Below are 57,671 nucleotides of genomic sequence, written 5' to 3' on the forward strand. Positions count from 1 at the left end.
GTTCACAACATCATCGGCTGATGTCGTTAAGAAGGTCGCTATTTTAACAGCTTATGTTGTGTTGTCAATAACTTTTTTCTTTAATTTTTTATGACCGCTCAACTTATATCTATATTAACTTAAGTTGTTGTTTTTACTACAGTTTGTGGCTGCAGTCGCTGCCAGTGAGTGCGTATTATACGCTTTTCTTTCCCCCTGTCAATACCAATGGGAAAAGTTTTTTCATTTATTTTCAAATTAGTTTTTTATAGTTAAAGATAACAATACTTACACTCATCAACACACTGGTTGCTAGGGTGATTAAGACAATCTTGGATAGTTCTGGTGCTAGTGCGTTTGAGGGGATATTTTCATCACTATAATGACGAACCATTTTAAGATGTTTGGCGATCGGAGAGACTAGAACAAGTAGGCTCAATAGATAAAAATTTTGTCGCAAGGTCACAAAGGTAATGAGTAAAAAGTAAGCACCCAACAACATAAACCGATACAGGTGGCTCATGCTTTCTTTGCCTAAGGTAGTAGCAAGGGTATTTTTACCAGCGCTTGTATCTGTGTCAAAATCACGCATATTGTTAATCATCAATACGCAAGTGCATAGCAGACCGATCACCACCGCAGCAATAATATCCATCACACGGATAAATTGTGTTTGTAGGTACACGCCCCCTAATACATTAACTAAGCCGAAGAATAAAAATACTGCTATTTCGCCTTTCGCATTGTATCCATAGGGGTTTTTACCCATGGTATAGGTCACTGCGGCAATAATGGCGATGATGCCCAATACTAAGAAGGTGAAGAAATCGGTCAGACTGTTAAAGCTCAGCCAAAGCAAGCCAATACCGCAGCCAAAAATAAACAGTGCCCAACTTATGATTAATTTCTTGAGGGTCTTGGGGTTGATTGTACCTTGGGCAGTCTGTCTGTCGAGTCGATGCGCATCCGTACCCCGTATGCCATCGCCATAGTCGTTGGCTAAATTGGATAAAATCTGTAAGCCTAAGGCAACCCATAGGCTTAGCAAAAAGATTTGCCAATTTTTGGTTTCGAAGCTACCAATACGCGAGTATGCCAACGCATTGGCTACTATCATGCCAGCCACCGCTAATGGATAAGTGCGTGGGCGAGTCGCTTGCCAAAATGCTTGTAAAAAATTGACCATCACTCACTCGAGACCTTGTATCACAAATACCAACATCTAAATTGATTTAGCCATTTAGATGCCCGTTTACCAATGATGCGGGGTTTATGTTGATTTTTTTAGACCTGCTTGTGCCAACAACGCACCTAAGCTACCGATTTTTTGCGGTTTGTCGGCTGCTTGGTTTTGCGGTTTAGCGGCTTTGTCACTACGTTGGGGTTTGCCCGAATGTTTGGCTGATTTGCTGCCGCGCTCGCTATGGTCTGCGTGTTTTTTCGCGGTACCAGCCACTGGTTGGTTGGTATTTTTTGCTTTATCAGCGGGGGCTTTTTCAGCAGGTTTGGCTGCCATTGGGGTGTCTGACTTCATGCTAAAGCCCACGCGTTTGCGTTCGGCATCCACTGAAATCACGCGAACGGTGACGATATCACCTGGTTTGACATGATTTAACGGATCGGCGATAAACTCGTTACCCATCTCTGAGATATGTACCAAGCCATCTTGATGTACGCCAACATCAACAAAACAACCAAAACTTGTCACATTGGTGACCACGCCTTCAAGCGTCATGCCTTCGGTTAAATCGTTGAGGCTATTGACATCGTCACGGAACTGCGCTGTTTTAAAGCTCGGTCTTGGATCGTGGGCAGGTTTGGCTAATTCTTGTTTGATGGCAGCGGCTTTCAGCGTTGCTTGCTCGTCATCATTAACCTCATCGTTTGCGGCAGCGATAAGTGAAGCGGTCAGATTGTTAAGCGCTGACTCGTCACCTAGCACATCGTTGAGGTTGTTGTCGGTTGAGGCCAGCCATTGTTTGACCATCTCGTAGTTTTCTGGGTGTAAGCCTGTTGCATCTAACGGCTCATCACCGCCACGAATGCGTAAAAAACCTGCCGCTTGTTCAAAAGTTTTGGCACCCAATCTTGGCACATTTTTGAGCTGTTCACGGTTGGCAAAGGCGCCATGTTCGTTGCGGTAGTTGACAATTTGCTGTGCTACATTGACATTGAGACCTGCAATATAAGATAAAATCGCAGGACTTGCAGTATTGACATCTACGCCCACCGCATTCACGCAGTCTTGCGTGACTTTGGTTAAACTATCAGCCAGCTGCGTTTGGTTGACGTCATGCTGATATTGACCCACGCCAATGGCTTTGGGATCGACTTTAACCAGCTCAGACAAGGGATCTTGCAAACGACGGGCAATCGATACTGCCCCACGAATGGATACATCAAGCTCTTGTAATTCTTGCGATGCCAGTTCGCTCGCTGAGTACACAGACGCACCAGACTCATTGACTACCACAGGCACGGCTTTGATATCGCCGTTTCCTTGAGCGCTGTGTTCTGCCAAAATTTCTTTGATTAAAGCATCTGTCTCACGGCTAGCCGTACCATTACCAATGGCGATTAAATGCACATGGTGATTTTTGAGTAAATCTGCAATGGTTTGTTTGGCTTCATCGACCTTATTGTCTGGAGCAAATGGATACACCGTTGCAATCGCAAAACTATCATCGCTATTTTTGGCAACATGACCTAGGCTATCAACCACAGCCATTTTGACGCCATGACGGATACCCGGATCGACGCCTAAAATCGTTTTTTGACCCGCTGGCGCTGCCATTAATAGATGCTGTAAATTGTTTGCAAACACGTCAATTGCTGCAGATTCAGCCGTTAAGCGTTTTTCTGTGAGCAAACGATGCTCAATATGCGGACGCCATTTGTCCAACCACAGTTTTTTGCCCAGTGACAATAAAAATTGTTGACGCTCACTAGGCTCAGCAGCCGTTAAGTTAAATGCGTGATTAATTTGTTCAATAAATGGTGCATCATCGCCTTCAATGGCAATCGTCAGTACGTTGTCTTGGCGGCCGCGTAGCATCGCTAATAATCGATGATTGGGTAGACGCGCCAAGCTTTCAGCGTGGTCAAAATAGTCTTTGTATTTTTCGCCGACTTCCCGTTTTTCCTCGCCCACTAAACGGCTATGAATTTGGGCGATTTTACCAAAGCCGACGCGCAGTTTATCGAGTAGATCAAGCTGCTGTGTCCACTCATCGATAATAATGGCGCCGATACCTGATAGCTGTTTTTCTTTATCTTCAAAAATTGACGCTTCGGCTTCGCCGTTGTCATCCTGTACAGGCGCTGGCGCTTGGTAATCTGATAATGCTGTCTCTGGGCTTACCGACTCATTTAAAACCGCCAAGGCAATTGGCTCAAGTCCTGCTTCGCGCGCTTGGGTTGCCAATGAGCGGCGGCGCGGACGATACGGCAAATAAATGTCTTCTAATTCAAGTTTGGATGCCGCTTGATTGATGCGTTCACTCAATTCATCGGTCAGCTTATTTTGTGAGGTCAACAGCTCAATGATTTTTTGGCGGCGAATGGCCATATCTCGTTCATAGCTCAGCGATTTTTCCAGACTACGCAACTGTACGTCATCGAGCCCGCCGGTTTGGTCTTTACGATAGCGGGCAATAAACGGAATCGTCGCGCCATCATCGTAGAGTTTGACGAATGCCATCATTTGGTTGAGTTTGATACCAAGATTGGCAGCTAATTTTTGATAAATGGCTTGCTGGACTTGCTCAGAGAGTACATCTACCGCTGGATTAGCCGCAATGGCAGTAACGTTTGTAGTCATATTTTTGCCTAACACTTATAAGGATGAACTCAAAACTTCAGAGTTCACGCATTATAACAAAACAATACAAAAAGATAATAGGTAAACGCTATTTTAACAAAAATCTTTAGTGAATTTTTACCTTGCCAACCCTAGCGCTATCGTTAGACTAAAATTTTGCTAACTGATGACTATATAATAAGTGGCTACCCTATAAGCTAACGTCGCATTTTTAGCAAAATCACTACAGCAATCGACACATTTTTTTGCTTTAATAACCGCATAACCACGCAAATTTGGCTAAATAATAAGATTGATAATGCTTGCAAGTTGTAACCAATCGTTTCAAAATACCTTTATCAGTCCCTAATAAAAAATTGTATACCCATATATTTTATAGCATTGCCTGTCCTAACCATCAGGGTTAACACGCTAATGGAACATATTTAGCCTTTATAAAAAATAATTGGGTGTTTATGAAAACTATGGAACGAAAATAATGTAGCGAAAACAACATTCGAGTGCAAATAACATTGGTGATAGGAATATTGGTAATAGGAATATCGACAATAAAAATGAGGAAAATAATCAATGAGTGATGACATCAACCCCACTGTAGAATCTACCCCCAATCAATCAGCCGCCGGCGATATGAATCAGCGCATTTTGGTCGTTGATGATGATGCGCGTCTTCGTACTTTATTGCAACGTTTCTTAGAAGACGATGGTTATATCGTACGTACTGCGCATGATGGTAGCCAAATGGACAAACTGATGCAGCGCGAGTTATTTTCGCTGATTGTGCTTGATTTGATGCTACCTAACGAAGACGGTATCAGTATTTGCCATCGCTTACGCGCAGAAAACTCCGATATTCCGATTATTATGTTGACCGCTAAAGGTTCCGATGCCGATCGTATCGCAGGACTTGAAGCAGGCGCGGATGATTATCTGCCAAAACCCTTTAACCCCAAAGAATTATTGGCACGTATTAAAGCCGTATTGCGCCGGCAAACGCGTGAATTGCCAGGCGCACCCAGTCAGCAAATGGAAGTGGTCGAATTTGGGTCATGGACATTAGATTTATCAACGCGTACCCTAAAGCGTGATGGCAATATCGTGACCTTAACCACAGGTGAATTTAGTGTATTAAAGGCTTTGGTACAACACCCCCGTGAACCATTAACCCGTGATAAACTGATGAATCTGGCACGCGGCCGTGAATGGGGCGCAATGGAGCGCTCAATTGATGTGCAAGTATCGCGTTTACGCCGTCTCATCGAAGATAACCCTTCGCAAGCGCGCTATATCCAAACCGTTTGGGGCGTGGGCTACGTGTTTGTACCCGATGGGGCAGAAAGCTAAACGAGCCCTATTTAAAAGAGCGAATTAAGAAAGCCAAGTTAACAGAGTTAAGAACTTTTATGATAAAACCTTTGATTTCAAACACGGCCTGTCACCTGGTGATGGGCTTTTTAGGTTCTGGAAAAACCAGTTTTATCAACGCCTGTATCGCCCATTTTCAGCACCAAGAAAAGTGGGCGATTTTGGTCAATGAGGCAGGTCAAATCGGTATTGATGAAAAGCTATTGACGGGTAATGCTGACCATGATTTAGCGATTCGCCAAGTATCTGGTGGCTGTATCTGCTGTACTTCGCAACTGCCGCTACAGATTGCGCTCGCTCGCTTGACGTCTGAGTATAGACCTGACCGATTATGGATTGAGCCAACAGGGCTTGCACACCCGCGAGAACTGATTGAGCAGCTATCTGCAGCCCATTGGCAAACTGCGCTGTCGCTAAAATCTGCCATCAGTATCGTCAATGCGCGTCATTGGCAAGATGCCCGTTATCGTGACAATGAAGGCTACCAAGCGCATGTGCGATTTTGTGATGTGGTGGTGATTAATCGCTTTCATGGGTTGGATGACACCCAAAAAACCCAACTAACCGCATGGGTAAAAGGCTTAAACCCTAAAGCAAAATTGATTTGGCAAGCAGAACAAACGCTGAGCGAAGACAATCTGCGGCAATTGCAACAAGCGCTCAAGCAATCAAGCCAAGTGCTTGCCGAGCGTAGCCATTACCAAAAAATTAGCTTAACAAGTTTTGCTCAGTCCCCCGCTCTATCCACCACCCAAGCCGACCCGACCCAATCACCAACAGCTGCCAATGATGACTTGCCATTTCGCTATCATGATGTACAAAACGGCTATCAAATCATCGGCTGGCGGCTGTCAGCCGACTGGACAATTGATATGACTGTGCTGATGGAATGGCTGTTGACACTGCCCAACTGGCAACGTATTAAATCGGTGGTTCATATCAAACATACGCATGATGAGCAATGGCAAACCATGAATTTTACCCCTGATTCGCTCGATTTGGTGGCCTGTGAGCCACAAACCGATAACCGTATTGAAGTGATTTTTTTGGATAACACTATCGAATTGGATTTTGATAGGCTCGATACTGAGCTGATGATGATGTTTGGGCATATCCATTAAGCTTGCGGTTGATGGATAGCCCATTTTATTGTCTATTTTTTTGATTTTTCGGCTGTTTTTTTCATTGATTATGTGGCGTTAACATCGGGCGTGATACGGATGATAGTGTCATTTTCCAGGTTTTTTTCTTGCATATCAAACCCTGTATGCGTGATGGTGAGCAAGGTACTCACGCGCGTCCCATAGCTACTTCCCAGCAGCTTGTCGAGGCGATTGGCAGGAATAAAGATGGAAGACAACGCCAATTCTGTCTCCATACCTAACCCTGTATCAGGTAGCTGCGCGATAGGCGCTTGTTCACGGTCTTGCAGTATCTCAAATGCCACATTTTTCCAATTGGCTGTTTGCCAATCCTCATGCCCAGCAAGCAGCGGCAACAACTCTTGTCGTACTCGCCTGCGCAGTTTTTCCGTTTTAAACCATGCCGTATTTGGTTGACCATTGGATAACACGTATAAGCCTTTTGCCAATACCTCGATGCCATACCCTTTATTGTTGAGCAGCACCGCTTGCTGCCGATCGCCGATGACTAGATTAAACCCATCGTAGCAGGGCAAATCAATTTGCCTTGCGAAAGCTAGCGGCGACCACTCACCACTTAAATAATCAAGGATGAGCTGACCGCGGGAGGTGGCAAAGACAGGCTTATCTTTGATAATCTCTCGGTAGTTTAAAATCACCCCCCAGCGCCCATGCTCAGGATCGATACCCAACCAAGTGCCCCCTGCTTGCGCATCTTGCCCCGCGATGATTTTTTTTCCATTCGGCAATTGCCATTCACGCAGTGCGCGCGTAGGACGCTGCAAAAATTCATCCCGATTGGATAATAATACCAAGGGTTTATCCTCAAACAGCTGCCAAGCCAACGCCACAATGCACATACTTTATTCCTTCTAACTGGTTACCATACCATCGCCCATTGAATTCTGCATCCGCTCGATTACTCATTCCCTAGCTTAGCACCCAAAACTTTTTTGGCAATCACCAAATCGTCATATTGTTCATTTATGATAAAAAATCTAAAAAACTGCCGTTTTAAACGATTGTTGCCCTTGTGAATGAGCTTATGACGCCAATTAGCATTGTGATTATTACATTAAACGAAGCCGAACGTATCGGTAATATTTTGCGTGACTTAGCCCAGCAAAGCTACCAAAATTTTGAAGTCATCGTGGTGGATTCCAACAGCGAAGATAACACCTGTCAAATTGCAGCAAGTTTTCGCCATCAGTTGCCCGCGATAAGCATACATAAAATGCCAAAACGTGGCGTCAGCTTGGGTCGTAATACAGGAGCAAACCTAGCCAAAAATGAACGAATACTGTTCCTAGATGCCGATGTGCGGTTGGATGCAAACTTCTTGCAAAAAGCCAGTCAATTATTGGATAAAAAATCCTTGAAAGTAGCCGGTGTATACATGAATGCTGACCACCTAAAACCTTGGTTTACAGTGGGTTATCAGCTCTTTAACATGGGTATTTTTGTTAGCCAATTTTTATCGCCAACAGCGGTCGGTGCCTGTATTTTTTCCAGTAAATCCGTGCATGAGCAATTGGGTGGGTTTGATGAATCCATCACCCTGTGTGAAGATTGTGACTATGTCAATCGCGCCAAAAAAATCACCCGTTATCAGATGCTACCGCTCACCTTTCGCTTCGACCCACGCCGCTTGCAACAAGATGGCTATTTTAATACGGGCTGGAAATACCTGCATGCCAATTTATATCGTTTTTTTATTGGCGAAATCCGTGATAACAAAATCCGTTACCAGTTCGGGCATTATGGTACACAAAAAAAATAGCGTCGGTGGTGACGCTAGTTTTTGCAGGATTTTTTGGAGCTTGCCCTATACTTTATCGCCCTTTGAACTCAGCAGGACGCTTTTGCATAAAGGCGGTAATCCCTTCTTTAAAGTCCTCACTGGTCGCCATTTGCATTTGGTAAATTACCTCTTGGTCTAGCGCGATATCTAGTCCTGCAAATGCCACTTGATTAATCGATTGCTTCATTGCTGCCAGTGCCAAGGTTGGCAAGCTTGTGAGGCGGTCGGTCAGTTTTTTCACTGCCGCATCAAGCGCATCTTGACTCACCAGCGCATTCACCAGTCCCAAATCTTCTGCCTTTTGCGCGGTGATTTGCTCACCCAACATCACAAGCTCAGTGGTTTTGGCGGCACCAATCAACTGAGATAACAGATAAATACCACCACCATCAGGCACTAGCCCGATATTGACAAAGGCTTGTAAAAATTTAGCATTATCACTTGCGACGCGAAAATCACACGCTAACGCGATATTCATGCCTGCGCCCGCACACGCGCCATTAATACGCGCGATAATCGGCTTGCTGATTTTGCGGATACGCCGCGTGATATCCGCAATCCCAATGGTCAGACTATGCGACATTTTTAGTAGGTTTTCGCGGTTATCTGCGCCTGATAGCATCTCGCGAATATCACCACCGCTAGAAAATCCCTTGCCCGCGCCTGTGATGACAATCACTTTGGCGGCTGTGTCGTATTGGGCGTAATCAAGGGCTTGATAAAGCTCGGATTTCATCACGCTATTTAGCGCATTGAGTGATGCTGGATCATTGAGGGTAATCGTCGCAACACTATCTGCAACATCATACGTGACTTTTTGAAAGGTGGGTTGTTGTGTTTGGGTTGCCGTCATGGGTCATCCTTTTACCAAAGAAATAAATACCAAAAAAATAAAAATAATGAACCCCTTCATCTTACCGAAATTATTTTTTTTTGGGAAATAAAACGCGACTTGTAAGGTCAACAATCCAAACCCAACCACAAAATTTTTACAATTTTCAAAATTTCTGTATTGACAGAAATATATAAAAATCTCAAAATAATTAAAAATTGATTAATTTATATCCATTGACTTACATACAGGGCTAAAAAGTGCAACTCACATCGACCATGGAAAAATTTGTCTTACATTGGGGCGAAATGGGCAATAAATGGGGCGTAAACCGTACCGTTGCCCAGATTCATGCCTTGTTATTTTTGGCAGCCAAGCCGATGAATGCCGAAGAAATCCAAGAGACCTTAGGCGTGGCGCGGTCAAATGTGAGCAATAGTATCAAGGAATTGCAGAGCTTAAATCTGGTACAAACGGTCCATACGCTCGGTGATAGGCGCGATTATTTCACCACGGGCACGGATGTGTGGGAATTGGCTAAGGTGATTGTCGAAGAACGCTATCGCCGAGAGCTTGCGCCGACGGTTGGATTCTTGGCGGATTTAATCAATGAGCCAGAATTTGCCGCAGAAAGCAAAGACATACAACAACGTATCAAAGACACCCACCAATTTGTCGATACGCTGACGAGTTGGGCGAACGAGATGCTAAAACTTTCTTCCACTACGCTCAATCGTATCTTAAAACTTGGGGCGACGATTCAGAAGTTTTTGAAATGATGGATTGGGATAATGACTGCAACATTGAGAAAAACAGTACTTTCTAGCGTTTGGCAATATTTTAAATTATTTCTCATTGGCTGTGTTGTGACATTTTTTATCTTTGTAATAGCCTTTCATGATATTAATAGATTATTTAGTTCTAATACTTTATTAACATGGTTAGGCATCTTGGTGTTTAACGGCAGACTTGCAATATTTGGCGGTTTAAATAGTGTAATCGTTGGCAAATTGGTTTTACCAAAAAGCTAAAAATTTTAACCATAAATTTCAGTTTTGACAGAAAAAAGGAAAGAAATGATGAAAATACTTATCACAGGCGGTTCAGGATTTTTAGGCACAGCATTAACACAATCGTTAAAAACCTATGGCGTAAAAGGTGACACTGCGTCAGTCACTTGGGTATCTCGTTCTGTAGAAAAAGAGAAAACCAAAAATATCGCAGATGACGTTATTAGCTATGACGATCTTGCCAGCACCGATCAGACGTATGATGTCATCATCAATCTGGCGGGTGCGGGTATTGCCGACAGCCGTTGGACGGAGGCACGTAAGCAAGAATTGTTCGATAGCCGACTAAAACCCACACAAGCGGTAATTAATTATATTGAGCGAATCGGCAACAAACCAAAACTATTGATTAGCGGCTCAGCCATCGGTTGGTACGGTATCCAAAAGGAAAACGACCCAACCGCGCTTGATGAAACCAGCCCCATGACAAAAACCGACTTCGCTCACGAAATTTGTCAGGCGTGGGAGCAGCTAGCTTTGACTGCCCAAGATACTGCAAAATATGCCGTAACAGACGCTGTGCCAGTTGCGATTGTGCGCACAGGGGTGGTGATTGCGCCTGAGGGGGGTATGGTTGGGCGACTGATTACCCCATTTAAAATGGGCACAGGTGGTAAGCTTGGCAATGGTCAGCAAATCATGAGTTGGATTAGCCGTAGTGATTGGGTGCGTGCGGTGATTTTTATCATTGAACAAAACCTGACTCACACCCTGCCCACTCAGCAAATTTACAATTTGACCAATCCAACGCCTATTAGCAATGCTGCATTTACCGATGCGATGGGCACTTGGTTGCACCGCCCTACCCTGATGACCCTGCCCGCCTTTGTGGTCAAGACCATGTTTGGTGAAATGTCGACGTTACTGTTGGATGGGCAACGCGTTGTGCCTACAGCGTTACTGGATAAAGGTTTTGAATTTAACGACTTGACCGTATTAGATGCCCTAAAAAGCTAATCTTCGGAGACTGTTAATATGATTACCATGTACTATGATGATACCTGCCCTGTCTGCCGTACCGAAGCCTTGCATATGGCAGAGAAAAAACCTGACGCCATTCGCATCGTTCCGATTGATGACGCACGGGACGAACTTGCCAAATTTGGTATTAGCGAAGATGAGGCGATGAGTTATCTGTGTGTGCAAGATAAACAAGGGAACATGCAAAAAGGCATGGATGCTGTACGACTGCTGTACAAAACCGCACAACTGCCGTTTGCAAACGTGTTTGAATGGCCTGTGGTGAAACAAGCCAGCGATATGATTTACCCTATTTTTGCGCGACATCGCAACCGTGTACCCAACTGGATGACACAACTTGCCTATGGTAAAGTCGCAGAAGACTGCAAAGACGGTATGTGTAGAACACGAGGCAAATAAATGCCATTTGGTTTGAATGGCGGTATGTACGCTCAATGATTCATCTATCCTCTATGATTTATCTATCATGGATAGCTTGATAATTTTTACTGGTCATTGGGCGTTACAGTTATGATTAGGTGCAATCATTATTAGATACAATTATTATTAGTCAGGATTATGAGTATCAAGTTATGTCTACTATTAACTTTGGGTGCTTTGATAACGTTGCCACTAATTTTCAACTAACATTCTACAATTTTTTTACAGTTTGAGAAAAAATAGCTAGATTTTTTAACAATTTTCATTTAATAATAGCAACTAATCAGGAAGATGAGATTGTTTGTATCATTTAAGACAATCTATTACGTTTAGCATAGCGGACTTGCTTCACCATATTGTTGTCTACTGTTATTGTCATCCAATCGCTATCTTCCTTGTCGGTTTTGACACTGATTGGTGAATCAATCATCAATGAGTTGTCTTTTCATTCATTTACAAGGAGCGTTACCATGGATGAGGCACAAATTCAGCGCGTCATGAGTCATCCTGAATTCCAAAGCATGGCAAAGAAAAAAACTAGCCTAGGTCTTATTTTTACCATTATCACACTAGTTTTTTGGTTCGGTTATCTGCTACTCGTGGGATTTAACCCAAGCATGTTTGCTAAACCAGTTTCCGCAGGTTCGATGACGCCTGTAGGTTTTTATATTGTCGTAGCTTTCATCATTTTTGTACCACTCATCACTTGGATATATGTCAAAAAAGCAAACGGTGAATTTGACACGATGACTCGTAAAGTCATCGATGATATCAACAGTGGTAAAGTTTAACTACACAGGGATTGTGTTGGGTTTTCATTTGTAAAATTGTGGGGCTGATAATCATTTTGACATCAGTTCTGACATCAGTTTTGACACCATGGAGGGTGGCATGTTACAACAACAGTATAACAGCGTGACTGTTAAAGGCTTGGGCAAGCGTATCGGCAAGGTTTCAACCGCCGCAAGCTTGACGCTAATGGGTCTGATGGCACAGATGCCAGCATGGGCAGCGGGTGCCCTTGAAGGCGAAGTAAAAAAACAACCGCTGAATATTTCAGCCATTATCATGTTCTTGATTTTCGTTTTGGCAACACTCGGTATTACTTACTGGGCGTCAAAACAAAACAAGACCGCTAGCGACTTTTATACCGCGGGCGGCGGTATCTCAGGTACCAAAAACGGAATCGCCATTGCCGGGGACTATATGTCAGCGGTAACCTTTTTGGGGTTATCGAGTATGGTTTTTACCGTCGGTTATGATGGCATGATTTATACCCTAGCCTTCTTGATTGGCTGGCCAATTATTTTATTCTTAATTGCTGAACGTTTGCGTAACTTGGGTAAATTTACCTTCGCAGATGTGGCATCTTATCGTTTTTCCCAAACCCCCGTACGTATTTTTGCTGCATCCGGTACCTTGGTCGTCGTTGCACTATATTTGGTTGCGCAGATGGTTGGTGCGGGTAAATTGGTTCAATTATTATTTGGATTAGATTATATTTACGCAGTTATCATCGTTGGTGTATTAATGATGGTTTACGTATTGTTTGGGGGTATGCTAGCCACCACTTGGGTGCAGATTATCAAAGCTATTTTGCTGATGTCAGGTGCGACTTTCATGGCCCTTATGGTAATGAACCATGTTGGCTTTAGTTTTGAAAATTTATTCAAGTCAGCCGTCGCTGCCCATAGCAAACACGAATCAATTTTGTCGCCTGGTAAGTTGGTTAATAACCCCATTGAATCTATCTCATTAGGTTTGGGTCTATTGTTTGGTACAGCAGGTTTACCACACGTATTGATGCGTTTCTTTACGGTGCCAGATGCCAAAGCTGCGCGTAAATCAGTGTTGGTGGCAGCAAGCTGTATTTCATACGTATTCTTCTTAATTGTCATTATTGGCTTGGGTGCCATCGTTATCTTAGCTGAACATCCAGATTATTTCACGACAGTGGTTAAAGATGGCGTAAGCTCACAAGCACTCATCGGTGGTGCCAACATGGCAGCGATTCACTTATCCCATGCCGTGGGTGGTAACTTATTCTTAGGCTTTATCTCGGCTGTTGCTTTTGCAACTATCCTAGCGGTTGTGGCAGGTTTGACGTTATCAGGCGCCTCAGCGGTCAGCCATGACTTGTATGCTAGTGTTATCAGAAAAGGTCAAGCGAGACCTGAAGAAGAGATGCGTGCATCAAAAATTACCGTGGTTGCATTAAGTTTATTGTCAATCGTGACCGGTATTATCTTTGAAAACCAAAACCTTGCGTTCATTGCAAGTTTGGTATTTGCGGTCGCGGCATCCGCTAACTTCCCGATTCTTTTGTTAGCGATGTTCTGGCGTGGTCTAACCACTCGTGGTGCGGTAATCGGTGGGTTTGGCGGCTTAGCAGTCGCAGTGTTACTGATTATCTTAGGACCTGCGGTTTGGGTAGATATCATGAAACACGAATCACCTGCTTTCCCATACAAAAACGTGGCATTATTTAGTATGCCTGTGACCTTCATTCTAGCGTGGATCGCGTCTATCACTGACAACTCACCACGCGCTGAGTTAGATAGAAAAGGCTTTGATGCACAGTATGTACGTTCATTAACCGGTATCGGTGCGTCAGGTGCATCTGACCACTAATCCAATGTTCAGTAACAAATACCGCTTGCCATAAGCGGTATTTTTTTATATTGGGTTTTTTATAAAACTTATGAATTTTATCCTTGATGAATTTCAACCAGGTTTTGGGTTGCCGCGGCATCCGCTTGTTTGACATACAATTTTGATTTTGAACTATAAGGCACTAGCCCTGAAGGTACTACGCCTTTAGCAGATTCGTAATTATGAATGGAGTCATCGAAGAAAATATGCGGGGCAAAGGTTTGCAGTACATGGCGTTTATCTAAGCCACCTAAAAAGAACGCCAAATCCACATTGACGCCCCAATCACGTAATGTCTTAATCGCGCGCAAATCAGCAGGCGCATTGCGCGCGGTCACCAGTGCAATTTGAATCGGTGGATGCTTGATTTTAGCAGGCAGGCGTTTTTGTAGTTTAGAGAGTTTAATTAAAAAATCCGCATACGGGCCTTTATTCATCGGCACATCACTCATTTTGGCTTCATAATCATGAAACGCTTTGAGTCCTTGCTGGCGAGACAATAGCTCCCCTGCTTCATCAAATAACACGGCATCGCCATCAAATGCAATGCGTAGCTGATTGGTGTCTAGCTCTTTCATATCAATGGGCGGTGCATCTAAAATCGCGCAGGCACACACGCCTGCATCGGTGACTTGCTGGGCATCGTCATGATTGGTGGTCAAAAACAAATCCACCTTAAAATCTGCCACATAATCCGCCACCCCTTCGCCTGAAGTAAATGCCGAGCGACTAATCGGTAGTCCATGACTACGCAGCGCATTTAATACTTGAATGCCGGTATCTGGGCTGTTTTTTGACATAATCACCACTTCAACCATAGGCGCAGCGATGCCCTCGCCCTTGTCATCGGCTGCACAATGCTGATTGAGATTGAGTAAGGCTTTGATAAGCGGATAACCCGTCCCGGTTTGCAGTGGGTCATTTTCGCGTTCAATCATATAGCTGCGAAATTTATCAATCGCCGTTTCTGGATCTTCGGTTAACGCTTGTTGAAAAAACCGCTCAGACTCTGATAGGTCAAACAATGCCGTGGCAGAGACCGCCACAATTAATGTGTTGGAAAAATCAACTGACATAAAAATGCCCTTAATCAATCGTATTGTTATGAAGCATAGCACTCACTATCCTGTAGTTATATAAGTTTTGGCATGGGTAATCTAGATTATTCCTGTAACTTGTTCGGCTAAAGACCCCACAGCTTAGTGTCAAGACACCCAGTCAAATTGCAGATACCAATCATTAGCTGTCGACTATTACAGTATTTTTTTACACGGCTATCGTGAGCTGCCTCATTTTCTGTCATCACTGCAAGCAATTCAATCAGCAAGTTGGTTTCATCACCGCAATTTGCTATAATATCTTGTTTACGCTTTTTGCAAAGCGACGAATTCATGGGATTGTAATGCCTATCTAGACACGGTAAGTCTGGATGGGCAAAGTTTTTCCCTTTTTTTATTCCCATCTCTCACGGTTACATGACCGATAGTAACGGTCATCACTGCCAAAGGACAACAGGAGCAATTATGGTAGCCATTACCTTACCAAACGGCGATATTAAACAATTTGATGGACAAACGTCAGTCATGGAAGTGGCACAAAGCATCGGCGCAGGGCTTGCCAAAGCCACCGTTGCAGGACGTGTCAACGGTAAATTAGTTGATGCGTGTGACCCGATTAGCGAAGACGCAACCGTCCAAATCATCACGCCAAAAGACGAGGAAGGTGTGGAAATCATTCGCCACTCGACCGCTCACTTACTGGGTCATGCTGTCAAACAGCTCTATCCTGAAGTGAAGATGGTTATCGGTCCTGTGATTGAAGAGGGTTTTTATTACGATATCTACAGCGAGCGCCCGTTTACGCCAGAAGACATGGAAAAAATCGAAGCGCGCATGACGCAATTGATTAACCAAGATTACGATGTTATCAAAAAAATGACACCGCGCGACGAGGTTATCAAAGTATTCCAAGACCGTGGCGAGACTTATAAACTACGTCTTATCGAAGATATGCCGAATGAAACTCAAATGGGTTTATACTATCACCAAGAATACGTCGATATGTGCCGTGGACCACACGTGCCCAACACCCGTTTCCTAAAAGCCTTTAAACTCACCAAAATGAGTGGTGCCTACTGGCGCGGTGATGCCAAAAACGAGCAACTTCAACGTATCTACGGTACCGCTTGGGCAGATAAAAAAGACCTAAAAGCTTATATTCAGCGTATCGAAGAAGCGGAAAAACGCGACCATCGTAAAATAGGTAAGGCGCTTGATTTATTTCACATGCAAGAAGAAGCGCCTGGCATGGTGTTTTGGCATCCCAATGGCTGGACGATGTGGCAAGTGCTTGAGCAGTATATGCGCAAAGTACAAAAAGATAACGGCTATCTTGAAATCAAAACCCCGCAAATCGTCGATAGAAGCCTATGGGAAAAATCAGGTCACTGGGAAAATTATGGCGACATGATGTTCACCACCCATAGTGAAAAACGTGACTATGCGATTAAGCCGATGAACTGCCCGTGTCACGTGCAAGTGTTCAATCAAGGGTTAAAATCCTACCGTGACTTGCCATTGCGTCTTGCTGAGTTTGGCTCATGCCACCGTAATGAGCCGTCAGGTTCACTCCATGGCATCATGCGGGTACGTGGCTTTACCCAAGATGACGCCCATATTTTTTGTAGTAATGAGCAAATCAAACAAGAAGCCCAAGACTTTATCAAGCTTACCCTTGATGTGTATAAAGACTTTGGTTTTGATGACGTGCAAATGAAACTCTCGACTCGCCCAGAAAAACGGGTCGGTGCTGACGAACTGTGGGACTTGGCAGAAAAAGACTTAGCAGATGCGTTGGATAATGCCGGGCTTGACTGGCAGTATCTGCCAGGTGAAGGCGCATTTTATGGGCCAAAAATCGAGTTTAGCCTTAAAGACTGTCTTGGCCGCGTATGGCAATGCGGTACACTGCAGCTTGACTTTAACCTGCCAGAACGACTAGGTGCGGAGTTTGTCAATGAGCAAGGCGAACGTGAGCGCCCTGTAATGCTCCACCGTGCGATTTTGGGGTCATTTGAACGCTTTATCGGTATGCTCATCGAGCATTACGCCGGTTGGATGCCAGTCTGGCTTGCACCGCAGCAAGTCGTGGTGATGAATATTACCGACAACCAAGCGGCAGCCTGTCAAAAAGTCGCCGAACAATTGAATCAAGCCGGACTTCGTGTGATCACCGATTTGCGTAATGAGAAAATTGGCTTTAAAATTAGAGAACGCACCCTTGAACGTATTCCTTATATGATTGTCATGGGTGATAAAGAAGTAGAAAGCAACCAAGTTAACGTCCGTACTCGCGAAGGTGACAACCTTGGCGTGATGAGTATCGACGCCTTTATCGACTTGGTTAACCAAGCGACCGCCCAAAAAGGGCGCGTCAAATCAAAAACAGCGTAGGAGTAAGTATTATTAAGAGTTCAAACCGATTAGACATCAACGAGGAAATTCGTGCCAAAGAGGTACGCTTAGTCAAAGAAGACGGCGAACAAGTTGGTGTTGTGGATATAAAAACGGCTTTGCAGGCCGCCCGTGATGCTGAGTTGGATTTGGTCGAGATAGTACCAGACGCTCAGCCTCCTGTTGCCAAAGTGATGGACTACAGAAAATATCTGTACGACCAAAAACAAAAAGCCAAAGAAGCCAAAAAGAACCAAAAACAAACGCAGCTTAAAGAAATCAAATTGCGTCCTGGTACGGAAGAAGCCGACTATCAAGTCAAACTTCGTAAAATCCGTGAGTTTTTGGAAGACCAAGACAAAGTCAAAGTCACCATTCGCTTCCGTGGTCGTGAGATGGCTCACCAACAAATTGGCTTGCAGCAGCTTGAAAAAGTCATTGCCGATACAACCGATGTTGCCAATGTTGAACAACAACCGAAAGTTGAAGGTCGTCAAATGGGTATGCTACTTGGACCTACCAAGAAAAAATAATGAGCAAACCCTAACTATAAAAAAACCACATCAACCTATGTGGTTTTTTTATTGGCGTATTGACCCATTAATAAAAGTTTAAGCTTTTAAATCACTGTATTCGGGGTGCTTTTGCAGATAGCTTGCCACGTAAGAGCAGGCTGGCACTACTTTTTTACCTTGCTTGCGGGCATAGTCTAGCGCGTGCTTGGTGAGCTCCCCTGCAATGCCGCGCCCGCCAATCGCGTCTGGCACAATGGTATGGTCATATACGATGACATCACCATTATCCACATAGCTTATATAGGCAGTAGTGCCATCAACGGTGGTTTCAAAGCGTTGTGATTGTTCGTTATGGTGAATCGATAATTGTAAATCCGACATGGTTGTCTCCTTGTGTATTCTTTTTTTTACTATGCTATCTGTGACTTGGTTATTTGTCGCTTGGTTATTTACCATTTGATAGTAGCACAGCCACTGTCCATGACTTGTAAAAGTTTTTGCCTATTCGGTATGGGGTTTGCAAATGATTTTCCCTAGGCTTTTGCCTTGCCCCACCCCGTTAACAATGCGATAATAAGCGGTTAAATCTTACCATTTTTCAAATTTTTTGGCGTGGATGATACGCCTTACCTTCACTTGCTATTAGCTAACTTAAACAGGAAGAACATGGCTCAATATATTTATACCATGAACAAGGTATCAAAAATTGTTCCACCCAAACGGGAAATCCTAAAAGACATTAGCTTGTCTTTTTTCCCCGGTGCAAAAATCGGCGTGCTGGGTCTCAACGGTGCCGGTAAATCAACACTTCTTAAAATCATGGCAGGCGTGGACACCGAGTATAACGGTGAAGCGCGTGCGCAAGCGGGTATCAAGATTGGCTACCTTGCCCAAGAACCGCAGCTAGACCCTGCCAAAGACGTGCGTGGCAATGTGGAAGACGGTGTGCGTGAAGCCTTAGATGCATTGGCGCGCCTTGATGAAATCTATGGTGAATATGCGCTACCCGATGCCGACTTTGACAAACTTGCCGCCGAACAAGGCAAGATGGAAGACATCATCCAAGCATGGGACGCCCATAACCTAAACAACCAGTTAGAAAAAGCCGCCGATGCGCTGCGCCTACCCGCGTGGGATGCTGACGTGAGCAAATTATCGGGTGGTGAAAAACGCCGCGTCGCCCTTTGCCGTCTATTGCTATCCAAACCTGATATGCTGTTACTGGACGAACCAACGAACCACTTGGATGCCGAATCAGTCGCTTGGCTTGAGCATTTCTTAAAAGACTATAGCGGCACTATTGTAGCGATTACCCATGACCGCTATTTCCTTGATAACGTTGCCGAGTGGATTTTGGAGCTTGACCGTGGCTATGGTTACCCTTACCAAGGTAACTACACCGAATGGCTTGAGCAAAAAAATAAACGCCTAGAGCAAGAGCAAAAGCAAGAAGAAGCCTTTGCCAAAGCGCTGAAACAAGAGCTTGAATGGGTGCGTAAAAACCAAAAAGGTCAGCAAGCCAAGTCCAAATCTCGCTTGCAACGCTTTGAAGAGTTGAACTCCAAAGAGTTCCAACAGCGTAACGAAACTGCCGAAATCTACATTCCACCAGGACCACGTCTTGGCAACAAAGTCATTGAAGTCAACAACATCAGTAAATCATTTGGTGACCGTTTGCTATACGAAAACCTATCCTTCACTGTACCTCCGATGGCGATTGTGGGGATTATCGGACCCAATGGTGCAGGTAAAACCACGTTATTTAATATGATTACAGGTAAAGATAAGCCAGATACAGGCACAGTTGAAGTCGGTGAATCAGTGAAAGTGGCGTATGTCGGACAGGTGCGTGATGAGCTAGACGACAAAAAAACCGTGTGGGAAGAGGTCTCCGACGGTCTTGATATGATTACCGTGGGCGAATACACCACGCCTAGCCGTGCCTATATCGGACGCTTTAACTTTAAAGGTCAAGACCAACAAAAACTGGTCGGCAGCCTGTCGGGTGGTGAGCGTAACCGTCTGCAACTTGCCAAAACCTTAAAGCAAGGGGCAAACGTGCTGTTACTCGATGAGCCATCAAACGACCTTGATGTTGAGACGTTGCGCGCGCTTGAAGATGCGGTGGAAGTGTTCCCAGGTACGGTGATGGTGGTGTCGCATGACCGCTGGTTCTTAGACCGTATTGCCACCCATATTTTGGCGTTTGAGGATGAAGGTCCGATTTGGTTTGATGGTAACTACTCGGAGTTTGAAACATATCGCAAAAAACAGTTGGGCGCGGATGCCGAGCCAAAACGCATGAAATATAAAAAGATTGCGAAGTAATGCTTATTTAAGCCTGAGAAATTATCCAATCTTATTGGATGTGTCTGGATAATTTCTCAATAATTGTCAATAAACCTTTGACTTTTGACTTCATGCTACAATGGGGGTTTAATGGGTTTTAAATCTAATGCAATTAATGAGTTAAAGACTAATTTTATTGGTATATCGGTTGGAGTCGCATCTCTAATTTTTGGCATTATTACATGGCTATTATCTCAGTTACAAGCAAATTCATCATCTCAAGTAACAGACCCTGGGAACCTTTCCGCAGCTTTTAATGTTAGTAATATGATGGTTAGTATGGCGTTCTTTTTGTTTGTGACAACATTTGCGTCAACTCTTTCTAGATTATCAGCTAAAATTAATGGTTTTTTTGCATTTTTTATTTCTATAATTTTAGCAACTTTATCAATATTTTTAAGTTATATCTTTTTAAATCTTAATCCACCCAAAATTTTAGATAGTGTCAGTTTGCATAATTTGAATAATATTTTATTTTATGCAACTATGGTTCTTTTCACAGCTATTTGTGGAAAATCTTTTGGAGCATTTATGGCTAGACCTACTAGTAATATGGAAAATGATTCTGAAACAAGCGACAATGAAATAATGGGTGGTGTACTGTTAGCTTTATTCGTATTGTATTTATGGGGACAGATGGTGGATTACGGACAAAATACACTGATAAAAAGTTTTCTTCCTGAAAACTGGCAACCAATAGCTGAAGTAGAAAAAAAATAATAATAATTATTTAAGAACTAAAATAAAAAACCAACTTTGATAAGTTGGTTTTTTATTCAGATTTAAAAATTAAAACAACACCCGCACCCGAATGGTTTCTGGGATATTTTTGAGTGCTTCAACCGCTTGCGCAGAATCGCCGCTACCCACATCCATCACCAAATACCCCACATCTTCTTCCGTCATCAGGCTTTGAGCAAAAATATTGATATTGGCATCGGCAAAGGATTTGTTAATCTGTGACAACACGCCAGGCACGTTTTGGTGAATATGTAGCAGACGATGCGTGCCTTCTTTTTGCGGCATACTAACATTTGGGAAATTCACTGAGGTTGCGGTATCACCCATATCAGAATAACGCACAAATTTTTCTGCCACTTCAAGACCGATATTGGCTTGGGCTTCTTGGGTTGAGCCACCGATATGCGGTGTCAAAATCACATTGTCAAACGCGCGCAGTGGTGATTCAAATTCTTCATCCGCTGATTTTGGTTCTTTGGGGAAAACGTCAATCGCCGCGCCCAAGATATGACCGCTTTGTAAGGCTGCCGCCAGCGCATCAATATCCACACATTTGCCACGCGCCGCATTAATAAGATGCGCGCCTGGTTTCATGGCCGCCAATTCTGTGGCGGTAATCATATTACGCGTACTTGGCAAATCTGGCACATGCAGGGTGACCACATCGGCTTTACCAAGCAGTTCTTCTAGGCTTCCCACTTGGGTGGCGTTGCCCAGTGGCAATTTGGTGACCACATCATGATAGATGACTTTCATACCAAGGCTTTCAGCGAGTACCGATAGCTGAGTACCAATAGAGCCATAACCCACGATACCCAAAGTTTTGCCGCGCACTTCATAGCTGTCTTTGGCAGATTTGTTCCAGCCGCCACGGTGTACCACCGCGTTTTTTTCAGGGATACCGCGCATCAGCATGATGATTTCGGCAAGGACAAGCTCCGCGACAGAGCGGGTGTTAGAGTAAGGGGCGTTAAAGACAGGGATACCCAGTTCACGGGCAGCTTCCAAGTCCACTTGGTTGGTGCCAATACAAAAACAGCCAATGGCGATGAGCTTTTCGGCTTTTTCTAAAATATCGCGGGTCAAATGGGTGCGAGAACGAATGCCGATAAAATGGGCGTCTTTGATTTTTTCGCTAAGCTCTTCAGGGTCTAAGGCGGTTTTGATATTCTCAACATTGTGATAACCTGCCTCTGACAGCACTTTAAACGCATTGTCATGCAAGCCTTCAAGCATCAAAAAGCGGATTTTGTCTTTCTCAAGTGATAGATTTTGTGCCATAACAACCCCTAGTCAGTATTTTTAGTCAATTATCCTATCACACTTGCCGGGTTTTTTGTGGTGAAATTCCCGCAAGATGGCATGATTTTTTTGTCTTATGGGTAAAAAATTCTTCATCAATCGCCAGTGTTTTTGTCAAAATTTATGCCGTTAGTTATGCTATGATAGAGCCTCAAAAACCTTTTCAATCTGTCTAAAAATATGGGTAAAAGCCACACCATGACTGCTAATCAGACCGCCATCAATACGCTCATTGAACAACTACGCCAGCAAGGATTTGACGACAGCCAAATCAAAACCGATGCGGACAGTTTGGGCTTTTGGGGCAAAGATTGGACCAAGCATTTTGAACCCAATGCCAGCGCCATTGTCTTCCCAAAATCCACCCAGCAAGTGCAAGCCATCGTCAAGCTATGTAATACGCTAAACATCGTCATTACCCCAAGCGGTGGTCGTACCGGTCTATCTGCAGGGGCGGTTGCCGCCAATGGCGAGGTGGTAATTAGCCTTGATAAAATGCACCAAGTATTGGGCTTCTACCCTGCAGACCGTATGGTGGAAGTGGAAGCCGGTATTGTCACCAAAGCGCTGCAAGACTTTGCTGACAGTCAAGGGTTATACTATCCGGTGGACTTTGCGTCAGCCGGTTCAAGCCAGCTTGGTGGCAATATTGGCACCAATGCCGGCGGTATCAAAGTCATCAAATACGGCATGACCCGCAACTGGATATTAGGTCTTACCGTAGTGACAGGTAAAGGCGATATTTTGCATTTGAACAAAGGCATGATAAAAAATGCCACCGGTTATGACTTGCGTCATTTGTTTATTGGGGCAGAAGGTACCTTAGGCATTGTCACTGAAGTGCAAGTCAAACTAGAGCGTCAGCCCAAGAACCTAACTGTCATGGTGCTTGGTGTGCCAGAGTTTGCCAATATCATGCAAATCTTGTCAGCCTTTCAAAGCAAAATGGATTTGACCGCGTTTGAATTTTTTGATCATGTCGCAGTTGATAAATTACTTGCCACAGGGCATGTACAAAAACCGTTTGAAACCGATGCGCCGTTTTATGCCTTACTAGAATTTGAAGCGGCCTACGAGCCGATTATGGACATGGCGATGCAGATTTTTGAAGACTGTATGAGCGAAGGCTGGGTGCTTGATGGGGTGATGAGCCAATCGATTCACCAAGCCCAAGAGCTATGGAAACTGCGCGAGTATATCTCCGAGACCATCTCGGTATTTACCCCGTACAAAAATGACATCTCCGTGCTCATCAGCCGCGTGCCAGAGTTTATCGCGGATATCGATGCCATTGTTAGCCAAAACTATCCGGATTTTCAAGTGTGCTGGTTTGGGCATATCGGCGATGGTAATTTACACTTAAATATTTTAAAACCAGAAAACCTTAGCAAAGACGAATTTTTTGAAAAATGCCAAGTGGTCAACAAGTACGTGTTTGAAACGGTGCAAAAATACAATGGCTCTATCTCAGCGGAGCATGGCGTGGGTATGACCAAAAAGCCGTATCTTAATTATACCCGTCCTGACGAAGAAATTGATTATTTACGCGCCATCAAGCAAGTCTTTGACCCCAATGGGATTATGAATCGTGGTAAGATTTTCGACTAGACAAGATTGATAAAAAAAAAGATACAAAAAAAGACCTTTAATTGAGGTCTTTTTTTTGTCGCTAACAAGGTTAGATTTTATTCACATTCAGCGTGTCCGGCATATTGACAATCGGTTTGAGTAGTTCAATGGCCTCGGCGACAGTATTACAAACGATTAATCGCTGTAAATCTTCTGGTTTCATAAAACCTTGCTCAGCGGTAAAGTGTAAATGTTCAACCAATTTGTCATAAAAACCATTGATATTGAGAATAATCATCGGTTTTTCATGTTGATATAGCTGTCGCCAAGTGGCAATTTCCATGATTTCCTCAAGGGTGCCAAGCCCACCTGGCAAGGTGATAAAGGCACTGGCGTACTCTGCCATGATGGCTTTACGGGTATGCATGGTATCGGTCAAATGCAGACGCGTCAGCCCACCATGCGCCACTTCTCTATCCATCATAAATTCAGGAATCACGCCCACGGCAATGCCGTTTTTTTCAATTACACCATCGGCAACCGCGCCCATACAGCCAATCACCGCACCGCCATACACCAGACCTAACCCCGCTTCAACCAACCCCCTACCCAACTCATGCGCCGATTGGACATAGACAGGGTCATTGCCTTTGCGAGAGCCGCAATACACAGCGACTAAGGGAACATCAATATCATGAAGTTTGACAATTTGTGCAATATCGCTCATTTCTTTACTAGTAATAATATCTACGGGTGTCATGCATTTTCCTTTTAATGTGTTGTCATTATAGGTCAATCATCCTACAAATTCGTGAACGCATCCTAGGCGCAGCGTATCTCATTTTGGCTACATTTGGCGCATAGGCATTATAATTGGTGCAGTTGGCGAAAAATAAAGCAATGGCTGTTAAAAAGCCATCAATGAAAGGCTGCACAAGATAGCTTTGATAAGAAAGGCTTGATAATAAAATAAGGCTATCAAAAACCATCAAGTAGATATCCTAATAAGTATGATGGGCATCAGCGATGCCATTGCCACTGGCATAGATGTTGGCGAGAAAATATTGGGCTTGCTGTTCGTATTCAGACGTTGAGGTCATACCGCATTCCGCGAAATTTGATGGGGTCAAAAGGTTTATATTGCGTCTGTTTATAGCGGCTGATACAACACGCCGACCAACAACACCGTGATATCCTTCGCTGCTGGGGCAATCTGTACCGTATCAAGTGCTATTGACTGAGCATCATACGTGGTTGCTAAGGTGTCGATTTGGCTTTGTAACTGCTGCCCAATGCTGTCTAACTCCTGCTGCAGCTGCTGACGAATCACATCAAGCTCTGCGACGGTTTGTTTGTTGGCATTGATATCGCCCACCGAGTTCATGGCACGTTTGACGTTATTGATATTGGTCTGTGACAACGCTTTACGCCCCATAAACGCGCCTAAGACCGCAGAGCCAATACTGACCCCTGCATCAAGCCAGCCTTTGCTCGATTCAGCGGCTTGTTGTTGGTATTTTTCATTGGCGGCTTGCAGTTTTTTGGCTAGCGCGTCTTGTTTTTTAGCAAAGCTATCTCGCAGCTGGGCAATGGCGATATCACGCTGTTCATGCAGCGGTACGATGAGCCGATTGCGGAAGGCGTCTTCGCTCTCTGCCACTTCGCTATACAGCTTTAAACTATCGACATACCACAGATTTAACACTTGCTGCTGACGGATGGCTTCTTTCACCGCTTTTTCCCAAGTTCTCCATGATGCCTTGTCGAGCGCTTGGGTAGGCAATTGTTTGAGCACAGCGGGTTGGTGCGGAGCCGATTGTAACTGCTCAAAGGTCAAATCACTTAAAATCGCTTGATGCCAATCTACCACCAACGGCGGCTCACCAAATGCGGTGGTTAATAATAGCTGCTGCTGACTTTGGGCGCCTGATTTTTTGTCATTAAAAAATACCCGCGCATAGGCAAAGGCAGTAGGCTCATAGAAGGTTTGCCCATCGCCCGCCATGTCTTTGGGGGCATAATACAAGCCCACATCTTTGGGCAAGGCCGGCGGCTGACTTATGGTGCTTGCTAATAGATTGATGGCAGGCGTGGTGGCTTGAGCTTGCGCTGGGTCGGTAGGGGCAGCGGCTTGGTTATTGGCTTTGAGCTGTGCTATGGCTTGTTTGCTAAGTGGTCCTGATAAGTAGTTGAGCGTGAAGCGGGTGCTAAAAATCAGAGGGCTGGCGTCATGCACATTGTGCAGCAAAAATTGGCGTTTACCGAGTTTATCAAACCACGCATTGAGCGCCGCTTTGTCCAGTCCACTGCTGCCGCTGGCAGAGAGCAAGCCATCCATCACCCGTTCACGGTCTTGGGCAGTCTGCAACCGTCCGATAAACCAAGTACCCGCGTTGGATAAGGCTTTGTAGTCCAAGTCCACTGGGTTTTGGGTCGATAACACAATCCCCAAACCAAATGCACGCGCTTGTTTTAGTAGGGTCAATAGCAATACTTTGGTCGGTGGATTGCCAATCGGCGGTAGATAGCCAAATACTTCATCCATGTACAAAATTGCCCGCAAGGTTGAGGTGCCTTGCTGACGGCGCATCCAGCCCAATAAATTGGTGAGCAACAAGGTGACAAAAAATAAACGCTCATCATCGGATAGATGGGCAATATTGAGCACACTGGTTTGTGCTTTGCCATTTTTATCATAAAACAGTGCGCCAGCATCCAGCGGCATGCCTTTAAGCCAGCTAGCAAAACTCGGTGATGCCAAAAGCGTATTGAGCTTCATCGCCAGTGCGCCACGGTCTTTATCCGCAAATACTTGTGACAGCGGCAGGATGCCGATTTTGTCAAACGCTGGCGTTTGGATTTGGGTAATCAAATCCACCAAGGTTAAAGTTTGGTTGTTATCCCAGGCGTTTTTAAGTAGCTGTGCCAAGAACACATGCTCGGGCGCAAGGTTATCCCCATCGATTTTTAATAGCACCAACAGTGCCGACACTGTCGCATCGATATACTCAGCATAGCTTTCGCCATCATTTTTGACACTATCGGGCGGCGGCACGAGATTGCCAAGTAGGGCAATCGGTAAGCCATTCTCGCTACCTGGGGTATAGACGCTAACGCGATTGGCGGCTTTGAGTGCTTGCACACGCTCCGGGGTTTGAAAACTGTTGCCAAGCCCTTGTTGCCAGTTGTCTGCGGTTTTCTTGGCAAACTCTGCCACGCTCATACCCGCTTGACTTGCCATGCCGCTATCAATCCATGGCTCAAAGTCACTGGCTGCCAAATTTGGAAACGTCAATGCCAAATTGCCCAAGTCACCTTTGGGGTCAATCGCAATCACCGGAATATTATCCAGCGCAGCTTCTTCCAGTAAGCTAATCCCCAAACCCGTCTTACCCGAGCCCGTCATCCCGATAATCACCGCGTGGGTTGTTAAGTCAGCTGCATCATATAGGGTTGCTTGACCTTGTGTAGACTCTGGGTACACGTCTTGACCGAGATAAAATTGACCGATACTATCAGGAATATTATTGGTGAGCGTTGGCATGGGATTCCCTCAAAATTTTTATAAGTAATGATTTATCGTTAACATGACGACTGGTCTAATTGCCTAATTGTCTAACTGCGTAATTGTCTAACAAGCTGAGTGGCAGTATGTCGGTTTCATTATATGTAAAATTTTATCATTTCGCCTAGCAAAATTTGTCGATTCCTTTATCGAGCCTTCAATCAATTTTTTAGCACAGCAAAGATAATCCTCAATAATTCTTGATACCAAATTTTGAAGTTTACCCGCTTACTGTTGGGTCTTAAAAGCTGAGCAATAAAAAAAGCGATGGGTAACATCGCTTTTGGTAGGATTGCATCATCGCACTATGCTAATTAAGTTTAAAACTACTTTATAAAAATCATCTTGTCAGCGATTTCGTTGCCGCTTGGGTCATTGTCTAATTGGTAATATTGACGAAGCAATTGCCCCACATCGCCCAATAGCGCAACCAAGCTATCAATGTGTCGATTGGCTTTAATACCTTCGATAGCCTTGTCGCACATCGCTTGCCACATGGTTGGCATCACATGGCTATTGATGCCTCTATCGGCGACAATCTCCAGACACCGCTCACAGATATTAAGATACACCAATACCCCAGTATTATCCTGCGTATCCCAGACGCGATAATCCCCAAAAACTTCGATCGCTCTGTCTCGGCTGTTTTGTAGCCGTGCGGACGAAATGGGCAAATGATTCTCAATCACTAACACCACTTCGCCGCGATGCCCTTGCTCAGCTTCGGTAATTGCTTGATTTAGCTGTTGTTGGGCAGTAGGTGTTAACCACCGATTGTGCAGGCTAGGTATAAACGCAACTTGACGCCACCATCTAGCCCAACTTGGCACAGTGGAAGTCACTGTCGCCATCGGCGAGGTGTAAGCAATGGTTTCTTCGTTGGCACCATTCGTTGCTGTTATTGGGTCATTTGTGCTCATGAAAATTCCATAAAAAATAATGAAGTATATAGTTGATGATAAGGGGTAAATTTAAAATAATTTTTTAATAACTAGCCGATTACTGACTACCAGTCACCACCAGCGCCGCCGCCGCCAAAGCCGCCACCGCCGCCACTAAATCCACCACCGCCAAAGCCGCCGCCACCAAATCCACCGCCGCCAAAGCCGCCACCCGGTAGGAAGACAACCCCACCGCCGCCTCTGCCACCGCGACCACCACCGCCACCTCGAAATAGCAAAAATAAAAAGACAATAAATGCGACAAACATACTGCCCAATAAGCCTGCACCAAAGATTGTACCAAGCGTTACAATGCCACCTGCCGTAGCAATCGAACCAAAAAAGCGCCCTAATATACTGGTCAAAATCATACCAGCGACAAAGCCAAAAAAGCCTAGGAAGATAAGCGGTATTCCGCCCTCTTGATTTGACTGAGCATTGCTATTGGCATTGGTATTGACTCGATTGGCATCTGCTTGCTTTAAAATAGCCGGATCGGTTGTCAAGCGTTCTTCAATGCGATTAATCCCCGCTGTGATGCCCCCGGCATAATCACCTTGTTTAAATCTTGGGGTTATATCATCGCTAATAATGCGTTTGGCGACGGCATCAGGAATGGTACCTTCAAGACCATAGCCCGTTAAAATGTACATTTTACGGTCATTGACAGCAACAACCATCAACAGCCCTTGATCGGTGTCTTTTTTGCCCAGTTTCCAGCGGTCAGCAACCTTCATTGAATAGTCAAAAATATCCTCGCCATTGGTGGTTGGCACAATGACTACAGCTGCTTGCGCCAAACCGCGGTCATTAAGACTACGCAGTTTAGTTTCAATCGCTTGTTTATCACTGGCAGATAGAATTTTTGCTTCATCAATGACAGGGTTATTTAGGATTAGTTTATCAGCGGCAACAGAGGCTTGGGTTGACTGTTTAGGCGTCTTAGTAGTCTGGGTATTGGCGGTAGCTGTTGCCTGATTATTATTGGTCTGATTGCCAGTTGCTTGACTATTGATCCCTGGTATCGGTAGTGCATCATTGCCTAACGTCTCTTTAATTGCATCATTATTGAGTACAGCATCATTAAGCGCTTCATTGGTTTGTGCGGTTTTTGCAATCGCAACCATGTCCTCAACACTATGATCTTGTAATGTGGGCTTAGCGGTAACGGTTGCGGAATTGGCTGTCGCTGTGGCAGTTTCTGCAACGGCAGCCATAGGCATCGCAAGCCCAATGCCCATCGTCAGTGCAGTAAACGTACTCACTACTAACCGCTTGGCTAAAGAACGAGACGACAATTTTTGCGGCTGTTTATGCGAGCGATGTAAATTGGGCTGTGTCTTTACAATATTCAATGACACCTGTGTTTCCTCAAAGTATGCAATTTTTTTATTATGATGTAGTCAATTCAACAACTATTTTAAAAATTAAAAAATCAGTCTGACAATTTATGCAAATCTTATCCAATGAGCCTGCCACCGACTGATGGCAGACTATTTAAAAAAATCTTCTTCACTGTTAACCTTTAACCATACAGTTAACAATTGTGAATTAGGGTTTCGCTGTCGCGGTAGCCGAATTATTTACAGGCTGACCACCGGCATTGGCAGTGTTACCATTGTTTTGCACTGGCTGACCGCCCGCATTTGCGGTGTTGGTGGTGTTGGTATTGTTATTGCCAAAATCAACGGTTGGTGCGGTGGAGATTTGCGCCTCATTGGCCACGGTAAAGTTTGGGCGGGTATGCATACCAAACACTTTTGCGGTAATATTGGTTGGGAATTGACGTACGGTAGTGTTATAAGTTTGAACGTCTTGGATATAACGACCACGTGCCACGGTAATGCGGTTTTCGGTACCTTCAAGCTGTGCTTGCAATTCTTGGAATTGTTTATCCGCTTTTAGGTCGGGATAGCGCTCTGACACCGCCATTAGGCGCGATAACGCACCGCCCAATTGATCTTGCGCTTGTTGATAACGTTGGAAAGCCGCTGGGTCATTGAGTACATCGGCGCTCACATTGATAGTCGTCGCTTGTGAACGCGCTTGTGTGACTTGGGTTAAGGTCGCCTGTTCGTGCTGGGCATAACGCTCAACGACTTTGACCAAGTTTGGAATCAAGTCAGCACGGCGCTGGTATTGGTTGACTACTTCTGACCATGACGCGTTGATTTGCTCATCTTGCGCCTGCATAGCGTTATAACCACACCCTGTTAAATTGGCAGAACCCACCACCAACGCTGCGGCTAATAAGGTGTTTTTTACTGTAGTATTGAATGATTTCATAAGTTTTCCTCAAAAATAAATTAAATAAAGTGGTGTATAGGTTTTTGAGAAATTATGAAGCTATGTGTGGCTACTGTAAATTTACGTTTTGTATAGTGCTGTATGGTTTTGTATCAAACCGCAGCCCCATGAAACCACGCTTATAAACCCCGCTTGGCTTGGTTGAAAGATGCCCTATCAGAATGCCATAAAAAAAGACCAGCCAACGCTGATCTTTTTGATTACTTTCATTGTTTGCTAAAAAATTATTGTTGTACCGCTTCAACTTGGATATTGAGTTTGACGTCTTTAGCAAAACCCATTTTGACATAGGTATCCATGCCCCATTTGGTGCGGTCAATGGTAGTCTCAAAATCACCGCCACATACTTGCGCATTTTTCAGCATTGGGCTGTTGTAGCAATTAAATTTAGTGGCTTTTAAGCTAACTGGATTGGTTTTACCCAATAGCGTCAAGTTACCGTCAACTTTCGTTACTTTGCCATTTTTGAAATGGAATTTGGTGGATTTAAAGTTAGCGGTTGGATATTTTTCAGCATCGAAGAAATCACCACTTTTGAGATGTTTATCAAACGCTTCGCTACCCGTATTTAACGAATTAACTGGAATATCAACATTGATGCTGCCCATACGCTTGGCAGGGTTGTATTCCATGTCACCGGTTAAGCCGTAAAATCCGCCGGTATTGGTAGTCGTGCCAAAATGGTCAATGGCAAAACGTACATTGGCATGGTTTGGGTCTAGTTTGTAGCTGGTGCTGTTGCTTGGCTTAACTTTTTCTACTTTGGCGGTTTTAGGCGCTTTTGTGACCGCTGCAGGTTGAGCTGCGGCTTCACCAACTTTTTGAGTTTGACCGTTTTGCGAGATAACCAATTCTGCATTGGCAAATTGTGTGGCTAACAACGCTGTGATAGCGGCAGTGGCTAAAAGTTTACTATTCATGGGATTTTCCTCGATATATTATAAGAACTGTATGGGCTTACAAGGCATTGTTAATGAAACTTAACTTAGTCTATGTAGGATTAAGTTATTATAACATATACCTTTCTCTTGTTATCGTGTATTGTTTGTAAATTGTTGCTAGTTTTTGACCAAGCCAAGGCTTTTATCGTGATAGCTTTTATCACCCAGTCTTTATTGCCTTAGTCGGGTTAGCTTAGCTCATTAAAAAAGGACAGCTTTTGCCATCCTTTTTTAAAAAAATTATCTATGTTAACTTTTATCTTAACTCTTATCTTAAAAATGCCCGAGCATTTCTAAACATCCGCATCCACGCCCCGTCATTGTCCCACGCTTCAGGCTTCCAGCTGTGGTTATACGCCATCAAATTGCGCTCTGGGTGTGGCATCATCAAGGTCACACGCCCATCGGTGCTACAAATTCCTGTCACCCCTTGTGGTGAGCCATTTGGATTGAGCGGATAATGCTCGGTTGGTGTGCCGAGACTGTCCACATAACGCATCACAATTTGCCCATGTGCACTCATCCCTGCGATATCGGTATTGCTCAACGTAGCAAAGCCTTCGCCATGTGCTACCGCAATCGGTAGAATGCTCTCTTGCATGCCTTTTAACAGCACCGACTTGGTACGTTCAATTTTCACATTCACCGTGCGTGCTTCAAAGCGTGCTGATTTATTGGCGATAAAACGGGGGAAATTCTCTGCGCCTGGTATCAAGTCTTTAAGCTGGCTCATCATCTGACAGCCGTTACACACGCCAAGCGAGAAGGTTTCTGGTCGGGTAAAGAATCGCACAAATTGCATGCGTAATTCGTCATGGAACAGAACCGATTTTGCCCAGCCAGCACCAGCGCCAAGCACATCGCCATAACTAAAGCCGCCGCAAGCCACCAGCCCATCAAAGTCACGCAAGTTGACACGCCCTTTGAGCAAGTCACTCATATGCACATCGACGGCTTCTAGCCCTGCGCGTTTAAAGCCTGCTGCCATTTCTAGCTGACCATTCACGCCTTGCTCACGCAAAATGGCGACTTTGGGCTGTGCGCTGCGGCTATTGATGTAGGGGGCTTCAATCGCTTGGTTGAGATCATAATTAGCTTGCGCGATTAAACCTTGATGGGATTTATCACCAATCAAATCAAAGGCTTGTTGTACGCATTCGGGATTTTCACGGTTTTTGGCGATATGGTAGCTGACTTTGCTCCATTCTTGCTCAAGCTCGCTACGCTCAAAACGTAAATTTTGCGTGGCTGTTTGGATGAGTAAACTGTCCTCATCGGTGCTTTGACCGACCAAGCTTAACAGCTCGCTGACGCCTGTGGTTTCGGCAAGCGCTAACAACTGAGCCACCTGATGGGTTTTAATTTGGATCACCGCACCGAGTTCCTCAGCAAACAATTGACCGAGTAAATTATCATCAGTTAACACCAATTTTACGCCTTGACGACTGGTGAATTGCATCTCAGCGATGGTGGCAAGCAAACCGCCATCACCAATGTCATGATATGCGGTGATTAAGCCTTGGTTGTTGGCTTGCTGGATAAAGTTAAAAAAGTTAATTAAATCTTGCGGATTATCCAAATCTGGGCAAGTATCACCCAGTTGGCTTAGGGTTTGGGCAAGGATTGAGCCACCCAAGCGGAACTGACCTTTTGATAAGTCTAAGCGATAAAAGGCGGTTTCGCCAAGCGCTGAGCTGGTTAGCAATTCTGGGGTTAAGGTTTTGGTGACATCTTGCACAGGGGCAAAGGCAGTGATAATGAGCGACATGGGTGACACCACAGACTTGTTTGCTTGCTCATCTGACCAATTCGCCCGCATTGACAAGCTGTCTTTACCCACAGGAATGGCAATACCAAGTGCCGGACAAAGCGCTTCGCCCACGGCATACACCGCATCAAACAAGGCTTGGTCTTCTTTGTCTTCACCACAGGCTGCCATCCAGTTCGCCGACAAGGTAATGTCTGATAGCTTGGCGATATTCGCCCCTGCGATATTGGTAATGGCTTCGGCAACGGCAAGGCGCGCAGATGCGGCAGGATTAATCAAAGCAACTGGGGTACGCTCGCCCATACTCATGGCCTCGCCTGTCATCGGTTTGCCATCGACAGGGAGGAGAGCAGAAGCGGTAACAGCACAGTCCGCCACTGGCACTTGGTAACGTCCAACATATTGGTCACGTACTACCATACCCGTGATGGAACGATCGCCAATGCTAATTAAGAAAGATTTGCTGGCAACCGTTGGGTGACGCAGCACGTCTTTGACCGCTTCCGCCAAATCGACTTTATCAAGATTTAACGCTTGCAGTGTTGGCGTGCTACGGCTAAAGCTACGCTGCATTTTTGGCGTGCCACCAAGTAGCACTTGTAGGGGCATATCGACCGGTTGTTGGTCGCCTTTGGTGTTGAGTAACGGGTCATTGACCACCAACTCACGCACGTCAGTCGCTTCACCCAAAATCGCATACGGGCAACGCTCGCGCTCACAGATACTATCAAATAGCTCACGGCTCTGTGGGCGGATTGCCAACACATAGCGCTCTTGGGCTTCATTTGACCAAATCGCCATTGGCGACATGCCATGCTCAAGCGACGGCACTTTACGCAAGTTTAACACTGCACCAAGTTCGTGGTCATTCACAAGCTCGGGCATGGCGTTTGACAAACCCCCTGCCCCCACGTCATGAATCGACACAATCGGATTGTTATCTTCATCTGGCTGGTTTCCCGCCATTGCCCAACAGCGGTCAATGACTTCTTGACAGCGACGTTCCATCTCGGCATTGTCACGTTGCACGGACGCAAAGTCCAAGCCTTCATCAAGCTCACCACTATCCACCGAACTTGCCGCGCCACCGCCCAAGCCGATTTGCATGGCAGGACCGCCTAACACAATCAGCAAATCGCCTTGCTGAATCGGATTTTTTTCCACCAAATTGCGTTTGATATTACCGTAACCACCGGCAATCATGATGGGTTTGTGATAGCCCCGCATTTGGCTGCCATCTTGGTCTTTTGAGGTATCCAATTGAAATGAGCGAAAATAACCGACCAGATTTGGACGACCAAATTCATTGGAAAACGCCGCACTACCAAGCGGCGCTTGGGTCATGATTTCTAATGCGGACGCCATACGCGCTGGCTTGCCGTAGTCAGCAGTCGAGACTTTTCCGCTGTGCTCCCATTTTTCTGGCATATCAGGCAGCTGCAAATGCGACACATGGAATCCTGCCAATCCTGCTTTGGGTTTACCACCACGACCTGTCGCGCCCTCGTCACGGATTTCACCGCCAGAGCCTGTTGCCGCGCCTGCATACGGTGCAATCGCCGTTGGGTGATTGTGGGTTTCGACTTTCATCAAGATATCAATCGGCTCTTGGTGAAAATCGTATGCTAAATGATTGTTGTCGCTGTTTAGTAGCGGATAAAAACGCTGTCCTTCATGCCCTTTTACCACCGCGGCATTGTCTTTATAGGCAGACAAGATGTCGTTGGGATTTTGCTCGAAGGTATTTTTAATCATGCCAAACAGGGATTTTGGCTGTACTTCCCCATCAATCGTCCATTGAGCATTAAAAATCTTGTGGCGGCAATGCTCCGAGTTGGCTTGGGCAAACATCATCAGCTCAACATCGGTCGGATTGCGCTTCAGCGCATTAACATAGGCATCCATCAAGTAGTCAATATCTTGGCTCGATAACGCAAAACCAAACTCACGGTTGGCGGATTCTAACGCCTCACGCCCTTTGCCCATCACATCGACATGGTTGAGCGGTGCTGGCTCGTGGTCATCGAATAAGTGCTGAGCCTTTGCCAAATCATAAAATAGGCTTTGGGTCATGCGGTCGTACAACATCATCTCGATATCATGCGGGAGCTTTTCAGGCAAATTTTCGCCTATGAGCGTATACACCACCAAGCGCTCAACACGGTCAATCGCTATCTCACAATTGTTAAAAATATCCGTCGCTTTACTTGCCCAAGGGCTAATCGTACCAAAACGTGGGCTGACGATGATTTGCAGCGCCTGTTTATTTTCATTTTGGCTTTCATGTTGGCTTGCTTGATTAAGTGCGATTTCGTCACCATGATTGAGCAAATCTATCGCTTTTTTATAGTCGTGTTCTGCCAAATCTTTAGAAAAAATATAAACTTGCTGGCTTTTTAAGTGAGTGATTTTGAGATTGGTTTTTTGGCTAAGGGAATTTAGCAGTTTAGTGGTTTGAAAATCGGTTAAAAATGGGTATCCAGCGATGATAGTCATAGAAAGTTCCGCTTGCTTTGGGAAAAGTTGGGAAAATAACAGAAAAATTTGCGGCTATTATAGCATTAAACCCACGGGCGTATCACTTGTCTTGATGGCGATAGGCTGTGATTTCACCCTGTGTTTTTTATAAATTGCCTTTCAATTGCGTTACCTTGCGATAACATGGTTAACGGTTTTATACCAATTATTTGCAGCTTTTCGACAGACTTAAATAACAAAAGCCGATATTATCGTCCATGTTAGTGACTTTAACCCAGTTTTAACGTAACTTTTTTGCAAGCTAGTAATAAATTTTTTAGCATTAACTTTGAGACGTATAATAACCATATAATAACAAGGACATTCTCATGGCAGATCTCACCAAAGCGCAACATATTGAAAATATTAATAAAGTGATTGAAGGCGTCAAATATGCAATGATGACCACCATTACTGCAGACGAAAAACATTTACATGCGTGCCCAATGACCACTAATAAAAATGAATTAGAAAATGGTAAAATTTGGTTCATCGGCGATCGCAAATCAGAAACTATCAAAGACTTGGAAAAAAATCCACAAGTCAACTTATCTTATACCTCAAGCGACCAAAAAGACTTTGTATCTATCAATGGTACGGCTAAGCTAGTTAATGACAAAGCCAAACTAGATGAGCTTTGGAGCCCAATTTATGCGGCGTTCTATGAAAAAGGTAAAGAAGATCCTAACGTGCAAGTGATTTGTATTGAATGTAACGGCGCGCAGTATTGGTTAAGCGGTAATAAGGTGGTGGATATGTTTAAAATGGTATCCGCGGCTGTCCAAGAAGGGAAAACTGCAGAAAATATGGGTGAAAACCATGCCGTGACCTTTTAATGGTTTGCATTAAAAAATACAACCCCAGTTTTTAACTGGGGTTTTTTATGGTAAATTCTTAACTAACAATTTTTTAGAATAATCCATTTTTTTAACATCATCAGCTTTTTTTAAAGTCATCAATTAAGGCTGTTTTAGATAGGGCCATGCCGCTTTTAGATAGATAAACATTGACCATAACGTCAACACCACTGAAATGACCAATAGTAAATATCCCGTCATCTCAAGTGATTCCCAATTGAGTAGTAACACCGTAATTGCCACCATTTGAAAAGTGGTTTTCATCTTGCCCACATATGACACTGCAACGCTGGTACGATTGCCCAGCTCTGCCATCCACTCACGCAAGGCAGAGACGGCAATCTCCCGTGAAATGATAACAATCGCTGAAATCGCCATGACAATATCAGGATGCCACTGCACCAAGATAATTAGCGCGGCAGCAACCATCAGTTTATCCGCCACAGGGTCAAGAAACCGCCCAAATGCCGATGTCATATTGAGCTTGCGGGCAAAGTAGCCATCTAACCAATCGGTAATTGCCGCCAAAACAAATACAGCCGTCAATAAAAAGTGGCGTAGAAGGCTATCGCTAAACTGATACATGCCTATGTTGGCAATTGCATTGTCGCTAATGGCGCTCTGTCCAATCCCCATCGCAGGCGGCCAATAAGCAATCGCCACAAACAGCGGAATCATCACGATGCGCGCAATGGTCAAGTTGTTGGGCAGGTTAAAAATACTGCCCGAGGCAACAGGGGGGTTGGCTCTCTCGTCGGTCACTGGCTTATCGGTCATGGGATTTTTCGTTCATTCTTGTTGTAGGGCGCGGCGTAACGCTAATTTTAGTTGAAATAATTATAACGGTTCTCAAAGTAATGTCATTATTTTTTGCCCATAATGCTCATTTTTGTCATATTTTTCAACAATCAAGCCACTTTACCGTATTGATTTTATGGTATTTTTTACTAAATATGTCATTGTATAAAAAACACTTCAAAAGTAACAGGGTGTAATTAGCTAGTCAAAAATATAGACTTTTATTGTTATCATAACGTCCGACAACAATAATAATAACAATAAGAATTATTTCGCTTTTAGCAAATTTTGCTGTTATCAGATTTATTGATAGTCGGCTATTTTGTATCCAATTAATCAGTCAGAGCGTATTAATTTGCGAATTTTTTATTAATATAGCGCTTAAATAATTTTGATAAACCGCGTTTATTGTCAAAAATTTTCAGATTTTTAACACTTACTTGTGCTTTTCCTCAGCCCATTGCTCACCTCCTGCAATGGGTTTTTTTTATAGCTTAAGCATTGAAATGATTAGATGTTGCAATTCATCGTATTTTTTTAGATTGGTACTTTTTTAGATTGGTACTTTTTTAGGTTGGTGCTAGAGGCAGCGGTTGGGGTCTACATAACCGTTAAAAATTTGCCAGCATTTTCATCCCTGCAATAACTAACACCAGAGATAATAATTTATTGAGCATGGGGTCGGCAAGGCGTTTACTACCATAAGTTGCGCCAATAAAACCCCCTACACACACTGCTACAAGCCAAATTGGTAGTTGATTTGGCAGCTTTGCCCCTGTCGATAACACACCAAACAAGCCTGAAATTGAATTCACCAAAATAAACCCGGACGCTACCCCCGCGACAACTTTAGGGCTTGCCCAACGGTTAAACAATAAAATTGGACTTAAAAACACACCACCGCCCACCCCCGTCAATCCCGACAGCAACCCTAAAACCGCCCCCACGATTGCCAAAAGCCATTTTGACACCTGTTTTAATGGTTGCTCGCTGGTAAGTTTTTTGGCAAAGATAAATGAATAAATAGCCGAAAAAATCAGTACCATCCCAACAATCGGCTTATATAAATGACTGGGCAAATGGGTCATTCCCCCGATAAACGCCATCGGCACCGCGGCAATAGCAAGGGGAATAAAAATTTGCCAAGAAAAGTTTTTTGCAGAATAAAATCGCCAAAACGCAATGATTGACACCAAAATATTGAGACATAGTGCGGTAGGTTTCATCATACTTGGCGCAACGCCGACTAACCCCATCATCGCAAGATAGCCCGATGCGCCCCCATGCCCGACTGATGAATAGAGCAAGGCAGAAATAAAAAACAGCACGCTTAATACGATAGTTGTCATTGCTTATTAACCATTATTAGAAAGCCACAGACTCTCAGTACTGTCGGTATAAAATTCTTGTTTCCACACAGGGATATCCGCTTTAATCGCATCCAGTAGCCAACGACACGCATCAAATGCAGGATAACGGTGGGCAGCCACTACCCCAATCCACACCGCCATCTCACCAATCGCAAGGTCGCCAATACGGTGTATGGCAATGGCGTTTTCGATGTCAAACTGGGCTTTGGCTTGTTCAATCAGTTTTTTGCCTTGATTGAGTGCCAGTTGCTCGTAGCCGTAGTAAGTGAGTTTGCTAACAGGGCGAGCGTTATTGTGGTTACGCACCCAGCCTTCAAATGTCGCTAACGCCCCACAAGTATCGCTCATTAAGGCGTGTTTAAGCCGTCTATCGTCAATGGCTCGGTCAGTCAATGCAAAGCCGCTGGTAATCACGGTTTGGTAGGCTTGGTCTTCACTGATGCTAATGGTGGCTGAGCCTTGATGCAATGCATTCATGGTTTTCTCTATATTTTTTAAAGGGTGTATGTGATATTTAACCGCCTGCCACAGGTGGAATAAAGGCGACGATATCGCCATCTTGGAGCGGCGTTTGCCAGTTGGCAATGTGGTGATTGATTGCCACAGCAAGTTTGGTTTGGGCGAGTTTAAAACCGTAGTGTGCGCTTAATGTTTGGTAAAGCTCGGTCAAGTTATCACCGTCAAAGCGGATTGTTTCTTCATCTTTCCCTGCTTGTTCAGCAAGGCTTGCAAAGTATAAGATGGCTAAATTTTTCTCAGACGTGCTAGGTGTTGGCATAGTCGGATTTGCCCCCTGTTTTGGTGAGTAGCTTAATATCGCTGATGGTGATGTCGTGAGATAATGCTTTGGTCATGTCGTAAATCGTTAGGCAAGCCACCGACACAGCGGTTAAGGCTTCCATTTCTACGCCTGTTTTGTGGGTGACTTTGACAGTGGCAGTGACGTGGATTGAGCAGTTGTTATCATCATACTCAAAGCCGATTTTTACCCCATCGAGTGGCAGCTGGTGGCAAAGCGGAATCAGCTCGTGGGTGCGTTTGCTTGCCATGACCCCTGCGATATGCGCGGTCTGAATGATTGAGCCTTTTTTGGTGATGCCGTCGGCGGATTTTATCACTTGGTAACTGTCGCTAGGGAAAATGACTTGCCCTACGGCGGTGGCGGTGCGTTGGGTTATCGATTTGCCCGACACATCAACCATGGATATATCGCCGTGTGCGTCTAAATGTGTCAGGTCTAAGGGAGTTAATTGTGTTGTCATGTTTTGGATTTTCACCCCTCAAATGTTGCACAACATTATAGCGACGTGTACGCTTATCAAGCGGCGCTTGGATAAGCAAATTTTTCTTAAATTTGCCTATTTTATATTTTAAAAATCACCCGTCATCGATTAACCGCCAATCATCGACAAATTCGCCATGATACCACTGTCGTTTTGCTTGAGTAAATGATGCTCGGGCTTAATCGGCATTAACCTTTGCAAGGCATGAACCAATCTATCGACATCGCCATTTGCCAAAAACCCTCGCACATCATAACTGCCATTATCAAACAAACACAAATGTACTTTGCCTTGGCTACTCACTCGCAGCCGATTACAACTGTCGCAGAACTGCGGGGCATAAGGCTCAATCAGCCCAATGCCACCGACATAATCGGCATGGCGATATTCAATCGCAGGTCCTGCATCGCTTGCTCGACGTTGGGATTGCCAACCATTTTGTAATAAAAAATCTTTGATACGCTGACCACTGCTATGTTGGGCAAAAAACAAAGCTTTATTATCCGAGGTTTGCATAAACTCAATAAAACGGTAAGTAACAGGGCGATTTTTGACAAAACTTAATACAGATTGCAAGTTATCAAAGGCGGTGTCTGCCATCAAAATACCGTTGAGTTTTAGCTTAATATCGGTGGTTGCTAGCAATTTATCCATGTCTTTTAGCAGCGTTGGCAATATATCAAAGCCGGTGATTTGTTTAAAAATGGTGGGGTCAAAGCTATCAATACTGATGTTAAGCTGATTTAGCCCTGCCGTTTGCCAGTCGGCTAAATGCTTGGCAAGGCGATAGCCGTTGGAGCTGACCGCCACTGTTTGGATGCCTTGGGTCTGTTTGGCAAGTTCGATGATGCGCGGTAAATCTTGTCGAATCGATGGCTCACCCCCCGTCAGCCGCACTTTGGTGGTACCTAGTTTGGCAAAGGCTTGTATTAAAATATCAATTTCGGATACAGAAAGCTCGTTGTCAGGGCGTTTACCCGCGTTGGCAGTATAGCCATCGGGCAGACAGTAATGACAGCGAAAGTTGCAAAAATCGGTAATCGACAGGCGTAAATAGCTTAACTGGCGATGAAAATTGTCCACCAAATTTAATGAAGAATGTTGCGGAATCATCGTTAGCTAAAATTCCAACTAAACGGCTGCACCGCCACTATTTCGCCTGCTTTTACCCCTGCATTGTCTTGGGGCAATATAAGCAAGCAATTAGCGTGGCTAAGCTGTTTTACACGGTGGGAGTCTTGGGCAGATAAAGGAGTGACACTAAAACTGCCGTCTTCATTTTGGCAAAAAATCGCTCGCTGATAATCTTGGCGTCCTGCTCGCTTGTTGATGTCGTGGGTGGTTTTGGCAAACAGTTGCAGCGGTTTTGGGATGTCTGATGGTATCGCGCCCGATAGTTGCCACAGCGCGGGTTGGACAAAATTAAGGCAGCACACCACGGTAGATAGCGGATTGCCGGGTAACCCAAAATACATGACCGTTTTTTTATCTTGCTCAAATTCCCCAAATATAAAAGGTTTACCTGGTTTCATCGCCACTTTGTAATGGTGAATTTTGCCAAGCGCCTGAATGACTTGGGTTAAAAAATCATAATCACCCACCGATACACCCGCCGTAGAAATAATCACATCACATTCGACTATCGCTTGCTGAACAGTGCGGCGAGTGGTTTCAAGGTTGTCAGGGACAATGCCATAATCTTGAATCGCAATCGGCAACTGCTTTAATAACGCTTTTAGCGTGGGCGTGTTGGAATTATAAATTTGGGCAAGCGTTGCCAGCGGCTGCCCCACATCAACCAGCTCATCGCCGGTGGCAATAATGCCAACCGTGAGTATCTGAAATACCTGCACGCTATCCACGCCCAAATTGGCAAGTAAGCTGATATCGGTGGGGTTTAGGCGTTTACCAATTGTTAAAACAGTTTCGCCTGCTTGCACTTCCTCGCCTTGGCGGCGAATATTTGCGCCCACCTTAGCGGTTTGGGTCAAGCGAATGTGATAGGCCTGGGTGTTATCCAAACTGTGCTGAATGTCGCTAAGGTTGGTGTCTTCCTGCATCACCACCGTGTCGCAGTCATTTGGCACCACCGCGCCGGTAAAAATTCGCACGCCTTGATTGGGTCTTAAACGACCGTTAAAAGGTTTACCTGCCCCCGATTCACCGATGATTTCAAGTTGGCTATCGTGGTCAAGATAGCTACTCATAGCAATCGCAAAACCGTCCATGGATGATAGATTTTGGCGGGGAATATCAAAGGATGCCGCAATATCTTGGGCTAAGATGTGGTTTTGCGCCTCTAACAAACCCACTGTTGTCGTCTTTACCTCGCCCAAATGCGACGTTAAATAGTTCTCTAGGCGCTCATTAATCGCTTGTTTTAGTTCATTGACAGAAATCATCATTATCTCAATTAAAATGTTGGGTCGGCGGCAAAAGGTGATAGGCTGTTTTTAGCTGCTCAAATTGTTCTAAGGTATCAATATCTTGGCTTAAATGCGGCAGCGGTAGCGGATAAAGCCGATAAACCGTAGCGTCGGTGGGCGAAACGATAGTAGTTCGATGTTGCCATAACGCCCGAAAACCTTTATCGCCTTGCAACTGATGACCAAATGCTCGCAAAAAACCCCAAGGTAAATTGACGGGAATCCCCCAAATTGGTCGATTGTTATCACCATACTCACTCACAATCAGCTGGTGGTCCTCAACATTTTGGCTTAATAGCGTCAAATCATCGAGGGTTATCGCCACTTGGTCAACAGTCAAAAACAAAATTCGCATCGTAGCACTTACTGACTGTTGTTGTAATGTTGTCATTGCATACTGAATCGATTGCGCCATCCCTGTTTGCGGCGTTGGATTATCAACGACTGTGACGGCAAATGGTGCAACTTCATTGTATAATGCTTTAGATAGTGGGTTATCAAGTTTTGGCAAAACCACCAACACTTGATAAGGGTGCAATTGGCGTGCCAGTTGAATTTTTTCAGCCAGCAAGGTTTGATGATTTTTTACAATCAGCTGCTTGGCAAAACCAAGACGCTGGCTCAATCCTGCCGCCAAAATCACCACGATTAAATTACTAGGCGTGACGCTCATGATATACCTGTTGAATTTGGGCAGTGATAGATAAAGCTACCGCTTCGGGCGTATCCCCACCGAGCGCTAAACCCACAGGATAGAACAAATTAGCAGGTTTCACCAGTTGATAACCATCGTCAATCTCACTAAGCAACTGCTCAGTGCGATAGGTTGGCCCTAATTGCCCAATAAAAAAAGGCGATTTTTGGGCTTTAGAGGCTTGGCTGAGCCATACTCTGTCTTGACTCAGACTATGGGTCATTATCACCACAGCGGTCGGCTGCGGTGACTCAAAAAAAGTCTGCACAGACTCAGCCTCATCAAGGGCAATCTGCACAAAATTGGCGTGAGCCTGCCCGCGACAACGGGCAATCGCATCCAAACGACTATCAATCACCGTCACCTGCCAGCCTTGTAAATTTGCCATGGTCATCAAGGGTAAACAATCTTGCCCCGCCCCAAAAATTAATAACTGTAGTGGCGGTTGTAGCGTTTCTACAAAGACGCTCAGTTGTTGCGATTGTTTTTGATAAACATGCAGCATAAATCGACTTTTACGGCTGGCAGCGCTTTGATTAACCAATTGCCAGTCTTGTTGACCCAATTGCGACAACTGTGTCAAAGGCAGATGCTGTCCAACCACAAACTCATCTGAGTTTGAGGTGATAACTGTAGCCAGTGTTTGTGGCTGTTTTGTCTGTTTTAAGCGCTGAAAACAGGCAAATAATACAGATTGCTCATTTAAAACCAGACGTTCAAATAATACTTGAATGACGCCTTGACAGCCGAGCCCAAAGCCTTCTTGTTCATCACTGTCATCAGCTACCCCATCTTGTGATAACTGACTATCGGTTGCGGTATGATAGGTTTTGAGCGTTGCCCCATCTCGCGTGAGCCAGAAGGCTCGCTGAACCAAGTGTTTTTCAAGACAACCGCCACTCACCATGCCTATGGATTGACCATCGGCTAAAATCAACATTCTAGCACCAGGTTGCCGATAGGCTGACCCTTCGACACTCACCACTGTGGCTAGTACCGCCTCACTGTTGGGCGGTAACTGCTCAAGGGTATCAAAAATATCAAACAAATGGTTCATAGCAAATGACAGTGTACCCGATTACAGTAATGGCAACTGGTACAGCAGTTTATCCAAAGTAATGGGGTAGTCTCGTACTCTAACGCCTGTGGCATTAAAAATTGCATTGGCAATGGCTGCCCCTGCCCCTGATAATGCCAATTCGCCTATGCCTTTGCTGTGGAGCGGGTTGGCATAGGGGTCAGTTTCGGGTAACATTATTACCTCTAAGTCAGGCACATCGGCATTCACACACACTTGATATTCGGCTAAATCATGATTACATAGACGACCGTCACGTTTATCATGGTGAATTTGCTCCATCAAGGCTGCCCCTATACCAAACACCATCCCACCAAAGCACTGCGAGCGCGCTGTTTTTTCATTTAAAATACGCCCTGCAGCAAATGTGCCTTGCATACGGCGAACCCGAATTTCACCCGTTACCCGGTGTACCCCGACTTCAGCGAACTGTGCGCCATAGCCTGCATGGCGGTATTCTTTTTTGGTTTTACCAGGTTCGATTTCACCATTAGCTACCAAGCCATGAGGGGCATATTGCTGCAAAAAACTGCTCAGCGGTAACTGGGTATCGACTTGTTCCCAATCGAGTACATTATCTTGGTGCTCCATAGAGACCTCAGAATTAAACCCTGTTTTTTCTGCTAGTTTATCCAACGTATCGGTTAACGTGTGGTTAATTTTTTCGCCAATTTTTTCAGCTAGGCTAGGGTCATGCTCAAATTGTCTATATAGATTGCCTTGTTTAAAGCCAATGCTATCGGCATGTAGTCCCACACTTTGGGCAATCTTTTCTCGTAGCGCTTCACACGCTAGATAAATAGAACTACCAGCACTTGAAGCTCCCCAGCTACCGCCTGACCCTGCAGCCGGCGGCAAATCGGTATCGCCAAGTTTGACCTCGACATGGTCAATCGGTAAGCCCAGCATATCGGCAACCACCTGCGCAAAAATAGTATAGCTACCTGTACCGATGTCAGTCATGTCAGTTTCGATACGAGCCATGACCCCAAACGGTTTTTCAGAAGGCAACAGGCTCACACGGGCTTGCGAGGGTTTTAATTCGTTGCTACGCGCGGCGCACGCCATCCCATAGCCAATCAGCCAATCGCCCTCAAGGCGACTTGCGGGCGTTTGTGGGCGTTCATCCCACCCAAAGGCTTTTGCCCCTTGCTCCATACACGCCAGCAATTTTCGGGTGCTGTAAGGAATTTTTTTACTTGGGTCTTCGCTAGGTTCATTGCGTTTTCGCAGTTCGATGGGGCACAGATTTAGTGCATGCGCCAGTTCGTCCATGGCACATTCGAGCGCCAACTGACCCACCGCTTCGCCAGGAGCACGCATAGAACCTGTTAAGGTAAAATTCATGCGCGCCATTTCGTATTTGATTTGGCGATTGTCACCGCCATATAAAAAGTGGGTAGAAACCGCCACTGGCTCAAAAAACGTTTCTGACGGTAAATTGGTGACAATGCTATTATGAATAATAGTATGGATTTTACCATCTTTATCCGCCCCCAATGCCACCCGTTGTTCGGTGTTGGTGCGTCTGACGGTAGTTTCCATGACTTGCGGTCGGGTCATGTTCACAAGTACCGGGCGTTTTAAGTCTTTAGCCGCAATGGCTGCCATCACTGACTCTGGCGAAATACCCAGTTTTGAGCCAAACCCGCCACCAACATAGGGCGATAGCAAACGGACATCGTCTTCCGGTATATCTAAGGCTCTGGCAAGTTGTATTTTGGAAGAGGCAAGCATTTGGTTAGAAGTATGAAGGGTTAGCTTACCCTCAAACCAACGCGCCAACGAACTGTGCGGTTCCATCGGCATGTTACTTTGGCTAGGTGTGGTATAAGTCACATCGACTTTGACTTCTGCTTGCTCAAGCGTTTTTTCAGGCTTGCCAATGTCGTCACTTTTATCGGTTACCCAATCAATAAACTGGGTATGCTTTTTTTGCTTGTTAAAGTCAAAATGCCCGTGTTTTTCATCATTTTCATAGTCAATTTGTAACGCCTTCGCGCCTTCTTGAGCTGCCTCTAGGGTTTCTGCGACCACCAAAGCAATCGGCTGTCCATGATAAAAAACTTCGCTTGCCCCTTGTACAGGCGCCATTTTGACACCGCCTTGTTGCGGGTTGCGTAAAAACAGCGGGTCATGAAACACCCCAATCACACCCGCAACTTGTAAGGCGGTATCTTTATGTACTTTTTTTACCTTGCCTTTACCGATGGTAGCGCCGACCATGACACCGTGACACAAGTCGTCAAATTGGTGCTCAGCAGTATAGGTGGCTTTGCCTGCGACTTTTAGGTGTCCTTCGATACGGCTCAGTGGTTTGCCAACGAGTTTGCTATCGGTCGTATCTAGTCGTGACTCGACAGGCTTGTCCATGGTCAGTTTTTTTTCAAGGGGCGATTCGCCAAAAATTTGTGTTAGGCTCATGCACTCACTCCACTACTTAAAGGACTTGATTGATTGGGTTGTTGTAACGCCCGCTGCACAATATGGTGTAAAAGACGTTGTACTAGCACGGTCTTGTACTCAGTTTGTTCATCGGTTTTTGCTTCTTTGAATAGGGTCGCCACCGCAAGCTCAATACTCACGGCATCGCCCGTGCTACCGATAAGTATTTTTTCAATGTCGGTATTTCGCCACGGCTGACTGCCAATACCGCCAAATGCAAGTCGCACATTGGTGAGTGTGTCATTATCATGCTCAATCACGGCAGCGACGGACACCAAAGCAAAGGCATACGACGCACGGTCACGCACTTTGTCATAGCTATGCACGCCTTTTAAAGGTGGCGGTAGAATGATATGGGTAATCAAATCACCTAGATTCAAACAAGTTTCAATATGGGGGGTTTGCTCAGGTAAGCGATAAAATTCAGCGATAGGCACTTGCCGGGTTTGTCCATCGGGTTGCTGGATAACAATGATGGCGTCGAGTAATCGCATTGCCACCGCCATATCTGATGGATGGGTGGCAATACACTGCTCGCTCGTGCCTAAAATTGCTAAGTTCTGATGAAGACCTGCTTTTGCCCCGCAGCCAGAATTGGGCTCACGCTTATTACACGGACTATCAGGCTGATAAAAATAGTAACAACGGGTACGCTGTAGTAGATTGCCACCAGTACTGGCTTTGTTACGCAGTTGCGGCGATGCACCCGACAACAAGGCACGGGCAAGCACCGCATAATCTTGACGAATAACAGGGTGAGCCGCTAATTCACTATTACTGACCATAGCGCCGATTTTTAACCCACCTTCTGGCGTGGCTTCAATTGTATTAAGCGGCAAACGTGAAATATCAATCAGCTGCGTCGGCTGTTCGATTTCGAGTTTCATCAAGTCAAGTAAATTGGTACCCCCAGCGATAAAAAACGGGCGCTGCGCTTCAACCATATGCCCCTCAGCTAAAGTGGCTATTTTGATGGCGTCATCCACCGAGTTGGCGCGCTGATAATCAAAAGTTTTCATAGCGACACTCCTGTAGCCTGAGTAGCTGCTGTTTGAGCTGTCTGAGTAGTTACCTTATCTGTCTCTGCCGAAAAATCGGTTTCTTGTAATACCTGTTTAATAGCTCGCACGATGTTGGGGTATGCCGAGCAGCGACAAATATTGCCACTCATACGCTCAGAGATTTCTTTATCTAATTGTTGTTTAAATTGTGCTGTATCTTTTGATAAAGGCTGCATCAAATCATTCGACACATGACTTGCCCAGTTTTGGCGGAGTTCTTCAATCATCGCTTTGGTCGAGCAAATCTGCCCAGGCGTACAATAACCACATTGAAAGGCGTCATGTTCCAAAAATGCTTGTTGAATCGGGTCAAGCGCTTCAGGTGAGCCAATGCCTTCAATGGTTTCGATGCTATCGCCTTCGTGCATGACCGCTAGGGTTAGACAGCTGTTGACCCGCTGACCGTTAATCAGCATGGTACACGCGCCACACTGACCGTGGTCACAGCCTTTTTTGCTGCCTGTCAAGCCAAGATGGTTGCGACAGACATCCAGCACCGTGGTACGTACATCTAGATTCGTCAACGTGTGTTGTTGCTGATTGATAGTAAGTGTTAAGGATTGTGGCATAAAGTTGCTTCTCGTCTAGTTGTTATGGGTTTATTGGTAAGTGTGTTATCTAGGATTGACGCCTGTTATCAAACTTATTTCTAAAAATTCGCTATGCCTTGCCTACGCAAGGATGATGCTAACATTAGGAGGGTTTGTTATTTTTGCGTATGTAGCCATCCTTTTTTTTGGTAATTTTTTTACTAGTTTTTTTGCCAGTCTATTTTTCTATTTAATTGATTTTATTATATTTTTTAATAAGTTTTTGTATGTTTATTCATGTAAAGGTCTCAATACTAAGCCGTATTTAGCTTTTATAAAATTTTGATGGTGTAAGCTTGGATATTATTAGGCGTGCTGACACTTGGCTATTTTGTACCAAATAATTCATTAATATGGTATTAACTAAGTAATTTTTTATTGAGATAGTGATTGAATCGTTTTGATAAACTGCATTGACTGTCAACGATTGTTAGAATTTCCACCCTGCTTCGTAGTGTTGTGCCGCTCATTGCTCACCGCTTACCGTGATTTTTTGCCTTTGCCATCGCAAAATATAGCCTGTGTTATCAATTTGAAAGATTGAGGCGATTTTTTGCAAAAAAGACTGTATTTTTCACAAAAAAAGGGTATTATGCCCCCATAAATTTTGAACGTTATATTGTTAGGTCTTGGGTGCAGTGTTATGGCATTTTGGGGTTCTGCGGTATAACGTTTTTGTTTTGGTGTCAGTCATCCTGACTGATATGTTATTCACAAGTTCGAGAAAGATAGCCACAAGCAAATTTTCTTAAACCCTTATCTGAGATGGTAATCCGATATGAGCGTTCAAACCCCTGTACACCCTATTTCTCATGCCACTAACGAATATTACTTAACTCGTCAAAGCACGATGGAATCTAATGTTCGTAGTTATCCCCGCAAACTACCGCTAGCTATAGCTAAAGCCCAAGGTATTTGGGTCACCGATGTTGAAGGCAATGATTACCTTGATTGCCTAGCCGGTGCTGGTACATTAGCCTTGGGTCACAACCACCCAGCCGTCAAACAAGCCTTATATGATGTGTTAGAAAGTGGTCTGCCACTGCACACCCTAGATATCACTACACCTGTCAAAGATGCATTTACCGAATCCTTGCTGTCTTTTTTCCCAAAAGATTTTGTATTGCAATTTTGCGGTCCGACCGGTGCTGACGGTACAGAAGCGGCAATTAAATTAGCAAAAACTTATACAGGGCGTGACAACGTTATCGCATTTAGCGGTGGTTATCACGGTATGACCCATGGCGCGCTTGCCATGACCGGCAATTTGTCTGCCAAAGAGAAAGTGGGCAATTTGATGCCAGGGGTACAGTTTATGCCCTATCCGCATGAATACCGCTGCCCACTTGGTCTAGGGGGTGAAGCAGGCGTGGATGCGCTGACTTACTACTTTGAAAACTTTATTGAAGATGTTGAAAGCGGCGTGGTCAAACCTGCAGCGGTCATCCTAGAAGCGATTCAAGGGGAAGGCGGTGTTGTCCCTGCGCCCAAAAAATGGCTACAAAAAATCCGTGAAGTGACCGCTAAGCATGATATCGTGTTGATTTTGGATGAAGTGCAAGCTGGTTTTGCGCGCTCAGGCAAAATGTTTGCCTTTGAACATGCTGACATCGTGCCTGACGTGGTGGTGATGAGTAAAGCGGTCGGGGGTGGCTTGCCTCTATGCGTACTTGCCATCAACAAAAAATTCGACGCATGGGCGCCAGCCGGTCACACCGGTACTTTCCGTGGCAATCAGCTTGCAATGGCGGCATCGATTCAAGTATTGGATGAAATCCGCAGCAAAAACTTGGCAGAAAATGCGCGTATCCGTGGTGAATTCTTGCGTGATGAACTCAAAAAAATCGCCAAAGAATTTCCTTGTATCGGTAACGTGCGCGGTCGCGGCTTGATGACGGGTATTGAGATTGTCGATGAGCGTAAACCTGCTGACCGTATCGGCTCGTATCCTGCTGATATTGACATGGCGAATGCGATTCAAAGAGCGTGTTTTGACAACAAGTTATTGTTGGAAAAAGGCGGTCGTGGCGGTACAGTGATTCGCTTGCTTTGCCCGATTAACATCACTCAAGAAGAATGTGATGCAGTGCTTGAACGCTTTAAAAAGGCAGTCAAAGAAGCCGTGCAAAAAGTACGTGGGTAATTGATTATTGCCTATCAAGACGGTAAAGTTACTGACGTGGCTTTGCCGTTTTTATTATCTGATTATTTCATTTTGAGTAAAATATGGAAACCAATATCGCCAAGACCGAACGCCTGATTCGAGAAATCAATCGGATTCATGGTGAGTATTCACAAGATTATTTCGAAACAGGCAAGGTACAAAAAATCAACCTATCACATACGCTCAAAACCGTCCCTATTGAGCCTATCTTGTCATATCGGCTTAATTTGCATGAAGCGATTAATGATTATTTGGCATTTGCCGATATACAAAATATCGATTTTTTTTACCGTGTTAAAACGGCTGAAAGTATCTATGACAAAGTCAATCGCTATTTGGCACGAGAAAACCAGTACCCAGTCAATAATATTTTAAATGATATTTTTGGTGCTCGGGTAATTTTGCCATCGGCTGATGTGACAGACATCATGGAAAAACTGGATGATTGGAAAGCAGATTACAGTCTAAAAAATTGGTATTTACGTGATATCGACGGGTATATCGGTGTGCATGTATATTTTAAAAATGCGAGCAATTTTTATTATCCGTGGGAATTGCAAATTTGGGATAAAAACGATGCCAAAGCCAATATTGTAAATCATCAACTGTATAAGCGTAATTTTGTAAAATAAATTAACCAATTGCTCGTATCACTCTGTTTAATGACAATTTATAGTTAACTCTCTCTTAAAGAATGCAAGGACTTACCATGTCAAACTTATCACAGCACCGCCAAGCGTTATTTTGTAATGACAGCCAATCCATTGCTGATTACCAAAAAAACATGAACACCGCTGTACAAGCTGTCACCGACTGGCTCAAAAATGACAAAATGTATACAGGCGGTAGTATCAAGCAGCTGCGCGCTGAGATTGCCTTTCAACCTTCTAAAGAAGGCTTAGGCTTGGAAGACGCATTAAAACGGTCGATTGAGTTATTTTTGAATAAAAGCTTAAAAGTGCATCACCCACATTCGCTTGCTCACTTGCACTGCCCAACGATGGTGACCAGTCAAATCGCCGAAGTGCTGATAAATGCCACCAACCAATCGATGGACTCTTGGGATCAAAGCCCAGCTGGGTCACTTATGGAAGTGCAACTGATTGATTGGCTACGTCAAAAAGTCGGTTTTGGTAGCGGACAAGCGGGCGTATTCACCTCAGGTGGTACCCAATCCAACTTGATGGGCGTGTTACTCGCCCGTGATTGGTGTATCGCTAAAAACTATAAAAATGACGATGGGTCAGAATGGTCGGTACAGCGTGACGGTATCCCAGCCGATGCCATGCAAAAAGTGAAAGTTATCTGCTCAGAAAACGCGCATTTTAGCGTGCAAAAAAACATGGCAATGATGGGCATGGGTTTTCAATCGGTGGTCACTGTGCCAGTCAATGACCAAGCGCAGATGGATGTTGTCGCACTTGAACACACCATGGCGCAACTGAAGGCCGAAGGCAAAATCATCGCCTGTGTGGTCGCTACCGCAGGCACCACGGACGCCGGCGCGATTGACCCAATCCCTGCGATTCGTAAGCTTACCCATGAGTACGGTGCATGGCTTCATATTGATGCCGCTTGGGGTGGTGCGCTGATTTTATCGAATAACTACCGCGATAAACTTGCAGGTATTGAGCAAGCCGACTCTATTACCCTCGACTTCCATAAACATTACTTCCAAAGCATCTCTTGCGGGGCATTTTTGCTCAAAGATGAAGCCAACTATCGCTTCATGCATTATGAAGCTGAATATTTGAACTCTGCGTATGACGAAGAACATGGCGTACCCAACCTAGTTTCTAAGTCGCTACAGACCACGCGCCGTTTTGATGCGCTAAAATTATGGCTGACAGTGGAAGCCTTGGGCGAAGAATTATACGGCTCGATGATTGACCATGGCGTTGATTTGACCCGCGAAGTCGCTGACTATATTAAAGCCACTGATGGGCTTGAATTGTTGGTAGAGCCACAGTTTGCCTCCGTGCTATTTCGCGTGGTACCCAAAGACTACCCTGCCGAGTTGCTTGATAGCTTGAACCAAAATGTCGCCGATGAGCTATTTGCCAAAGGTGAAGCCAATATCGGCGTGACGCGCGTCAGTTACCAAAAGCAAGGGGATGCTCACCAAGATGTGCAATCGCTTAAAATGACCACGTTAAGCCCCATCGCCACGCTTGACAATGTCAAAGCCTTATTGGCGCAAGTGTTGGCGCAAGCCGATGACATCAAAGACGGTATTATCACAGGCGATTATCAACCTGCGATTGATTGATAAGCACAAAAAAACCGATTCCTTGGCGAATCGGTTTTTTTATTGTAGCACTAACACTGACTGTAATTGACCGTCACATCCAGCGTCGGAATCAAATTTGACTGGGCGGCAACATCCTCGTCTAGGACATTGATAGCAAGCCCGCCCATTGCGGTTTCTTTATATTTTGACATCATATCTCTGCCTGTCTCTTTCATGGTTTTGATGGCTTTATCAAGCGATACCACATGCTGCCCATTGCCTTTAAGCGCAAGCCTTGAGGCATTAATCGCTTTTACTGCCGCCATGGCATTGCGTTCGATACACGGCACTTGCACCAACCCCGCAATCGGGTCACACGTCATGCCAAGGTGATGTTCGATGCCAATTTCGGCAGCGTTGGCACATTGCGCAGGACTACCGCCAAGCACATAGGTTAACCCTGCCGCTGCCATCGCACACGCCGATCCGACCTCCCCTTGACAGCCCACTTCTGCGCCTGAGATGCTGGCATTTTCTTTGATAATGATGCCAATCGCCGCAGCGGTTAGCAGAAAATCATGCAAACCTTGCAGCGTATAACTTGGACAAAAATCTCGATAATAATGCATAACCGCAGGTATCACGCCTGCTGCACCATTGGTGGGGGCAGTCACCACACGTCCGCCACTGGCGTTTTCTTCATTAACTGCCAAGGCATACAGATTGACCCAATCCATCACGGCAAGGGCATCATTAAACGCTTTTCGGCTATCGGCAGCGGATAACTGCTGATAAATCGCCTTGGCGCGGCGCTGTACTTGTAAGCCCCCTGGCAAAATACCATCATGGCGACAACCATCATTGACACAGTCTTGCATGACTTGCCAAATATCGTTAAGTCCACCCAGCAGCTCATCTTCACCCAAGTTAGCCAGTTCATTGGCTCGAACGACCTGGGCGATTGACAGTTGATTGTGTTGGCAAATTTGTAATAATTCTTTGGCGTTGTTAAACGGATAAGGTACTGGTTTTTTAACGCTTTCAATCACCGGTTCTTTTGCTTGCGCTTCTTGCTCGGTCTGCACGAACCCGCCGCCGATTGAATAATACGTATTTTGGTAAACAATGTCATTGTCTGTAAAAGCAGTGATAGTCAGGGCATTGGGATGATGGGGCAGCGATACCCTACCATTTAGGATTAAATCCTTGTCAGCAACAAAGTTAATCTCATGCTGCTGATTTAGAGACAGCGTGTTTTGCGCTTGGATATCGGCAATTTTTTGTGAAATAGCGGCGACATCCGTCGTCTGTGGTTGCTCTCCCATCAAACCTAGCATCACCGCTATATCACTACCGTGCCCTTTACCCGTCGCACCGAGCGAACCAAATAGCTCGACTTGCACCCTATCCACCTGCGTCAGTAGCTGCTGCTGTGATAATGCGCTAACGAACAGATTCGCCGCTTTCATCGGTCCGACGGTATGCGAACTTGAAGGTCCAATCCCAATCTTAAATAAATCAAAAATACTGATCACTGATAAATCCTATATGCCAATCAGTTGAAAAAGTCAACTATGTTATATCCATTGTGCTAGATAACCACGGATTGCCCATCTGTGTCAATGTGCTATCGAAAAGTTTATCAAATGATAGATGATGGATGATAGATACTTGCTACACGCATCGCAAATTTGGCAAATAACCGCACGTGTAACCGCATGAGGAAGAAAATAGCCGTTGGCAAGGATTAATCTGCTAACGATTCACTTTCTTTACTCGCTAATAAAAGTAGCAGCAATAAACAAACCAAGAAAATCATCATGAGCGCCATGAGATACACGTTGACATACGCCAGTGGCACGCCCATTTGGTTCAGCATCACAGAGGCATTCATCCCCGAGGTGCTAGGTAACACCCAGCGCAAATATTGCAGGGGCTCAGGCAGCATTTGATACGGCCACGAAATCCCTGAGACAAACAGCATCGGCATTGAACTTGCGACCAAAATTTGCATCGCCCGTTCTCGCGCCCCAAACCACACCCCAAGCAGACAGCCCAGCGCCGTTACCGCGGGGAAAAACAGGGCAAGCAATACCAATGAGCCCGTCAGATTTTGGTTACGGATATAGTCATTGCTCGAAAACACCCAGCCATAATAAAAACAGCCGAGCACAAAACCAAAACACGCTAAGCCCAATATTCGCGCAAGCCACGTTTTCATCGAAGCGCGGTGCATGTCTTGCTCTGCCCAAGTACCCACTAGCATTGCTGTGCCCATCAAAAACATCTGCTGCAGAATCAATATCGCAACCGCAGGGACAATGTAGCTGCCATAGCCTTCGGTACGGTTGTATAAGGGATTAATCGTCAGCGCAACCGGGGAAATATTGTTTTTGGCAACCGTGATATCTTGCCCGATGGCAACATTTTTTTGTACTTTCGCCCCTGCGGACACGGTGCCGATGACTTCTAAAAACCCCGTTTGTACTTGTTTGTTGAGCAAAAAATAGTTACCGTTGGCAAGGATACTCACCTTGGCAGGTTGTCCTGTGGTCACTTTTTGATACAGCCCTGAGGGTATCACCATGTAGCCTGCAATTTTGCCTTGCCACATCAGCTGCTTGGCACTGTTTTCATCGTTTACAATGGTGCTTTGGATGCGCGGATTGGCTTGGGCGTAGCGGATAATGGTCTGCGATAGACTTGAATGGTCATAATCCACCACTGCCACAGGGACATGACGCACCACTTCTTTTGAATACGGCCACGGGTAAAAAAAACCATAAATAACTGGGGCAATCAGTAGCATAGTGAGCACCCCTTTGTCTTGAAACACGCTGCGCCACACATGCAAAACTTGCAGCAAAAAACCGCGCTCCCAAATGTTGGCAGAGTTGCTTACGTCGACTTTGCTGGGCTTTGTCTGGGTGGGCATCAGCGTTGCCCCCATTTTTCAGGCTTCAGCAAGGCTTTTTTGGTCAACAAGGCGGCTAACAACAAGGTAATCATAACGGCAATAAAAAATCCGATAAAACTGCTATAGGCAAACGATGGCGGTGCGCCCATTTGTAATTGGGCGGTTTGCAAGTTGAGATAATGGGTTAATGGCAGCGCATTTGCCCAATGCTGCGCTGCAGGACTCATCGCCAAAAATGGAAACGTCACCCCTGAAAAAGCAAATGACGGCGCGGAGATAAATCCGGTAAATGACAAGCCTTGACGATACGAAAACGTGCCGACCGTGACAATCACCCCAAGCCAAAACGACACCATCATAAACATTAAAAATATCAGATAAGTAATCGCCACAGACGCCAAACGTATGGGGAAAATTTGCATCACCAACGTCAATGCCACCGCTGCCCAAAGCGTATAGGCAAACATCGCCCAAATTAGTTTGCCATTGAGCCCTGCGATAATTAGCGATAGTTTGGGTTTTTCGTGCCCCAGTGTCACAGGATGGCTATGGTTAAAGGAGCGTTTAAAGGGGCGGTTAAAGGCGTGGTTACTGGCATGGCTACTGGCAAATTTGGGGGATGTTAGCGACTGATACCACTCACCTAACGTCTTGTCGACCAACTCTCGCCCGACAGTTGACGCGCCAATCACCATCGACAAAATATGTAGTAAGGCTGGTACCACCGTGACCGCCAAAAATTGCTGATAGTTATTGGCGGTATTAAACAGTGCCACACTTTGCGATTGTATCGGTGCATAACTGGTTTTGGTCAGGGTGATATCTTCGCCAATGGCGACTCGCCGCTGCATCTCCGCCCCTGCCGAAAAGGTACTAACTGCTGTCTGTACCGCTTTTTGTATCATGCCTGAATGCGTGCCATATTGGGCATTGACATTGAGTAGCAAACGCGAGGTTTTGCCAGCCAGTAGATTGGTTGAAAAATTCTCTGGGATTTCAACCACCGCCATGACATCGGTAGTCTCGATGGCTTGCTGAGCGGCAGCGGCACTGTGAAGACTTTTGACCACCGCAACCTCAGGCGTCGCATCAATATAGCGGATAATCGTCGCAGATTGCGCAGAGTGGTCATTGTCTATGACCGCAATCGGAATCCCGACTGCCATGCCTTTGCTAAAAATCCACCAAACCAAAAATATCAATACGATGGGCATCCAAAACATCAAGGAAAAATCCCAGCGATTTTGCACCAAAAAATCCCATTCACGGCGCGCACTGTGCCAAAACGCCGCAAAGAATTGCACAAAGCCTGAGCGGTTATCAAACTGTGCATAACGCTCATGGTCACTAGCACCAACACTGTCACTGTCACTGGCATTTGACACAGCGGACGATGTCGGTGACGCTTTAGAGCCCTTGTTTGATGCCAGTTTTGATGTCAGTTTTGATGTCAGTTTTGATATCATGGTTGACTTCATTGTGTTTGGGTTGGCTGACGGCTTGCCGGTATATCAACCAATACGGTCATGCCCTGTCTTAGGCGTGTATCTGACTGGCTCGGGCGCGCGCGAATCTCAAAGGTACGCATATCAAAGCCGTCTTTGCTGTTGGTCGGGCGCCACGTGGCAAAATCTGATAGCACGGAACTTGCGTACACTTTAAACACTTGGCGGTAAGGCTGATTGTTGACCGATAACGCAGGAACCGTACCGCTAAATTCACTACCGAC

General features: G+C 45.1%; 47 protein-coding genes and 1 pseudogene (1 of these 48 running past the window's edge). 18 read left to right on the forward strand and 30 right to left on the reverse strand.

Annotated features, from left to right (window positions below; translation table 11 throughout):
* Positions 1-232 precede the first annotated feature (232 nt).
* The gene (gene menA / locus RTS10_RS07895) at positions 233-1,165 is read right to left on the reverse strand and encodes a 1,4-dihydroxy-2-naphthoate octaprenyltransferase (protein ID WP_312539884.1); all 933 of its coding nucleotides are present in this window, start codon (positions 1,163-1,165) and stop codon (positions 233-235) included.
* Positions 1,166-1,249: 84 nt separating this feature from the next.
* Positions 1,250-3,799: a Tex family protein gene (locus RTS10_RS07900; RefSeq protein ID WP_312539885.1), complete on the reverse strand. Its 2,550-nt coding sequence runs from the start codon at positions 3,797-3,799 to the stop codon at positions 1,250-1,252.
* Positions 3,800-4,369: 570 nt separating this feature from the next.
* Here RTS10_RS07900 and ompR point away from each other — a divergent pair.
* Both ompR and RTS10_RS07910 read left to right on the forward strand, forming a co-directional pair.
* Positions 4,370-5,143, forward strand: a complete 774-nt coding sequence (gene ompR, locus RTS10_RS07905; protein WP_007117331.1) for an osmolarity response regulator transcription factor OmpR — start codon at positions 4,370-4,372, stop codon at positions 5,141-5,143.
* A gap of 59 nt (positions 5,144-5,202) precedes the next feature.
* Entirely contained in the window at positions 5,203-6,285 is a 1,083-nt protein-coding gene (locus RTS10_RS07910; RefSeq protein ID WP_312539887.1) for a CobW family GTP-binding protein, read from the forward strand.
* Between the two features lie 68 nt (positions 6,286-6,353).
* Here RTS10_RS07910 and RTS10_RS07915 read toward each other — a convergent pair whose 3' ends face one another.
* Positions 6,354-7,166 (reverse strand): NRDE family protein, encoded by an 813-nt coding sequence (locus RTS10_RS07915; RefSeq protein ID WP_312523783.1) that lies wholly within the window; start codon positions 7,164-7,166, stop codon positions 6,354-6,356.
* A gap of 185 nt (positions 7,167-7,351) precedes the next feature.
* Here RTS10_RS07915 and RTS10_RS07920 point away from each other — a divergent pair, with 185 nt between their 5' ends.
* The gene (locus RTS10_RS07920) at positions 7,352-8,086 is read left to right on the forward strand and encodes a glycosyltransferase (protein ID WP_312539889.1); all 735 of its coding nucleotides are present in this window, start codon (positions 7,352-7,354) and stop codon (positions 8,084-8,086) included.
* A gap of 52 nt (positions 8,087-8,138) precedes the next feature.
* On the opposite strand, the gene RTS10_RS07925 is transcribed toward RTS10_RS07920, so the two are convergent.
* Complete coding sequence (locus tag RTS10_RS07925; RefSeq protein ID WP_007117335.1) at positions 8,139-8,960, reverse strand: enoyl-CoA hydratase/isomerase family protein; 822 nt, start codon at positions 8,958-8,960, stop codon at positions 8,139-8,141.
* Between the two features lie 239 nt (positions 8,961-9,199).
* Here RTS10_RS07925 and RTS10_RS07930 point away from each other — a divergent pair, with 239 nt between their 5' ends.
* The 6 genes from RTS10_RS07930 to RTS10_RS07955 all read left to right on the forward strand — a co-directional run bounded on the left by RTS10_RS07930 (position 9,200) and on the right by RTS10_RS07955 (position 14,041).
* On the forward strand, positions 9,200-9,718 hold the full coding sequence (locus RTS10_RS07930) for a GbsR/MarR family transcriptional regulator (RefSeq protein WP_312539890.1): 519 nt from the start codon (positions 9,200-9,202) through the stop codon (positions 9,716-9,718).
* Positions 9,719-9,730: 12 nt separating this feature from the next.
* Complete coding sequence (locus RTS10_RS07935; protein WP_239741378.1) at positions 9,731-9,970, forward strand: hypothetical protein; 240 nt, start codon at positions 9,731-9,733, stop codon at positions 9,968-9,970.
* A 45-nt stretch (positions 9,971-10,015) separates the two neighbouring features.
* Complete coding sequence (locus RTS10_RS07940; RefSeq protein WP_312539891.1) at positions 10,016-10,966, forward strand: TIGR01777 family oxidoreductase; 951 nt, start codon at positions 10,016-10,018, stop codon at positions 10,964-10,966.
* A gap of 18 nt (positions 10,967-10,984) precedes the next feature.
* On the forward strand, positions 10,985-11,389 hold the full coding sequence (locus RTS10_RS07945; RefSeq protein ID WP_062332722.1) for a thiol-disulfide oxidoreductase DCC family protein: 405 nt from the start codon (positions 10,985-10,987) through the stop codon (positions 11,387-11,389).
* A gap of 491 nt (positions 11,390-11,880) precedes the next feature.
* Positions 11,881-12,201 carry a DUF485 domain-containing protein gene (locus RTS10_RS07950; RefSeq protein ID WP_062332725.1) on the forward strand — a complete coding sequence of 107 codons (321 nt, stop codon included), beginning with the start codon at positions 11,881-11,883 and terminating at the stop codon, positions 12,199-12,201.
* 187 nt (positions 12,202-12,388) lie between these two features.
* Positions 12,389-14,041, forward strand: a complete 1,653-nt coding sequence (locus tag RTS10_RS07955) for a cation acetate symporter (protein WP_312539960.1) — start codon at positions 12,389-12,391, stop codon at positions 14,039-14,041.
* Positions 14,042-14,118: 77 nt separating this feature from the next.
* Here RTS10_RS07955 and RTS10_RS07960 read toward each other — a convergent pair whose 3' ends face one another.
* Positions 14,119-15,138: a 5'-nucleotidase gene (locus RTS10_RS07960; protein ID WP_312539893.1), complete on the reverse strand. Its 1,020-nt coding sequence runs from the start codon at positions 15,136-15,138 to the stop codon at positions 14,119-14,121.
* Positions 15,139-15,585: 447 nt separating this feature from the next.
* Here RTS10_RS07960 and thrS point away from each other — a divergent pair, with 447 nt between their 5' ends.
* Both thrS and infC read left to right on the forward strand, forming a co-directional pair.
* Positions 15,586-17,514 carry a threonine--tRNA ligase gene (gene thrS / locus RTS10_RS07965; RefSeq protein WP_239741373.1) on the forward strand — a complete coding sequence of 643 codons (1,929 nt, stop codon included), beginning with the start codon at positions 15,586-15,588 and terminating at the stop codon, positions 17,512-17,514.
* Positions 17,515-17,549: 35 nt separating this feature from the next.
* On the forward strand, positions 17,550-18,047 hold the full coding sequence (gene infC / locus RTS10_RS07970) for a translation initiation factor IF-3 (protein ID WP_172460503.1): 498 nt from the start codon (positions 17,550-17,552) through the stop codon (positions 18,045-18,047).
* Between the two features lie 78 nt (positions 18,048-18,125).
* Here the strand turns inward: infC and RTS10_RS07975 are convergent, their stop codons facing one another.
* A complete protein-coding gene (locus tag RTS10_RS07975; RefSeq protein ID WP_144918633.1) occupies positions 18,126-18,410 on the reverse strand; it encodes a GNAT family N-acetyltransferase in 285 nt (94 codons plus the stop codon).
* A gap of 285 nt (positions 18,411-18,695) precedes the next feature.
* Here RTS10_RS07975 and ettA point away from each other — a divergent pair, with 285 nt between their 5' ends.
* Both ettA and RTS10_RS07985 read left to right on the forward strand, forming a co-directional pair.
* Entirely contained in the window at positions 18,696-20,357 is a 1,662-nt protein-coding gene (ettA, locus tag RTS10_RS07980) for an energy-dependent translational throttle protein EttA (protein WP_060995255.1), read from the forward strand.
* A gap of 111 nt (positions 20,358-20,468) precedes the next feature.
* The gene (locus RTS10_RS07985; RefSeq protein ID WP_312523774.1) at positions 20,469-21,098 is read left to right on the forward strand and encodes a hypothetical protein; all 630 of its coding nucleotides are present in this window, start codon (positions 20,469-20,471) and stop codon (positions 21,096-21,098) included.
* A 69-nt stretch (positions 21,099-21,167) separates the two neighbouring features.
* On the opposite strand, the gene serA is transcribed toward RTS10_RS07985, so the two are convergent.
* Positions 21,168-22,400, reverse strand: coding sequence for a phosphoglycerate dehydrogenase (gene serA, locus RTS10_RS07990; RefSeq protein WP_138017899.1), 1,233 nt, complete (start codon positions 22,398-22,400; stop codon positions 21,168-21,170).
* A gap of 219 nt (positions 22,401-22,619) precedes the next feature.
* Here serA and RTS10_RS07995 point away from each other — a divergent pair, with 219 nt between their 5' ends.
* Entirely contained in the window at positions 22,620-24,029 is a 1,410-nt protein-coding gene (locus RTS10_RS07995) for an FAD-binding oxidoreductase (protein ID WP_257619716.1), read from the forward strand.
* 70 nt (positions 24,030-24,099) lie between these two features.
* Here the strand turns inward: RTS10_RS07995 and RTS10_RS08000 are convergent, their stop codons facing one another.
* The 7 genes from RTS10_RS08000 to purL form a co-directional block, all read right to left on the reverse strand.
* A complete protein-coding gene (locus RTS10_RS08000; protein ID WP_156652272.1) occupies positions 24,100-24,750 on the reverse strand; it encodes an LOG family protein in 651 nt (216 codons plus the stop codon).
* A 390-nt stretch (positions 24,751-25,140) separates the two neighbouring features.
* Positions 25,141-27,534 (reverse strand): ATP-binding protein, encoded by a 2,394-nt coding sequence (locus RTS10_RS08005; RefSeq protein ID WP_312539894.1) that lies wholly within the window; start codon positions 27,532-27,534, stop codon positions 25,141-25,143.
* A 347-nt stretch (positions 27,535-27,881) separates the two neighbouring features.
* The gene (locus tag RTS10_RS08010; protein WP_312116723.1) at positions 27,882-28,406 is read right to left on the reverse strand and encodes a TPM domain-containing protein; all 525 of its coding nucleotides are present in this window, start codon (positions 28,404-28,406) and stop codon (positions 27,882-27,884) included.
* A gap of 155 nt (positions 28,407-28,561) precedes the next feature.
* Positions 28,562-29,857: a TPM domain-containing protein gene (locus RTS10_RS08015; protein ID WP_312539895.1), complete on the reverse strand. Its 1,296-nt coding sequence runs from the start codon at positions 29,855-29,857 to the stop codon at positions 28,562-28,564.
* Positions 29,858-30,047: 190 nt separating this feature from the next.
* On the reverse strand, positions 30,048-30,782 hold the full coding sequence (locus RTS10_RS08020; RefSeq protein WP_219332004.1) for a LemA family protein: 735 nt from the start codon (positions 30,780-30,782) through the stop codon (positions 30,048-30,050).
* A 245-nt stretch (positions 30,783-31,027) separates the two neighbouring features.
* Complete coding sequence (locus RTS10_RS08025; protein WP_219332005.1) at positions 31,028-31,723, reverse strand: YceI family protein; 696 nt, start codon at positions 31,721-31,723, stop codon at positions 31,028-31,030.
* A gap of 289 nt (positions 31,724-32,012) precedes the next feature.
* Positions 32,013-36,008, reverse strand: a complete 3,996-nt coding sequence (gene purL, locus RTS10_RS08030) for a phosphoribosylformylglycinamidine synthase (protein ID WP_312539896.1) — start codon at positions 36,006-36,008, stop codon at positions 32,013-32,015.
* 350 nt (positions 36,009-36,358) lie between these two features.
* Between purL and RTS10_RS08035 the strand changes: the two genes are divergently transcribed.
* Complete coding sequence (locus RTS10_RS08035) at positions 36,359-36,865, forward strand: pyridoxamine 5'-phosphate oxidase family protein (RefSeq protein WP_312539897.1); 507 nt, start codon at positions 36,359-36,361, stop codon at positions 36,863-36,865.
* Positions 36,866-36,988: 123 nt separating this feature from the next.
* On the opposite strand, the gene pgsA is transcribed toward RTS10_RS08035, so the two are convergent.
* The 12 genes and pseudogenes from pgsA to RTS10_RS08095 form a co-directional block, all read right to left on the reverse strand.
* Positions 36,989-37,663 carry a CDP-diacylglycerol--glycerol-3-phosphate 3-phosphatidyltransferase gene (gene pgsA, locus RTS10_RS08040; RefSeq protein WP_312539898.1) on the reverse strand — a complete coding sequence of 225 codons (675 nt, stop codon included), beginning with the start codon at positions 37,661-37,663 and terminating at the stop codon, positions 36,989-36,991.
* Between the two features lie 632 nt (positions 37,664-38,295).
* Entirely contained in the window at positions 38,296-39,033 is a 738-nt protein-coding gene (locus tag RTS10_RS08045) for a sulfite exporter TauE/SafE family protein (protein ID WP_312539899.1), read from the reverse strand.
* Positions 39,034-39,039: 6 nt separating this feature from the next.
* The gene (locus RTS10_RS08050) at positions 39,040-39,531 is read right to left on the reverse strand and encodes a molybdenum cofactor biosynthesis protein MoaE (RefSeq protein ID WP_312539900.1); all 492 of its coding nucleotides are present in this window, start codon (positions 39,529-39,531) and stop codon (positions 39,040-39,042) included.
* Positions 39,532-39,568: 37 nt separating this feature from the next.
* On the reverse strand, positions 39,569-39,832 hold the full coding sequence (gene moaD / locus RTS10_RS08055) for a molybdopterin converting factor subunit 1 (protein WP_144918644.1): 264 nt from the start codon (positions 39,830-39,832) through the stop codon (positions 39,569-39,571).
* Positions 39,819-40,316: a cyclic pyranopterin monophosphate synthase MoaC gene (gene moaC, locus RTS10_RS08060; protein ID WP_309575055.1), complete on the reverse strand. Its 498-nt coding sequence runs from the start codon at positions 40,314-40,316 to the stop codon at positions 39,819-39,821. The genes moaD and moaC overlap by 14 nt, the downstream gene beginning before the upstream one ends.
* A gap of 129 nt (positions 40,317-40,445) precedes the next feature.
* Positions 40,446-41,453 (reverse strand): annotated as a pseudogene (gene moaA, locus RTS10_RS08065) (GTP 3',8-cyclase MoaA); the annotation flags it as partial.
* The gene (locus RTS10_RS08070) at positions 41,453-42,739 is read right to left on the reverse strand and encodes a molybdopterin molybdotransferase MoeA (RefSeq protein ID WP_312539961.1); all 1,287 of its coding nucleotides are present in this window, start codon (positions 42,737-42,739) and stop codon (positions 41,453-41,455) included. The pseudogene moaA and the gene RTS10_RS08070, both read right to left, overlap by 1 nt.
* Before the next feature lie 7 nt (positions 42,740-42,746).
* Complete coding sequence (locus RTS10_RS08075) at positions 42,747-43,436, reverse strand: nucleotidyltransferase family protein (protein ID WP_312539902.1); 690 nt, start codon at positions 43,434-43,436, stop codon at positions 42,747-42,749.
* Entirely contained in the window at positions 43,420-44,514 is a 1,095-nt protein-coding gene (locus RTS10_RS08080) for an XdhC family protein (RefSeq protein ID WP_312539903.1), read from the reverse strand. Before RTS10_RS08080 ends, RTS10_RS08075 begins: the two co-directional genes overlap by 17 nt.
* A gap of 21 nt (positions 44,515-44,535) precedes the next feature.
* The gene (locus RTS10_RS08085; protein ID WP_312539905.1) at positions 44,536-46,959 is read right to left on the reverse strand and encodes a molybdopterin cofactor-binding domain-containing protein; all 2,424 of its coding nucleotides are present in this window, start codon (positions 46,957-46,959) and stop codon (positions 44,536-44,538) included.
* Entirely contained in the window at positions 46,956-47,999 is a 1,044-nt protein-coding gene (locus RTS10_RS08090; RefSeq protein ID WP_312539906.1) for an FAD binding domain-containing protein, read from the reverse strand. Before RTS10_RS08090 ends, RTS10_RS08085 begins: the two co-directional genes overlap by 4 nt.
* Positions 47,996-48,610 carry a 2Fe-2S iron-sulfur cluster-binding protein gene (locus tag RTS10_RS08095; protein WP_219332026.1) on the reverse strand — a complete coding sequence of 205 codons (615 nt, stop codon included), beginning with the start codon at positions 48,608-48,610 and terminating at the stop codon, positions 47,996-47,998. Before RTS10_RS08095 ends, RTS10_RS08090 begins: the two co-directional genes overlap by 4 nt.
* 799 nt (positions 48,611-49,409) lie before the next feature.
* Here RTS10_RS08095 and RTS10_RS08100 point away from each other — a divergent pair.
* The 3 genes from RTS10_RS08100 (at position 49,410) to RTS10_RS08110 (ending at position 53,064) form a co-directional block, all read left to right on the forward strand.
* The gene (locus tag RTS10_RS08100; RefSeq protein WP_312539907.1) at positions 49,410-50,774 is read left to right on the forward strand and encodes a diaminobutyrate--2-oxoglutarate transaminase; all 1,365 of its coding nucleotides are present in this window, start codon (positions 49,410-49,412) and stop codon (positions 50,772-50,774) included.
* An 83-nt stretch (positions 50,775-50,857) separates the two neighbouring features.
* Positions 50,858-51,427, forward strand: coding sequence for a nucleotidyltransferase family protein (locus RTS10_RS08105; RefSeq protein ID WP_312539908.1), 570 nt, complete (start codon positions 50,858-50,860; stop codon positions 51,425-51,427).
* Positions 51,428-51,504: 77 nt separating this feature from the next.
* Entirely contained in the window at positions 51,505-53,064 is a 1,560-nt protein-coding gene (locus RTS10_RS08110; RefSeq protein WP_312539909.1) for a pyridoxal phosphate-dependent decarboxylase family protein, read from the forward strand.
* 50 nt (positions 53,065-53,114) lie between these two features.
* Here the strand turns inward: RTS10_RS08110 and RTS10_RS08115 are convergent, their stop codons facing one another.
* From RTS10_RS08115 to RTS10_RS08130, 4 genes are all read right to left on the reverse strand, one after another.
* Positions 53,115-54,560 (reverse strand): L-serine ammonia-lyase, encoded by a 1,446-nt coding sequence (locus tag RTS10_RS08115; RefSeq protein WP_219332028.1) that lies wholly within the window; start codon positions 54,558-54,560, stop codon positions 53,115-53,117.
* Positions 54,561-54,772: 212 nt separating this feature from the next.
* Positions 54,773-55,960, reverse strand: a complete 1,188-nt coding sequence (locus RTS10_RS08120) for an ABC transporter permease (protein WP_312539910.1) — start codon at positions 55,958-55,960, stop codon at positions 54,773-54,775.
* Positions 55,960-57,408: an ABC transporter permease gene (locus RTS10_RS08125; RefSeq protein ID WP_312539912.1), complete on the reverse strand. Its 1,449-nt coding sequence runs from the start codon at positions 57,406-57,408 to the stop codon at positions 55,960-55,962. Before RTS10_RS08125 ends, RTS10_RS08120 begins: the two co-directional genes overlap by 1 nt.
* An 8-nt stretch (positions 57,409-57,416) precedes the next feature.
* A protein-coding gene (locus tag RTS10_RS08130; RefSeq protein ID WP_312539914.1) for an HlyD family secretion protein crosses the window boundary here: on the reverse strand, positions 57,417-57,671 show its end. The gene runs 978 nt beyond the window's last position; 255 of the gene's 1,233 nt are visible here — the last part of the coding sequence; its start codon lies beyond the right edge, outside the window; the stop codon is at positions 57,417-57,419.

Origin of the sequence: Moraxella sp. CTOTU47616 (assembly GCF_032017465.1) — a bacterium.
GTDB lineage: Bacteria > Pseudomonadota > Gammaproteobacteria > Pseudomonadales > Moraxellaceae > Faucicola > Faucicola tetraodonis.

Bases quoted from the DNA above. Each gene is read 5' to 3' on its own strand.
- menA (WP_312539884.1), bottom strand. From the start codon at position 1,165: ATGGTCAATTTTTTACAAGCATTTTGGCAAGCGACTCGCCCACGCACT.
- RTS10_RS07900 (WP_312539885.1), bottom strand. From the start codon at position 3,799: ATGACTACAAACGTTACTGCCATTGCGGCTAATCCAGCGGTAGATGTA.
- ompR (WP_007117331.1), top strand. From the start codon at position 4,370: ATGAGTGATGACATCAACCCCACTGTAGAATCTACCCCCAATCAATCA.
- RTS10_RS07910 (WP_312539887.1), top strand. From the start codon at position 5,203: ATGATAAAACCTTTGATTTCAAACACGGCCTGTCACCTGGTGATGGGC.
- RTS10_RS07915 (WP_312523783.1), bottom strand. From the start codon at position 7,166: ATGTGCATTGTGGCGTTGGCTTGGCAGCTGTTTGAGGATAAACCCTTG.
- RTS10_RS07920 (WP_312539889.1), top strand. From the start codon at position 7,352: ATGACGCCAATTAGCATTGTGATTATTACATTAAACGAAGCCGAACGT.
- RTS10_RS07925 (WP_007117335.1), bottom strand. From the start codon at position 8,960: ATGACGGCAACCCAAACACAACAACCCACCTTTCAAAAAGTCACGTAT.
- RTS10_RS07935 (WP_239741378.1), top strand. From the start codon at position 9,731: ATGACTGCAACATTGAGAAAAACAGTACTTTCTAGCGTTTGGCAATAT.
- RTS10_RS07940 (WP_312539891.1), top strand. From the start codon at position 10,016: ATGATGAAAATACTTATCACAGGCGGTTCAGGATTTTTAGGCACAGCA.
- RTS10_RS07945 (WP_062332722.1), top strand. From the start codon at position 10,985: ATGATTACCATGTACTATGATGATACCTGCCCTGTCTGCCGTACCGAA.
- RTS10_RS07950 (WP_062332725.1), top strand. From the start codon at position 11,881: ATGGATGAGGCACAAATTCAGCGCGTCATGAGTCATCCTGAATTCCAA.
- RTS10_RS07955 (WP_312539960.1), top strand. From the start codon at position 12,389: ATGGGTCTGATGGCACAGATGCCAGCATGGGCAGCGGGTGCCCTTGAA.
- RTS10_RS07960 (WP_312539893.1), bottom strand. From the start codon at position 15,138: ATGTCAGTTGATTTTTCCAACACATTAATTGTGGCGGTCTCTGCCACG.
- thrS (WP_239741373.1), top strand. From the start codon at position 15,586: ATGGTAGCCATTACCTTACCAAACGGCGATATTAAACAATTTGATGGA.
- RTS10_RS07975 (WP_144918633.1), bottom strand. From the start codon at position 18,410: ATGTCGGATTTACAATTATCGATTCACCATAACGAACAATCACAACGC.
- ettA (WP_060995255.1), top strand. From the start codon at position 18,696: ATGGCTCAATATATTTATACCATGAACAAGGTATCAAAAATTGTTCCA.
- RTS10_RS07985 (WP_312523774.1), top strand. From the start codon at position 20,469: ATGGGTTTTAAATCTAATGCAATTAATGAGTTAAAGACTAATTTTATT.
- serA (WP_138017899.1), bottom strand. From the start codon at position 22,400: ATGGCACAAAATCTATCACTTGAGAAAGACAAAATCCGCTTTTTGATG.
- RTS10_RS07995 (WP_257619716.1), top strand. From the start codon at position 22,620: ATGACTGCTAATCAGACCGCCATCAATACGCTCATTGAACAACTACGC.
- RTS10_RS08000 (WP_156652272.1), bottom strand. From the start codon at position 24,750: ATGACACCCGTAGATATTATTACTAGTAAAGAAATGAGCGATATTGCA.
- RTS10_RS08005 (WP_312539894.1), bottom strand. From the start codon at position 27,534: ATGCCAACGCTCACCAATAATATTCCTGATAGTATCGGTCAATTTTAT.
- RTS10_RS08010 (WP_312116723.1), bottom strand. From the start codon at position 28,406: ATGGCGACAGTGACTTCCACTGTGCCAAGTTGGGCTAGATGGTGGCGT.
- RTS10_RS08020 (WP_219332004.1), bottom strand. From the start codon at position 30,782: ATGAAATCATTCAATACTACAGTAAAAAACACCTTATTAGCCGCAGCG.
- RTS10_RS08025 (WP_219332005.1), bottom strand. From the start codon at position 31,723: ATGAATAGTAAACTTTTAGCCACTGCCGCTATCACAGCGTTGTTAGCC.
- purL (WP_312539896.1), bottom strand. From the start codon at position 36,008: ATGACTATCATCGCTGGATACCCATTTTTAACCGATTTTCAAACCACT.
- RTS10_RS08035 (WP_312539897.1), top strand. From the start codon at position 36,359: ATGGCAGATCTCACCAAAGCGCAACATATTGAAAATATTAATAAAGTG.
- pgsA (WP_312539898.1), bottom strand. From the start codon at position 37,663: ATGACCGATAAGCCAGTGACCGACGAGAGAGCCAACCCCCCTGTTGCC.
- RTS10_RS08045 (WP_312539899.1), bottom strand. From the start codon at position 39,033: ATGACAACTATCGTATTAAGCGTGCTGTTTTTTATTTCTGCCTTGCTC.
- RTS10_RS08050 (WP_312539900.1), bottom strand. From the start codon at position 39,531: ATGAATGCATTGCATCAAGGCTCAGCCACCATTAGCATCAGTGAAGAC.
- moaD (WP_144918644.1), bottom strand. From the start codon at position 39,832: ATGCCAACACCTAGCACGTCTGAGAAAAATTTAGCCATCTTATACTTT.
- moaC (WP_309575055.1), bottom strand. From the start codon at position 40,316: ATGACAACACAATTAACTCCCTTAGACCTGACACATTTAGACGCACAC.
- RTS10_RS08070 (WP_312539961.1), bottom strand. From the start codon at position 42,739: ATGATTTCTGTCAATGAACTAAAACAAGCGATTAATGAGCGCCTAGAG.
- RTS10_RS08075 (WP_312539902.1), bottom strand. From the start codon at position 43,436: ATGAGCGTCACGCCTAGTAATTTAATCGTGGTGATTTTGGCGGCAGGA.
- RTS10_RS08080 (WP_312539903.1), bottom strand. From the start codon at position 44,514: ATGAACCATTTGTTTGATATTTTTGATACCCTTGAGCAGTTACCGCCC.
- RTS10_RS08085 (WP_312539905.1), bottom strand. From the start codon at position 46,959: ATGAGCCTAACACAAATTTTTGGCGAATCGCCCCTTGAAAAAAAACTG.
- RTS10_RS08090 (WP_312539906.1), bottom strand. From the start codon at position 47,999: ATGAAAACTTTTGATTATCAGCGCGCCAACTCGGTGGATGACGCCATC.
- RTS10_RS08095 (WP_219332026.1), bottom strand. From the start codon at position 48,610: ATGCCACAATCCTTAACACTTACTATCAATCAGCAACAACACACGTTG.
- RTS10_RS08100 (WP_312539907.1), top strand. From the start codon at position 49,410: ATGAGCGTTCAAACCCCTGTACACCCTATTTCTCATGCCACTAACGAA.
- RTS10_RS08105 (WP_312539908.1), top strand. From the start codon at position 50,858: ATGGAAACCAATATCGCCAAGACCGAACGCCTGATTCGAGAAATCAAT.
- RTS10_RS08110 (WP_312539909.1), top strand. From the start codon at position 51,505: ATGTCAAACTTATCACAGCACCGCCAAGCGTTATTTTGTAATGACAGC.
- RTS10_RS08120 (WP_312539910.1), bottom strand. From the start codon at position 55,960: ATGCCCACCCAGACAAAGCCCAGCAAAGTCGACGTAAGCAACTCTGCC.
- RTS10_RS08125 (WP_312539912.1), bottom strand. From the start codon at position 57,408: ATGATATCAAAACTGACATCAAAACTGACATCAAAACTGGCATCAAAC.